We start from the raw sequence: 55,872 nt of genomic DNA on the forward strand, positions 1-55,872 counted from the left end.
GTCGCTGTCGCTGTCGCTGTCGCTGTCGCTGTCGCTGTCGCTGTCGCTGTCGCTGTCGCTGTCGCTGTCGCTGTCGCTGTCGCTGTCGCTGTCGCTGTCGCTGTCGCTGTCGCTGTCGCTGTCGCTGTCGCTGCCGCTGCCTGCCGTCCGGCACAGACCCGGACCCAACGACGCTCCACGGCCCCCCCCCCCGCACCGGCTCAGCGATCTTTACCATTCGACCCGCCCCTTCTAGGTTCTGCCCTCGGGTCCGGTCCCGGCGGTTGAAGGCCGCCGCCGGAAGATTGACGCCAGGAGATTGGCGCCAGCACATTGGCGGCAAGACATTGGCAGCGGCAGACCGGCGGTCGAAGATCCGGCGGCGCAGGAGGCGAGGATGGCGGACAAACCCGTCGAGGAACTGGACGAGGCCGGGGCCCGCGCCGAACTGGCCGCGCTCGCCGCGCGGATCGGGGCGGCGAATCTGGCCTATCACGGGCTTGATGCGCCCGAGATCTCGGATGCCGAATACGATGCCCTGCGCCGACGCAATGCCGCGATCGAGGCGCGGTTTCCTGCCCTCCGCCGCGCCGACAGCCCCTCGGACCAGGTCGGCGCTCCGGCGGCCGAGGGCTTCGGCAAGGTCGCCCACCGGCTGCGGATGCTGTCGCTCGGCAATGCCTTCGACGATTCGGATGTGCGCGAATTCGACGACAGGCTGCGCAATTTCCTCGGTCTCTCCTCGGCCGCGGATTCCGCGCCGATCCGCTACACCGCCGAGCCGAAGATCGACGGGCTCTCGCTTTCCCTGCGCTATGAGGACGGCCGCCTCACCCAGGCCGCGACCCGGGGCGACGGCGAAACCGGCGAGGATGTGACCGCCAATGCCCGCACCCTTGCCGATATCCCCGCCCGGGTCGACGGTGCGCCCGGGGTGATGGAGGTGCGGGGCGAGGTCTATATGTCGCACGGGGATTTCGCCGCGCTCAATGCCCGTCAGGCGGCGGCGGGGGAAAAGACCTTCGCCAATCCGCGCAATGCCGCCGCCGGATCCCTGCGCCAGTTGGATGCCCGAATCACCGCCGCCCGGCCCCTGCGCTTTTTCGCCTATGCCTGGGGCGAATTGTCCGAGCCCCTGGCGCCGACCCAGATGGGCGCCATCGCGCGGCTGGCTTCCATGGGCTTTCCGACCAATCCGCTGACCCGGCTTTGCGACGGGCCCGAGGCGCTTCTGGCCCATTACCGGCGGATCGAGGCGCAGCGCGCCACCCTCGGCTACGACATCGACGGCGTGGTCTACAAGGTCGACGATCTGGCGCTTCAGGCCCGGCTGGGCTTTCGCGCCACCACGCCCCGCTGGGCGATCGCGCATAAATTCCCCGCCGAACTGGCCTGGACCCGGCTGGAGGCGATCGACATCCAGGTCGGGCGCACCGGCGCGCTTTCCCCGGTCGCGCGGCTGGTGCCGGTCACCGTGGGCGGCGTCGTGGTCTCGAACGCCACGCTGCACAACGAGGATTACATCGCGGGCCGCGACAATACCGGCCAGCCGATCCGCGAGGGCCGCGACATCCGTCCCGGCGACTGGGTTCAGGTCTACCGCGCGGGCGATGTGATCCCCAAGATCGCCGATATCGACCCCGCCCGCCGCGCCCAGGGCACCGTGCCCTGGCATTTCCCCGAGACCTGCCCCGAATGCGGCAGCCCGGCGATCCGCGAGCCGGGCGATTCGGCGCGGCGCTGCACCGGCGGGCTGGTCTGCCCGGCCCAGGCGGTCGAGAAGCTCAAGCATTTCGTCTCGCGCATGGCCTTCGACATCGAGGGGCTGGGCACGAAACAGGTCGAGTTCTTCTATTACCTCGGCCGGATTTCCGCGCCCTCGGACATATTCACCCTGGCCGCGCGCGATGGCGGGCCCGAGGCCATGGTCGCCGACCCGGCCGAGCGGCTGGCCCATCTGCCGCAGGAGGAAAATGCAGGCAGCGATCTTGAGGCCCGCCTGGCCGAGATGCTGCGCGCCGCCGCCGTGCCGGTCCGCGAGGGTGACCGCGCCAATCTGATCGCCGCGCTGCGGTATCTGGCGGCGAAGCCGCTGGCCCAGGTCAAGGGTTGGGGCGTCCGCTCGGCCACCAAGCTGTTCGCCGCCATCGAGGAGCGGCGCGAGATTGGCCTGGAGCGTTTCCTCTTCGCGCTCGGCATCCGCCATCTGGGCGAGGTGGCGGCCCGCGATCTGGCCCGGCATTACGGGTCGTGGGCGGCGCTGGCGGCGGCGGTGGATGCGGCGTATCCCGCCGCGCAGGTCCATCTTGCCGCCGACGAGGCCGAGGCGGCCGAGCGCGCCGAGGCCCTGGCCCAGGGCCGCCGCGCCGCGCCGAAAGCCCTGCGCGACCGGATCTGGGCGGAAAGCCCGGTCGCGCCCGAATCCCGCGCCGCCTGGGAGGAGTTGCTCGCCATCGACGGGATCGGCGCCACCCTCGGCTCCAGCCTGGTCACGACGCTGGCCCGGAGCGGGCACGAGCGGGCGGCGGTCGAGGCCCTGGTGGCCGAATTGCGGGCGATCCGGCCCCCGGCGGCGCGCGCCGCCGCCAGTCCTGTCGCCGGGCTGACCGTGGTCTTCACCGGCACGCTGGAAAAGATGACGCGGGCCGAGGCCAAGGCCCGGGCCGAGGCGCTTGGCGCCAAGGTCTCGGGCAGCGTCAGCGCGAAGACCGATCTGGTGGTGGCGGGGCCCGGGGCGGGCTCCAAGGCCAAGGACGCCGAAAGGCTGGGAATCCGGCTGATCGACGAGGATGGCTGGCTTGAACTGATCGGCCAGGGATGAGCGGGCACCCGCCGGATCCGGCTCCGCTGCGGGGCGACGCCGGAGGGCGTGGCATCGAGGCCATGGGGCTTGGCCCCATGTGCCTCGCCGCTGCGAGCCTTGCGCCTGCGCTTGTCGCTCGGTGGATGCTTGCCCCGGCGTGTCTCATCCCTTGGCGACTTGCCCCTTCGCATCGTGCCCCCTGTCACCTTGCCCCCATGGGCCTCGCCCCTGCGAGTCTTGCGCCTGCGCTTGTCCCCTGGCGCCTCGTCCCCTGGCACCTTGGCCCCATTTGCCTTGTCTCTGTCCATCTGACCCCTGTTTGGTCTGCTCCTTTGCGGCCCGCTCCCGCATGTCTTGCCCGCGCACGCTTCCCTGGCGCGCGTGGGTCTCGGCGCCCGCGCCTTCGCGGCGTCTTGCCCCATGATCTGCGCGAGATCCCCGAGCGCCGGTTCCGGCCGGTGCGGGGGCGTGCGGATTCAGCCCGTGGCGGTGTGACGCTTGGCGATGCATCGGTCGATGTTGCGTCCTGCTCTGGCGCGGGGAGCGGTGAAGACCTGCGTCCGGGGGCGCTGTCCGGTGAATGTGGTCTCCACGAAATGTCATTCAATATGCTGATACTATTTAAAAAAATGGAATACGCCCTTTGGCGGGGCCGATCCGCCGGGGCCCATGTGCAAGGGACGAATCCGTCCGGCGCCTCGCTGTCTGTGCTTCCCGTGCTCCTCCGGGACCGACCCGCCTCCGCTCCGCCGCGACGGGCCCTGCCGCGCGCCGGATCCGCCCGCGCGACCTCCGGGGGGCCGTCATGAGCCGACCGGAGATCCTCTTCCCGCTCTTCGCAGATCTGGAAACGCTGGCCGGGATCGGCGCGCGGACGGCGCGGGCGATGGAGCCTCTGGGCATCTCGCGCCCCAAGGACCTGCTGTTCCAACTGCCGCAATCGGGGGTGGACCGGCGCCGCCGCGCCTCGGTCGGCGATGTCGTCGCGCCCGCCACGGTCACGGTCGAGGTCACGGTGCTGGCGCATCAGCCCGCGCGCCGCAAGGGCGGGCCCGCCCGGGTTCTGGTCTCGGACGGGCGGCAGGACTGGGCGCTGGTGTTCTTCCATGCGCGTGGCGACCATCTGACCAGGCTGCTGCCGGTGGGCGAGCGTCGGGTGGTCTCGGGCCGGGTCGAGGTCTTCGACGGCCAGGCGCAGATGGTCCATCCCGACCATATCCTTCGCCCCGAGGAGGCGCATGACCTTCCCGCCTATGAGCCGGTCTATCCGCTGGCCGCCGGGGTCACCCAGAAGCTCATGGCCAAGGCGGTGGCCGGGGCGTTGGCGCGCGCGCCGGATCTGGCGGAATGGATCGACCCGGCGCTGAAGGCGCGCGAGGGCTGGCCGGGCTGGCTCGACGCCCTGCGCGCGGCCCATGCGCCGCAGGAGGCTGCCGATCTCGCCCCCGGGGCGTCCGCGCGCGCGCGCCTCGCCTATGACGAATTCTTCGCCCATCAACTGACGCTGGCGCTGGCGCGGGCGGCGGGGCGGCGGCTGCCGGGGCGGGTCAGCCACGGCGATGGCCGCCTGCGCGCCCGCGTCCTGGCCGCGCTGCCCTGGCCGCCGACCGGGGCGCAGAGCCGCGCCATCGGGGAAATCGCCGCCGATATGGCGGCGCCGCAGCGGATGAACCGGCTGTTGCAGGGCGATGTCGGGGCGGGCAAGACCCTGGTCGCGATGCTCGCGCTGCTGGTCGCGGTCGAGGCGGGCGGGCAGGGCGTGATGATGGCCCCGACCGAGATCCTCGCCCGTCAGCATCACGAGGGGCTGGCGCCGCTGGCGGCCATGGCCGGGGTGCGGCTGGAGATCCTGACCGGCCGCGACCGGGGGGCGGAGCGGGCGGCCAAGCTTGGCGATCTGGCCTCGGGCCGGATCGACATTCTGGTCGGCACCCATGCGGTCTTCCAGAAGGATGTCGAATTCCGCGATCTTCGTCTTGCCGTGGTCGACGAACAGCACCGTTTCGGCGTGGCGCAGCGGATGGAGCTTGGCGCCAAGGGCGCAAGCGCGGACGTGCTGGTGATGACCGCGACGCCGATCCCGCGCAGCCTCGCGCTGGTGTCCTACGGCGACATGGACATATCGGTGCTGGACGAAAAGCCGCCCGGGCGAAAGCCGATCCGCACCGCCCTGGTCTCGTCCGCGCGGATCGACGAGGTGGTGGCGCATCTGGTGCGCGCCATTGCCGAGGGGCGGCAGGCCTATTGGGTCTGCCCGCTGGTCGAGGAGAGCGAACTGGTCGACCTGACCTCGGCCGAGGCGCGTTTCGCCCATCTGCGCGCGGCCCTGGGCGAGGGGCGGGTCGGGCTGGTCCATGGTCAGATGCCGCCCGCCGAGAAGGATGCCGCCATGGCGCGGTTCGTCGCGGGCGAGACGGCGGTGCTGGTCGCGACCACGGTGATCGAGGTGGGGGTGAACGTGCCCTCGGCCTCGATCATGGTGATCGAGCGGGCCGAAACCTTCGGCCTTTCGCAGCTTCACCAGTTGCGCGGGCGGGTCGGGCGGGGATCGGCCGAATCCACCTGCCTTCTGGTCTTCGGCCAGCCGCTTTCGGCGGCGGGCGAGCGGCGGCTGACCACCATCCGCGACACCGAGGACGGTTTCCGCATCGCCGAGGAGGATCTGGCGATGCGCGGCGCGGGCGATCTGATCGGCACGGCGCAATCGGGCCTGCCGCGGTTCCGCATGGCCGATCCCGAGCGGCAATCGGGGCTGATGGCGGTGGCGCAAAGCGATGCGCGCCGCCTGCTGGCCGAGGATCCGGCGCTGACCGGCCCGCGCGGCCGGGCGGCGCGGGCGTTGCTGTGGCTTCTTGATCAGGACCGGGCGATCCGGCTGATCAATGTGGGCTAGCGGCGGCATTCGGGCATTCTCTTGCGGATGTTCTCGTATTTTCGCGCAATGTTCTAAAAAAGTTCTTTACGTCGGTTGCGAGATGTGAGAACAAGATGGCAACACCGGAACAGGAGCTTGCCATGATCGCCCGTCTGAAAGCCGCCGCCCGCCGCCGCGACGACTTCTTGCTGGAAGATGCCCTGGGCGTCGCGACCCTGTTCGCCGTTCTCTTCCTGGGCCTCGCCCTGCCGTCCGGCCTCTGAATTCCCCGTTTCTGCCTGCGGTCTGCCCCAAGGCGCGCCGGTCTTCACTGTCCCGATCTTCGAAGACCCTCCGAGACCTCTGTCCGGTCTTGCCTGCGCGCCCAGACACGCTCACTTCCGCCGCCGTCGCATCCCGACGCGCGGCGGTTTTTTTTATGCGCCGGCGGGGAGGGGGGGGCCGGGGCCGAGGGAGTGGCCGGGCAGTGGGGCCCTCCAGGGGGCTGCGGGGCCGCCGGTGAGGGTGGGGTGCGCTGGCAGGAGGGAGGCCGAGAGGGCGGGGCGGCTGGCAGGACGCGACTTGGGCAAGACGGAGCGTGGAAAGGGCCGGGCACCGACAGGCCGGGGTGCTCACCGCGCGGGGAATGATCACAAGAGGTGATTCTGACAACGCGGGTCGCCGAGAAGGTGGGACGCTGACAAGATGCGATTCCGGTAAAACGGGGCCCGGACCAGACTGGGCGCCGCGAGACGAGACAGGGCGGCTCTGGCGGGGTAAGCGGGCTTCCACGTTGGCCACCCTTCGTTTCAAGGGCAGCCTGCGGGCGCCTCCGGCCGCCTGTGTCGGCGCGGCAGGTGGATTTGGCAAGCTGCTGAGAAAGTATTTTGGAGCAGCCTCGATACGGAAATTTTCCCGGTATTGTCAAAAATCCCTGCGGAAACCGCATATTTTAGTCCCCCATGGGACCAGTTTACTGATTTTCTCCGCAAGCCGACGCCGCGGCACGACTTTTTCAACAGCCTTTTAGAGGGAGCCCGCGCGGGATGCGGCCTGAGACGAGGTTGGGGGAGGCGCGGCCGGGAACGCTGCGCGATGCGCGGCGGCCGGAATGCCTGGCCGAAAGCCATGCTCGGGCGGGTGCGCGGATCGTTCCGGGCCTCCCGCGTGGTCTTGGCAAGCTGTGGTGTCGCGCGGTGGGGAGTTGCTTCGAGGGAGGGCGCGCTTTCGGGGCGGATGGTGCGGTTTGCCTTGGTGGGTCGGCACCCGTGCTTTCGGTCCCGCGCCCGAGGGGGGGCGCCCCTCGGGAATACGCCCTTCGGCTCCGAATCGGCGGGGCTTCGCAAAGACCTGCGTCCCGCTTGATCAGGCCCCGGATCCGCCCCCGGATCCGCTTTCGGCGGCGTCGATCGCGTCGATCGTCGCCTCCAGCGCCAGCAGGATCGAGCCATGGCGGTTGGGATAGTCCCGCGCCGCGACCAGCGCCTCGTATTCGGCGAAGGGGGCGGCGGGGGGCGCGCCCGCATCCTTCAGCATCGCGGCCAGTTCCTGCCGCGCGCGGGCCAGTGCCGCGCGGTCCTGGCCAAGCACCACCCGGCCGAGGATCGAGGCCGAGGCCTGACCGAGCGCGCAGGCCCGCACCTCCTGCGCGAATTCGGCGATCCGGCCGTCCTGCAGCACCACATCGGCGGTGATGGTCGAGCCGCAGGCGGTCGAGCGTCTTCGCCCGCTGCCCTGGGGTGCGGGCAGGCGGCCGCTGAGCGGGATCTCGGCCGCCAGCGCCAGAAGCCGGGCGGAATAAAGGGTGAAGGGATCGGTTTCGGCCATGGCGGGCCTCTCCTTGCTTGCCTGCCGCTTTGGGCCTGTGTAATCCCGCCCGCATCCCCCGCCAAGGAGGCTCGTGATGGCATTCGATCCCGCAACGCTGAAATACGATGCCCAGGGGCTGATCCCCTGCATCGCCCAGGATCATGCCTCGGGCGAGGTGCTGATGATGGCCTGGATGAACGCCCGTTCCCTGGCCGAGACGCTGCGGACCGGGCGTGTCAGCTACTGGTCGCGCTCGCGCCAGGCGCTCTGGGTCAAGGGCGAGACCTCGGGCCATGTGCAGGAGCTGGTGGAGCTTCGGATCGACTGCGACCGAGATTGCGTGCTCGCGCTGGTGCGCCAGCGGGGCCCGGCCTGCCATACCAACCGCCGCTCGTGCTTCTACACCGCCCTGCGCGCGGGCGAGGAGGTCGAGATCCTGTCGCCGATGGCCTGATCCGGGATCGGCGCCTATCGTTCGGGCAGGTCGAGAAGACGGCGGATGTCCCGGGGCGTCGCGCCCTGCGCGCGGTAAAGCGCCAGCGCCCGGGCGTCGTCGCGCTTGGCAAGCCGCTTGCCGTCTTCGTCGCGGATCAGCCGGTGATGGTGGTAAAGCGGCACGGGCAGGTCGAGAAGCCGCTGGAGCAGCACGTGGATCGCGGTGGCCTCGAACAGATCCTCGCCCCGCGTGACCTCGGTAATGCCTTGCGCGGCATCGTCCACCACCACCGCGACATGGTAGGAGGTGCCGATGTCGCGCCGCGCCAGCACGATATCGCCGATGGTCTCGACCATCCGCGCGCTGTCGAAACGGTGCAGGCCGGGCTTCGTGCCGCTGTCGTGGAAGCGGATCTCGCCGCCGATCCGGGCCATGGCGGCGGCCATGTCCAGCCGCAGCGCCCCCGCCGCATGCCCGGCGCGGCGGCAGGTGCCGGGATAGACCGGGCCGTCAGGTCCGATCATTGGGGGTCCGATCATCGGCGCCGCGCCCTCTTGCGGGGCCGAGAGGGCGGCGCGGATATCGCCCCTTGTGCAGGTGCAGAAATAGCTCAGCCCCATCGCGCCCAGCCGGTCGAGTGCTGCGCGATAGGCGGGCAGGCGGCCGGACTGGCGCAGCACCGGCTCGGGCCAGGTCAGGCCCAGCCAGCCCAGGTCGCGGTAGATCGCCGCCTCCCATTCCGGCCGGCAACGCGCGCTGTCGATGTCTTCCAGCCGCAAGAGCATCCGCTCGCCCCGCATCGCCGCCACCAGCGCGGCATAGGCATGGCCCAGATGCAGCGGCCCCGTGGGCGAGGGCGCGAAGCGGGTCAGCCGAGCCAAAGCGCGAAGGCCGCCTTGGCGCGGTCGGTATAGGCCTTGTAGCGGTCCTTGCGGCCCCTGCGCCCGCCTTTGGCGTCGATCGGGGGGAAGAGGCCGAAATTCACGTTCATCGGCTGGAAGGTTCTTGCATCCGCGCCGCCGGTGATATGGGTGACCAGCGCGCCGGTGGCGGTCTCGGGCGGGGGCGGAGGCAGGTCGCGGCCAAGGATCTGCGCCGCCGCCATTCGCCCCGCCAGAAGCCCCATGGCGGCGGATTCGACATAGCCCTCGACCCCGGTGATCTGGCCCGCGAAGCGGATATTGGGGCGGCTCTTCAGCCGCATCCGATCGTCCAGCAGGCGGGGCGAATTGATGAACGTGTTGCGGTGGATGCCGCCAAGCCGGGCGAAACCGGAATTCTCCAGCCCGGGAATCATACGAAAAACAGTGGTTTGCGCGCCGTGCTTCATCTTGGTCTGGAACCCCACGATATTGTAGAGCGTGCCAAGCGCATTGTCGCGCCGCAACTGCACCACGGCATAGGGCTTCACCGCCGGATCATGGGCATTGGTCAGCCCCACGGGCTTGAGCGGGCCGAAGCGCAGGGTCTCGCGCCCGCGCTCGGCCATGACCTCGACCGGCAGGCAGCCGTCGAAATAGCCCGCCGTCTCGCCCGGGTGGAATTCGGTCTTCTCGGCGGCCAGCATGGCGTCGATGAAGGCCTCGTATTCCTCGCGCGTCATCGGGCAGTTGATATAGGCGGTGCGCTCTTCCTCGGTCTCGCCCTTGTCGTAGCGCGACTGCCGCCAGGCGATGTTCATGTCGATGGTGTCGGCGTGGACGATGGGGGCGATGGCGTCGAAGAAGGCCAGGCTCTCGGCCCCGGTCTCGGCGCGGATCGCCTCGGCCAGCCCGCCCGAGGTCAGCGGCCCGGTGGCGACGATCCACTGGCCCTCGGCGGGCAGTTCGGTGATCTCGCGGTCATGGATGGTGATCAGCGGATGGGCGCGCAGCCGCGCGGTCACGCTTTCGGAAAACGGGTCGCGGTCCACCGCCAGCGCGCCGCCCGCGGGCAGGCGGTGGCGGCCCGCCATTTCCATGATCAGCCCGTTCGCCGCCCGCATCTCCCAATGCAGCAGGCCGACGGCATTCCTTTCGTCGTCGTCCGAGCGGAAGGAATTCGAGCAGACCATTTCCGCCAGATTGCCGGTGCGATGCGCGAAGGTGCCGATGCGGGGGCGCATTTCGTAAAGCGCGACCGGCACGCCCGCCTGGGCGGCCTGCCAGGCGGCCTCGGACCCGGCCATGCCGCCGCCGATGATGTGAAGCGTTTCCATGACGCCCTGATAGCCCCGGCGTCGCAGCGGCGCAATCGGGGGGGCGCGGAACGAAAGACGCCACCCCCTTGGGGGTGGCGCGTGAGACGGCGGAAGGGCCGAGGGGGTCAGAGCCCCGGCAGCAGATCCACGACGCTGCGCTGGTCGAAGGTCGCGCCGCGCTTGGCCCCGAAACTGACCTTCACGCCCAGGCCGAAGAAGGTTTCTGAGCCATAGGTGTCGATATCGGCGTTGCCCAGTTCTCCGGTGACGGCGAAGCCCTCGGTGAAGGCATATTGCCCGGTCAGCGACAGGCGCGAGGCGTCATAGCCGTCGACGTTGATATTGTCGAAGCGCACACCCACCAGGGCGGCCGGGGTGATGGCATATTCGCCCTTCAGGCCGATCACCGTGCCATCCGCCACGCCTTCGAGATCGGCGCGGCTCAGATAGCCTTCAAGGCCGAACTGGCCGAACTGGTGGCCCGCCTCGATGCCGTAGAAATCGACGTTCGCGCCCTCGACCCGATCGGTGCCAATGAAGGCGCCCAGCGAGGTCTCAGAACTGAGGTGATAGATCCCGTGCAGGCCGATCGAGCGGTTGTCGATATCGGTCAGGCCGAATTTCGAAAGATTCACATCGCCCTGGAGCGAGAATTCCCGCGACAGGCCGAATTCAAGCTGCCCGCCGAAATTCAGCTTGTTGACGTCAGTTTCTTCGGTGAAGGCGGAATAGCCGATGGCAACAGAGCCGCCGACGACCTCAAACCCATGGGCGGAAGATGCGAAGGCTGCTCCGGCCAGGGCCAGCAGGATGGATTTCTTCATGACTGCCTCAATATTTTGTTTATGCAGCCATATTGCGGCATAAATCGGCGATGGGGAAGGGGTGGGGATCCGGCGGGGCGCGGGATCCTTGCCAAGTTGCGGCTTGGCAACAGCCCGTCGCGCCCGGGACGATCAGCGGCGCGCTTCGTGCAGGGCTCGACGCTGGTCTGCTGTGAAGGCGGCGGGATCCTCGATCCGAAAGCCCAGGGCGGCGGCCTTTTCGAAGAACCCCGGCGCGGGCAGATCCGTGCCGGACGCGCCTCCGAGCCGCGCCTTGCAAAGCGCCGCGCGCAGCGGGCGGCCCGCCGCCGCATCCTCTTCCATCATCCGTTCCAGCGCGCCGGTCAGATCGGCCATCCGCAGGCCCAATTCGCGGCAGAGCGCGCCGTAGGACAGCGTCCCGCCCGTGGCGGCAAGCGCGTCGAGCCTTGCTTCCAGCCCCGTCACCTGCGGCGTTCACGCGCGGCGGCGATGCGCTCCAGCGCCTCGGTCCGGCGCGCGATCATGGCCTGGGTCAGGCGCTGATCTTCCAGCATCTCGTTGGTGGTGTCGCTGTGGCGGGCCAGACAGGCCTGGTAGCGATTGGCCTGCCTGCGCGCCAGAATGATCGGCAGCACCCCGAAAGACAGGCCGAACAGCGCGAGCGGCAGCCGGCGTTCCATCAGCCCCCGGCCCCCCCGTCGACGGTCCCATCAACGGCCCCGTCCGTTGTCCCTTCGGTGGCCTCGTCGCCCTGTTCGGCGATGCGGGCGACCGAGACCACCTCTTCCTCGCCGCCGGTGTTGAGCACCCGCACCCCGCCCGCCGCGCGCGAGCGGAACGAGATCTGGTCGACCGGCACCCGGATCGACTGGCCCGAAGATGTGGCCAGCATGATCTGGTCGCCGATATCGACCGGGAAGCTTGCCACCAGCGCGCCGCCCGGCATCGCCTTGGCGAAGGCGGTCACGCCCATGCCGCCGCGCCCGCGCACCGGATAGTCGTGGCTGGAGGACAGCTTGCCCAGGCCGCGCGCGGTGATGGTCAGGATCACGTCCTCGGCCGCCGACATCTCGGCATAGCGTTCGAGGGAGAGCGCGCCCGCCTCGACCCCGGCCTCCTCCTCGTCGGTCTCGACCGTCTCCTCCTCGGTCGCGCCAAGGGCGGCGCGGCGCATGCGGATATAGGCGGCGCGTTCCGCCGGATCGGCCTCGAAATGGCGGATGATCGACATCGAGACCACCTTGTCGCCCTCGCCCAGCCGGATGCCGCGCACGCCGGTCGAGCCGCGCGACTTGAACACCCGGATATCGGTGGTGGGGAAGCGGATCGCCCGGCCACCCGCGGTCACCAGCATCACGTCGTCATTTTCATCGGCGATGGCGGCATTCACCAGCGTCACGCCCTCGGGCAGTTTCATCGCGATCTTGCCGTTGCGCATGACATTGGTGAAATCCGACAGGTCGTTCTGGCGCACGTCGCCGTCCGAGGTGGCGAAGACGATCTGAAGGCTGTCCCATTCCAGTTCCGGCACGTCGATCGGCATCAGGGCGGCGATCGACACGCCCGGCTCGATCGGCAGGATATTGACGATGGCCTTGCCGCGCGCGTTGCGCCCGGCCACCGGCAGCCGCCAGGTCTTCAGCTTGTAGACCATGCCGGTGGTGGTGAAGAACAAAAGCCAGGTGTGGGTATTGGCGACGAAAAGCGTGGTCACCACGTCGTCTTCCTTGGTCTGCATGGAAGACAGGCCCTTGCCGCCCCGGTTCTGGGCGCGGAATTCGGCCAGCGGCGTGCGCTTGATATAGCCGCCCGAGGTGATGGTGACGACCATGTCCTCGCGCTCGATCAGGTCCTCATCCTCCATGTCGCCTTCCCAATCGGCGATCAGGGTGCGGCGGGGCACGGCGAACAGCGCCTTCACCTCGGCCAGCTCAGCGGCGATGATGGCCATGATCCGCTCGCGCGAGCCGAGGATCTCAAGGTAGTCCTTGATCTTCGCGGCCAGCTCTTCCAGCTCGTCGGTGACCTCCTTCACGCCCATGGCGGTCAGGCGCTGCAGGCGCAGTTCCAGAATGGCGCGGGCCTGGGCCTCGGAGAGGTTGTAGGTCCCGTCCTCGTTCATCTTGTGGTTGGGATCGTCGATCAGCCGGATATAGGGTGCGATATCATGGGCGGGCCAGCGCCGGACCATCAGCCGCTCGCGCGCTTCCGCCGGATCGGCCGAGGCGCGGATCGTCGCCACCACCTCGTCGACATTCGAGACCGCCACGGCAAGGCCGCACAGGATATGGCTGCGCTCGCGCGCACGGCGCAGCTCATAGGCGGTGCGCCGCGCCACGACCTCTTCGCGGAAGGTCAGGAAATGGGCCAGGAAGTCGCGCAGGCTCAGCGTCTCGGGGCGGCCGCCGTTCAGCGCCAGCATGTTGCAGCCGAACGAGACCTGCATCGGCGAGAAGCGGAACAACTGGTTCAGCACCACGTCGGGCGTGGCGTCGCGCTTGAGTTCGATCACCACCCGCACGCCCACGCGGTCGCTTTCGTCGGCGACCGAGGCGATGCCCTCGATGCGCTTTTCGCGCACCGCCTCGACGATCTTCTCGATCATCGAGGCCTTGTTGACCTGATAGGGGATCTCGTCGACGATGATCGCCCAGCGGTCCTTGCGCAATTCCTCGACACGGGTCTTGGCCCGGATCACGACCGAGCCGCGCCCCTCGAGATAGGCCTTGCGCGCGCCCGAGCGGCCCAGGATCATGCCGCCGGTGGGGAAATCGGGCGCGGGCACGATCTCCATCAGCCGTTCCATCGAGATGTCGGGATCCTCGATCATCGCCAGCGTGGCGTCGACCACCTCGCCCAGGTTGTGCGGCGGGATATTGGTCGCCATGCCGACGGCGATGCCGCCCGCGCCATTGACCAGCATGTTCGGGAAACGCGCGGGCAGGACCGTGGGCTCGCGGTCCTTGCCGTCGTAATTGTCCTGGAAATCGACGGTATCCTTGTCGATATCGGCCATCAGGAAGGCGGCGGGCCGGTCCATCCTGACTTCGGTATAGCGCATGGCGGCGGGCATGTCGCCGTCCATCGAGCCGAAATTCCCCTGGCCGTCCAGCAGCTTCAGCGACATCGAGAAGGGCTGCGCCATCCGCACCAGCGCGTCGTAGATCGCGCTGTCGCCATGGGGGTGGTATTTCCCCATCGTGTCGCCCACGGCGCGGGCGGATTTGCGATAGCTCTTGTCGTGGGTGTTGCCCGATTCCTGCATGGCGAAAAGAATCCGGCGGTGCACCGGCTTCAGCCCGTCGCGCAGATCGGGGATGGCGCGGCTGACGATCACGCTCATCGCGTAATCGAGATAGGCGGTGCGCATCTCGTGGGCGATATCCACCTGCGGGCCGGTCCAGACCGGACGCTCCGGGGTTTCACCTTTGTTTTCAGTCTCTTCTGGGGTATCCGCCACGGTCTGCCTTCTTTGTGCCAATCAGCCCCGGGCGGGGCCAGATCTTGCTGGGCGCAAGATATACCACACCGCCCCTTGTGCGCAATGGCGGGCCGGGGGCGGCGGGGGCGGGGGCGCGCCCTGGCAGCAGCCGGGCGGGAAGAGTGATAATCTGCTGAAATCGTTGCCAAATTCCGCGCCTCTGCCATGATCCCCGTATCACGCCAAAGCAAGAGAGGCCCCATGAAAGGACAAGAGACCGAGTTGATGCTGAAGGGCTACGGGCTGACCACGGCCGAGATCCTCTACCGGATGCCCGACCATCGCCATGTGCTGAACAGTTTCGTCTGGCAGGAATACGACCTGGCCCCGGATTATCCCGAGCTTTTCCGCTTCATCGAATTCTGGCAGGGCAATATCGAGGGGCCGCTGCATTCGGTGCGCTTCACCCACCGCAAGCTGATCGGCCCGGCCGAATGGCGCAACCTGCGGGGCGAATTCCACCTGCATTGAGGGGGGGGCACCCGGCGCCAGTGGCCGCCCGCCATATGGGGGCCGATCTCGGCGCGGCTGGTGCGCTCGGCCGGGGTGACATGGGTGATCCGTCCGCCCGACATCACCGCGATCCGGTCCGACAGTTCGAAGATCTCGTCCAGGTCGTCGGAGGCGAGCAGCACCGCCGCGCCCTTGTTGCGCGCCTCGACGATCCGGTTGCGGATCTCGGCGACCGAGGCGAAATCCAGCCCGAAACACGGGTTCTGCACGATCAGCACCCCGACCTTGCCCGACAGCTCGCGCGCCAGCACCGCGCGCTGGATGTTGCCGCCCGAAAGCGTGGCGATCGGCGCATCGGGCGAGGGGTTGCGGATCCTGAAGCGCGCGATCAGATCCTTGGCCTGCGCGCGCATCCGCGCGGGCGAGACCAGCCCGAACCGCCCCGCCACCGGCGGGCGGTCGAAGCTGCGCAGGGCGATGTTCTCGGCCAGCAGGGCGTGGAAGGAACCGGGCGCGACCTTGATCGACACGCCCTCCAGCGCGACCAGCGGCCCGAAGGACTTGCCGACCGAGACGCATTCCAGCGCGGGGGCGCGGCGGGGGACGGGGCTTTGGCTCTGGGTCATCGGGCCTCTCATTTCGTGATCGACAATTCGCCCGGCGCCTCATGCGCGGCGGCGCCCGAGCGCGCCGAAAGCACCATTATGACCAGGGTCAGGATATAGGGCGCGGCGTTGAAGAAGTGATAGCCCGCGCCGATCCCCACCGATTGCAGCGCGGGCCCGAGCGCGCCGGTCGCCCCGAAGAGAAGCGCCGCCCACGCGCGGCGCAGCGGGTTCCAGCGCGCGAAGATCACCAGCGCCACCGCCATCAGCCCCTGGCCCGAGGACAGCCCCTCGTTCCAGCTTGCGGGGGAGGAGAGCGACAGGAACGCCCCGCCGATCCCGGCCAGGAACCCGCCCGCCGCCGTGGCCGGCAGCCGCACCAGGTCGATGTCCACCCCCATGGCGCGGGCCGAGGCCGCGCTGCCCCCGGTCATGCGCAGGATCAGCCCCCAGCGGGTGTTGGTCGGGCCCCAGGCCAGGACCAGCGCCAGCAGGACGCCCATGAAGAACAGCGGGTTGACCGTCAGGCCTGCGCCACCTGCGGCACCTCGGACCAGGCGCCGAGCGGCAGCGATTGCAGCCGGGGCGCCACCGGCTGGATGGGCTTGCCGAAGAAGAAGGCCAATCCCGTGCCCAGCATGATGAAGGCGATGCCGATGGCGATGTCGTTCACCTTCGGCAGCTTGCAGATCCAGCCGTGCAGCGCCGACAGCCCCAGCCCGGCCAGCCCCCGCCGCTCCGACCCCGGCCCAGGGACTGCCGCTGTGGAGCGAGACCGCATAGGCCACCATCGCGCCCAGGATCGGATTGCCCTCCAGCCCGAGGTTGATACGGCCCGATTTCTCGGTCAGGCATTCGCCGAGCGCGACGAACAGGAAGGGCGTCGAAACCCGGATCGCCCCGCCGATCATGGCCAGAAGCACGATGGAAATCGGGCTGTCGATCATGTGCGGTCCTCGGGCTGGGGCGGCGCGGGCCGCGTGAAGGGCAGGCGCATGCCGGTGAAACGGCCGTAGAAGGTCTCGGAGACCAGAAGGATCACGAAGATGAAGCCCCGCAGCGTGGCATCGGGCAGCCCCATGCGGCGCCGGACCAGCCCGCCCGAGGCCGCCAGCGCCCCGAACAGGATCGCGACCGGCACCACCGCAAGCGTGTTCTGCCGGGCGAGAAAGGCCACGAGGATGCCGGTGAAGCCGTAGCCCGCCGCCACTTCGAAAAGGCCCGCGCAGGCCCCGGCGATGGCGCAGCACAGCAGCGCCAGCCGCCTGACCGCCAGCCCCTGGCCTCTGGCCGCGCGCAGGTTGCCGCCCGCGATCCTTGCGGCGAAACCGAAGCGCGTGTGCTCCATCACCAGCCACAGCAGCAGCGCCAGCTCCAGCCCCGCGACCAGCCCCCAAAGGACCGAGCTGCCGGGAAGGGCGCCGATGCGGTAGGCTGGGTCGAGGGCTTGTTGGCCAAGGCCGGGTCGCGAAATGCGCCCTCGACCAGAAAGCTCAGGATCGCCACCGCGATATAGCTCAGCAGCAGCGAGGAAATCGTCTCGTTCACGCCGCGGAAATGGCGCAGCCAGCCCGCGAGCCCGATCCAGAACGCGCCCGTCAGCATGGCGCCAAGCGCCATCAACGGCAGGACCAGCGCGGGCGGATGGTGCTGCGCGACCAGCGGCAGCGCCAGCACGGCGGCCGCAAGCCCGCCCAGGACCAGCGCGCCCTCGACCCCGATCAGCGTCATGCCGATCCGCGCGGGCACGGCGAAGGCCAGGCCGGTCAGGATCAGCGGCGCCGCGCGCGAAAGGCTGTTTTGCAGCGAGAAGGCCGAGGCGAAGCCCCCGGTCCAGACCAGCGCGAAGAAGGTCGCGGGGTTCTGGCCGAGCGCCAGCAGGAAGACCGAGAACGCCAGGCAGGCCGCGAGCAGCGCGCCCAGCGGGATGGCGATCGCCTCGATCAGTTGCGCACGCGCAAGGCGCGCACGCCCCGCCGGGGCCGGGCGCCCGCCTGACGGCGCGCGCCCGGCCCCGGCCGCCGTCTCGGGAAGGTCGGCGGTGGTGTGGCCGCAGGCGGGGGAGGGGCTGGGCTGGGGCATGGGCGGATCGCGGGTTTCCTTGCCTTATGGGCTTGAGGGACGGGGCCTTTGGAACGGGGCTTGAGGGCGGAGAGCGGGGGCGGTCGGGTCGAGATCCGTGTCCGGGCGGGGAAGCGGGGCGGCATGCCGGGGCAGAGCGGTCGGCCTTGGCGGAATTGGCCGGGTTGCGCGGCCGGGGTGGATTTCGGGACGGGCAGGGGCTGGACGGGGGGCGGGCGGTGTGTGGATGAGGTCTCGGGTCTCGGGTCTCGGGTCTCGGGTCTCGGGTCTCGGCGTTGAGGGGGGGTCGGACCCGCTCGACGGATCGCGGGCGAGGAATGATCGACATTGCGGCACGGTTTGGGCGGGGCGAAAGCCGTAGCGATGTGGGGCTTCCCGATCACCTCGGTCTCGGTCACGATCCCGTCGAGAAGCGAGTCATGTGCCATCACAGGCAGCCGCTCGTCCGCCACCACCATCGAGGAATGCACCGTGGTCACGATGGGGGGCCGCGCGTCGATCTTGCCCAGGTCGCGAAACAGCCCAAGCTCCAGATCGGCGAAGCCGCCGCCCTTGCCGCGGCAGGATCCGGCATCGATAGCGGGCGAAATTGGCGCTGGAGGTGAAGATCAGGTTCGAATTCAACAGCATATGCGGGATCAGGTTGAATTCGGGCACCATGACGCGGATGTCGTGGCGCAGGACCCGCTCGGCCAGTTGCGGATCGATGGGTCCGGGGTCGGATTTCGACCGCGCCACCGGGCGAGATGGGCGGCGGCGAGGTTGTCCTCGATGCTCAGCCGCGCGCGCCCGGCCAGGGGATGGTCCGCCGCCATCAGGCAGACGGTCTCCTCGATCCGCAGATGCGCGGTGCGCAGGTGCTGCGGCGCGCCGGGCCAGTTGCAGACCTCCATGTCCAGCTCGTCGCGCTCCAGCGCACTGGCATAGTCGTAGCTCTGGTCGATGGCGCGCAGGACGATGCGGGCCTGAGGCGCCTCGCGCCCCAGTTGCGCCACCAGCGGCGGCAGCAGGATCGCCTCCATGCAATCGGCCGAGGCGATGCGGAAGGGCGCGCTGGCTCCGGCCGGATCGAAGCCCGGCGCGGGGACGGCGACGCGGGCGGGGCGGAAACCGGCGGGCCTGCCTGTTCTTCAGGCAGAAAACGCCGCGGCCCGCTACCAGCCCAGCCGGTCGCGCAAGGAAAACCAGGTCATCGCAGCGACCAGCAGCGGCCAGCGCAGGGTGGCACCGCCGGGAAAGCGGCGCTGCGGCAGGCTGGCCATCAGGTCGAAGCCTGCGGCCTGTCCCGCCGCCGCCTCGGCCATCAGCCGCCCGGCCAGCACCGCCAGCGCCACGCCATGGCCCGAATAGCCCGAGGCCGACAGCACATTCGGCGCAGGCCGCAGGAAGCAGGGCATCCGGTTCACCGTGATCGCCAGCGTGCCGCCCCAGGCATGGGTGATCCTTGTCCCCGCAAGCTGGGGATAGATCTCAAGCATGGGCTTGCGCACCGCGCGGGCGATGTCGGGAAAGCGGTAGCCATAGCTTTCCGCGCCGCCGAAAAGCAGCCGGTCGTCCTCGGAGAGCCGCCAGTAGTTCACCACGAATTTGGTGTCATGCACCGCGATCGGCTGGGCCAGAACCTCACGCGCGCGGGGGCCCAGCGGTTCGGTCGCGATGACGAAATTGTTGATCGGCATCACTTTCGCCGCCACCTGCGGCTCCAGCCCGCCCATATAGCCATTGGTGGCCAGCAGGATCTGGCCCGCGCGGATCCGGGCCCCGGCGGTCTCGACCAGGGGCCGGGGGCCGTAGGTCAGGCGGGTGACCTCGGACCGCTCATGGATGCGCGCGCCCGCCGCGCTTGCGGCCTTCGCCAGCCCGATGGCGAAGTTCAGCGCATGGATATGGCCCGCGCCCCGGTCGATGTCGCCGCCCTGGAACACCCTTGACCCGACCAGCGCGCGCAATCCCGCAGGGTCGAGCGGCTCGACCTCATGGTAATCGTAGTCGCGGGCAAGCTTTTCGGCGTAGCGGCGGGCGTGGTCGGCTTCATGCGCGTGCCAGCAGGCATGGGCGATGCCGGGGCGCCAGTCGACGCCCTCCATCCCATGGCGCGCGATCAGGTCGCGCACCAGCGCCTTGGCGTCCTGCGCCAGATCCCACAGCCTGCGGGCATCCTCGCGCCCGACCGCCTGCTCCAGCCAGTCCTGGTCCTGGCGCTGGCCCGACCCGACCTGGCCGCCGTTGCGGCCCGAGGCGCCGAAGCCCACGCGATGCGCCTCCAGCACCACCACCGACAGGCCCTTTTGCGCCAGATGCAGCGCCGCCGACAGCCCGGTATAGCCCGCGCCGACGATGCAGACATCCGCCGCGATCTCTCCCGCCGCCGGGGGAAAGGGATCGAGCGGCGCGCGCGTCTCGGCATACCAGCTTTCGGGATAGGTCCCGGGCCGGTCGTTGGCGTGGAGAAGATTGAGGGCCATCAGACGTTCAACAGCAGATGCTCACGCTCCCACGGGCTGATCACCTGCAGGAACTCCTTGTATTCGTTGCGCTTCACCGAATCGTAGCATTTGACGAAATCCTGGCCCATCACCTCTTTCAGCGCCTCGTCCTCGTCCAGAAGATCCAGCGCATCGCCCAGGTTGATCGGGATCTCGTCGCTGTCGATATAGGCCGAGCCGATGAATTCGGGCCGCGCGGGTTTCTGCTCGACCAGGCCGAGATAGCCGCAGGCCAGCGTGGCGGCGATGCCCAGATAGGGGTTGCAGTCCATCCCCGGCAGGCGGTTCTCGATCCGCCGCGCGGCAGGGCCAGAGATCGGCACCCGCAGGCCGGTGGTGCGGTTGTCGCGGCCCCATTCAAGGTTGATGGGGGCGGCGAAATCCGGGACATAGCGGCGGTAGCTGTTCACATAGGGCGCCATCAGCGCGATGGCCGCGCCCATGTGGTTCTGCATGCCGCCGATGAAATGGGCGAAGGCCGCGGTCTCGGCCCCGGCGGCGTCCGAGAAGATGTTGCTGCCCGAATGCGTCTCGACGATCGAGGTGTGGATATGCATGGCCGAGCCCGGCTCGCCCGCGATGGGCTTGGCCATGAAGGTGGCGAAGCAATCGTGGCGCAGCGCCGCCTCGCGGATCAGGCGCTTGAAGAAGAACACCTCGTCCGCCAGCCGCAGCGGATCGCCATGGGCAAGGTTCAATTCGATCTGGCCCGCGCCGCCCTCTTGCAGGATACCGTCGATCTCAAGCCCCTGGGCCTCGGCGAAATCGTAGATGTCGTCGATCACCTTGCCGTATTCGTCGACCGCCGACAGGCTGTAGGCCTGTTTCCCCGCCGCGCGACGGCCCGAGCGCCCCATCGGCGGGATGACCGGCTGGTTCGGATCGGTGTTGCGGGCGGTGAGGAAGAACTCCATCTCGGGCGCGACCACCGGGCGCCAGCCCCGGGCGGCGTAAAGCGCCACGATCCGGCGCAGCACGTTCCTGGGGCTGAAGCCCACCAGATTGCCCTGCTGGTCCTTGGCGTCGTGGATGACCTGAAGCGTCACATCGGCGGTCCAGGGCGCGGCGGTGGCGGTGGACCAGTCGGGCTCAAGGATCATGTCCGGCTCGGTGAAGGCCTCGAACGGATTGTCGGCCCATTCGCCGGTGATGGTCTGCAGGAAGATCGAATTGGGCAGGAAGTAGTTGGTCTGGGTGGCGAATTTCGCCGCGGGCATGGCCTTGCCGCGCGCGACGCCGGCGATGTCGCCGATCACGCATTCCACCTCGTCGACGCGGCGGCCGTCGATATAGGCGCGGGCGGCTTCGGGAAGCTGTTCCGTCCATCTGGACATCTGGTCACACCTGGTCTTGGGGCGCGGCGGCGCGGCGCGGTTCAGCCGCGCGGTGCGGGGCCCGGGGTTGCTTCGGTCGGTCGGTGGTCGAGGAAGAAGGCGGCGATCCGCCCGGCCATGTTCTGGCGGTTCAGCCCGTCGTCGAGCCGCGCCACGGCGGCGTCGAGCCGGTCCTCGGGCACGAGGCCCCGGCCGCGCTTTTCGATCAGCCCGCCGATGAAGTCGCGGCTGAATTCGGGATGGGGCTGCACCGTCAGCATGCGGTCGTCGTAAAGCAGCGCCGCATTCTCGCAGGTCGGGCTGCGGGCGATCACCTGCGCGCCCGGCGGCAGTTCGACCACCTGGTCCTGGTGCCAGGCGTTGAGGGTCAGCGTCTCGGTCCCGAAATCGTAGTCGGTGGGACCGACGGTCCAGCCGCCCGGGTATTTCTCGACCCGCCCGCCCATGGCCTGGGCGATGATCTGATGGCCGAAGCAGATCCCCACCACCGGCACGCGGGCGGCATAGGCCTCGTGGATGAACGCCTCCAAGGGCTTGATGAACGGGTGGTCCTCATAGGCGCCGAAGCGCGATCCGGTGATCAGCCAGCCGTCGCAGTCGTGGACCGAGGCCGGGAAATCCATCGACATCACCCGGTAGCGGCGGAAGTCGAACCCGTGTTCGGAAAGCAGGGTTTCGAAGAGGTCCGGGTAGTCGCCCATCTCGGCGCGCAGGGCGTCGGGGGATTCGCCGGTCTGAAGGATGCCGATGCGCATGTCTTGCGGGTCCGTTGCTTCGGTCTGGGGGCTTCGATCTGGAGGCGCCCGAGGGGGCAGGGTGATCGCGCCGCCCGCCCCGGTCAAGAGGGCTTTTGCCGGGCCTTTCCGGGCGGCGGGCAGGCCCGTCGGCGGGCCGCCGGATCAAACGGTGTCGAGATAGAGGTGCACCTGTTCCTCGGGCGAAAGCTCGGCGATGTAATGCATCTCCTGCCGCTTGGTCAGCACGAGGTTGCGGATGAGCTCGGGCGGCAGGAAGCGCGGCACGGTCTCGGATTTCCCGAAGGCGTCGATCGCCCCGGCCCAGGTGGCGGGAATCTGCGGCAGATCCAGCGCATAGGCATTGCCGGTGACGGGGGGCGGCGGCTCGACCTGGTCCTCGATCCCCGAGAGTGCGGCGCCCAGGATCGCGGCCAGCATCAGATAGGGGTTCACGTCGCCCCCCGCCACGCGATGCTCGATCCGCCGGGCCGAGGGGCTGCCCGCCGGTATGCGGATCGCCGCCGTGCGGTTCTCATAGCCCCAGGCGATGGCGGTGGGGGCGTGGTTGCCCGGCACCAGGCGTTCGTAGCTGTTCAGATGCGGCGCGAAAAGCAGCGTGGAATCGTGCATCGCCGCCAGGCAGCCCGCCACGGCGTGGCGCAGCGTCGCGGTGCCCTTGGGCCCGCCGGAATCGAAGATGTTGTCGCCCTTTTCGTCCAGCACCGAGAAATGCGTATGCAGGCCCGAGCCGGAATAATCGGCATAGGGCTTGGCCATGAACGAGGCGGCGAAGCCGTGGCGCCGCGCCAGCCCCTTGACCAGCATCTTGAACAGCCAGGCATCGTCTGCGGCGCGCAGGGCGTCGTCGCAATGCATCAGGTTCACCTCGAACTGGCCCAGCCCGGTTTCCGAGGTAGTGGTGTCGGCGGGAATGTCCATCGCCTCGCAGGCGTCGTAGAGATCGGTGAAGAACACGTCGAAAGCGTCCAGCGCCCGGATCGACAGCGTGTCGGCGGCCTTGCGGCGCTTGCCCGAGCGGGGGCTGGCGGGTTCCTGCATCTTCTTGCCGGAATCGTCGATCAGGAAGAATTCCAGCTCCATCGCGCAGACCGGCGTCAGCCCGCGCGCCTTGTAGCGCTGCACCACCGCGCGCAGGGCATGGCGGGGGTCGCCCTCGTAGGGCTGGCCGTTCTCGCGGAACATCCAGATCGGCAGCAGCGCGGTCGGCGCCTCCAGCCAGGGCATCGGCATGAAGCCGCGCTCGGTGGGCTTGAGCACACCGTCCTGGTCGCCTTGCTCGAACACCAGCGGGCTGTCGTCGATATCCTCGCCCCAGATGTCGAGGTTCAGCACCGAAAAGGGAAAGCGCGTGCCGTCCTTCACCACCTTCTCGGCGAAGCGCGCGGGCACACGCTTGCCGCGTGCCTGGCCGTTGAGATCGGCGGCGGCGACACGGATCGTGCGCACGTTAGGATGTTTACGAAGCCAGTCCTTCATCATGGTTCACAACAGGAAAGGCACGGTTTTCCCGCGCGTCCCCGGCCGGTGGGCCCATGATGCGCAGGTTCGGACCATGCCCCTGGTCCTTCCCCTGGGTAACGATCACCTCTCCCGCCGGGCCGGTCCTGGCCCCTTGGCACGGGTCCGGGCGGGTGCCCGGATAATTTGATCAAATGCAGGCTACTACCGGATCAACTGCGGACGCAAGCGGATTTTTTGCCGCTGGTTCGAGGGCAGATGCCGGTTCAGCCTGCGATTGGCGATGCCGAAAGCCCAGATCAGCACCAGCGTCAGCAGGATGAAGTAGAAGGCCACGATCGGATAGGGCACGAAGGGGTTGAAGGTCTTGTCGGCGAAATATTTCGCGTAATAGAGCGCGTCGCCCCGCTGCTGGAACGCCGGAAAGCCCGAGAAATAGACCAGCGTCGTGGCATGGAACAGGAAGATCGCCTCGTTGGTATAGGCGGGCCAGCCAAGGCGCAGCATGGTCGGCCATTCTATGCGCAGAAAGCGTTTCCAGCCGGTCAGCCCATAGGCGTCGGCGGCCTCCAGATCGCCCTTGGGGATCGAGCGCAGGGCGCCGTAGAAGATCTCGGCCGAATAGGCGGCGGTGTTCAGGAACAGGACGAACAGCCCGCCCGCCCAGGCCCGCGTCGCCCATGAGGTGTCGATGGTGATCCAGAAGACGTCGATCCCCGTGCGGGGCAGCAGCACCAATGTCTCGTAGGCCAGGAAGAACTGGATGAAGAGGGGCGAGCCGCGGAAGAGGAAGATGAACCATTCCGCGGGCTTGCGGGCAAGCGGGCTGCGGCTGGCCTTGGCCAGCGCCAGAAGGTTCGCCAGGAAAAAACCGGCCGCCAGCGCCAGGACGCCGAAATAGACGTTCCAGATCAGCCCCGATCCGATCAGGGTGAATTGCTGGCACAGGTCGTAGCCCTCACGCGGGAGCACCCTTTCGCCGTAACCCAGCGAGCGGAAGGCATAGGCGGTGATCGTGTCCCAGCAGCTCATGCCGTGGCCCCCTTGCGCATCGCCTCGCCCGCGCGGGTGGCCTGGCCCCTGGACAGCCGCCGCGTCAGCCGCGCCAGCCCGATTTCCGAGACCCGCGTCGCCAGCAGGTAGAACACCAGCAGCGCAAGGAAATAGTAGAACCGCCAGTCGCCATGCGGATAGGGATTGTTGCCCGAGGTCTTGGCCGAGCCAAGCTCTCGCGCCCAATAGACCGCATCCTTGATGCCCAGAAGGAACAGCAGCGGCGTGGCCTTGATCAGGATCAGCCACAGGTTCGACAGGCCCGGCAGCGCATAGACCCACATCTGCGGCACCAGCACCCGGCGGAACACCTGGCGCGGCGACATGCCATAGGCCTCGGCGGTCTCAAGCTGGGCGCGCGGCACCGCCGCCATGGCGCCGTGCAGCACATTGGCCGCGAAGGCGCCGAAGACGATGGCGAAGGTCACCACCGCGATGGTGAAGCTGTAGGCGCTGACCACGAAGGCCGAGGCCCCGGCCCGCGGCACCTTGGCCGCCGGGCAGACGCGGAATTCCGACCCGCTCCATACCGGCTCGCCGGTGTTTTCGCAGACGAAGAGATGCATGAACCACTCGATCCCCTGATCCAGCGCGATGACGAAGAACAGGAAGAAGACGATGTCGGGAACCCCGCGCACCGCCGAGATGTAGATCCTGCCACCCCAGGCCACCGGCGGCAGGTGCGAGCGCGCCGCCGAGGCGCCGGCAAAGCCGAAGGCCAGCGCCACCGGCGCGGTGACCAGCAAAAGCCCGATCACGGTCATGAAGCTTCGGTAAAAGCTGAAATGCGTCGCCGTGGTCAGGTAGCAAGCCATCCACTGGAACCAGCCCGACCAAGTGGCGCGGTCAAGGGCGGTGGGGTCAACGCAGAAATCGAACATGCGGGGCGATCGCCTTCGGGGCTGGAGCTGCGGGAAACGGTGGGGCGGGGCAGGGGGCTTGCGGGCGGGGCGGCAGGGCGGAAGTCTTGTCGGGCGGATGTCTTGCAGGAAGAGGGTATTGCGGAGTGGAAGTCTCGCGGTCGGCAGTCGTTTGCGGCGTCGGTCTTGCGGATGAGATCCTGCGGGGCGCGCTGGATCCCGGCTCGGCGGTCGTGCGGGACGAAGCCCGTTGCATCTTGGCGCTCTGGTCGGCCCCATCCAACCGGCCGGAACCCGAAAGAAGGGGCCGCAGAGCCCGAGGGCGGAGCCCCGAACCCGGAGGGCGGAGCCCCGAACCCGGAGGGAGTCCCGACGCCAGACCTGAGCCCCGCGGGTAGACCCGAGCCCCGAGGGGAGGCCTGAGCCCGAGGGCAAACCGGAGCCCTGAGCCGACCTTGGCCCGGGGGAGACCGGCGGACCGGAGCCTCGGGGACAGAGCGGAACCCCGGATGGGGACGAGCCCGCCGCGCGGGCTGGAGCCCGGGGGGGCGGGGCCCAAGGGCGTTGCGCCCGGGCCTCGCCCTTTGCCTTTGGCTCCGGTGGCCTGCCTTCGGGCCAAGGCGAGGTGCCCGACCCGGGCGGGCGGTTCCGTCACCGCCCGCGCCCCTAGGGTGAACCCGAAACCGCGCTCGCACCCCAACTCAGGCCCGCGCCCAAACCCGGACCCGGACCCGGATCAGAACAGGTCGGCCTCTTCGCCGAACCATTGCACGATCAGCGCGTTCAGCGTGCCGTCTTCCTTCATCGACAGGATGGCGGCATCGAATTTCGCGCGCAATTCGGCGTCCGACTTGCGCATCCCGCCGCCGATCCCGCCGCCAAGTGCCACATCGGCGTCCAGCATCACCAGCTCGCCATTCGAATCCGCCGCGATCGGCGCCAGGTAATCCTTGTCGGCGAAGACCGCATCCGCCTCGCCGTTGCGCACGGCCGCGACGGTTTCGTCGGGGGTGGCATATTCCAGCATGGTCACGCCTTCCTGCTCGGCGATATAGCCCGCCTGCATGGTCGAGACCTGGGCCGCGATGATCGCGCCGTCGCCGATATTGGCATCCGCCGCCAGCGCCATATAGGCCGATTGCGAGGGGGGCGTGTAATTCTCGGTGAAGTCGATGACCTGCTGGCGTTCCTCGGTGATCGACATCCCGGCCATGATGATGTCGTAATTGCCCGATTGCAGGTTGGGGATGATCGAATCCCATTCGTTCTGCACGAATTCGCAGGTCAGTTCGGCGCGGGCGCAAAGCTCCTTGCCCAGATCGACCTCGAAGCCGACCAGCTCGCCCGAGGCCTGGTCGATGTAGTTATAGGGCTCATAGGCGCCTTCGGTGCCGATGCGGACCACCTCCTGCGCGAGGCCTGCGGTGCCCAGGGCGGCAAGGGCAGTGGCGAGAAGAAGCTTTTTCATTGGGGTCTCCCTTTTATCTTGCTTCGGATCTGGTGGGGGCGCGGCACGTCCTAGTGCCAGCGCCGGTCGAGTTTGGCGATGGTGCCGTCGGCGAACATGCCGTCCAGCGCGGCATCGATCCGCGCCAGCAGCGCGTGATTGCCCTTGCAGACGGCGATGCCCACGCCTTCGTCGGGCACATCGGCACTGTAGAGAAAGACCATGCCCTGGCCCGCGATCCAGGGGGCAAGGTCGGGGCGGGCGTCGTAGGGGCCGAGCGCCAGCGCCACCTCGCCCGCGCCGAGCGCGGCCAGCGCCTCGATCTCGGAAGGGTAGGAGACATGGTCGTAGGCGAATTCGCGCAGATACTGCTCCTGGATCGTGCCCGAGACGGCGGCGGTGGTCACGCTTTCGGGCGCCGGGGTGCCGGGGCGGCCGACGAACCAGTCCACGCCCCCGCCCCAGGTATAGGGGCGGCTGAAATCCACCGTCTCGCGCCGCTCGGCCGTGATCGCCATGCCGCCCAGGACCACGTCGAACAGGCCCGCGGCGACGCCGGGGATCAGCCGGTCGAAATTCACGCTTTGCCAGTCGCATTCCGCCGTGATCCGGGCGCAGACCTCCTGCATCAGGTCGTAGTCATAACCCGAAAGCGCGCCGCTGGCCTCGTCCATCATCAGATAGGGCGGAAAGCTGGGGCCGGTGGCGATCACCAGCCGCTCCTCGCCGCCCGAGGCCAGAACCAGCGCCACGCCCGCCGCCGCGATGGAGGCAAAGCAGCCCATTCAGGCCGCCGTCGCCGAAAGGAAGCCGCGCAGGCGTTCGGATTTCGGTCGTCCGAACAATTCTCCGGGCGGGCCCTGTTCCTCGATCCGGCCCTGGTGGAGGAAGATCACATGGTCCGAGCAATCGGCCGCGAGCTTCATGTCATGGGTGACGAGCAGCATGGTCCGCCCCTCGTCCGCCAGGGCCTTGATCACCTTCACCACCTCCTGCTCCAGCTCGGGGTCGAGCGCCGAGGTCGGCTCGTCGAACAGAAGCGCGCGCGGCTCCATGCACAAAGCGCGGGCGATGGCGGCGCGCTGCTGCTGGCCGCCCGACAATTGCGCGGGCCAGGCATCGGCCTTGTCGGCGATGCCGACCTTGGCCAGATATTCGCGCGCCCTGGCCTCGACCTCGGCCGGATCGCGTTTCAGCACCGTCACCGGCGCCTCCATCACGTTTTGCAGGATGGTCATATGGGCCCAGAGGTTGAATTGCTGGAACACCATGGAAAGATTGGTGCGGATGCGGGTGACCTGGGCGCGGTCGGCGGGCTGGCGGCGCAGGCCCTCGCCCTTCCAGCGCACATATTCGCCTTCGAAGAGGATCTCTCCCTGCTGGCTGTCCTCCAGCAGGTTGCAGCAGCGCAGAAGCGTGGACTTGCCCGAGCCCGAAGAGCCGATGAGCGAGATCACATGCCCGCGCGGCGCGACCAGATCGACGCCCTTCAGAACCTCCAGCGGGCCATAGGCCTTGTGCAGATCGCGGATCGCGATGACGGGGTTTTCAGACATGTTTCCCCAGTTTTCCCCTGTTGCCCGGACGGTTGTTGGTTCCCGTCTCGTGGTTGTCTCGACTGATTTGTGCCCAAAGCCACGGCCAATGCAACGAGGAAGCTGCGTCATCGGGGGGCTTTTGCCTGAAATTTGATCAGATCTCTGCCGGATGCCGGGTCAAAGGCCCGGGACGGGGCCTTCTGGGGGTGTCCGCGGGCGGGCGGCCGAGGCCAGGGGATGCGAGACCCCGCCCGAGGGGGAAGGCCATCCGCGGGCGGTGCGGCGGCAAGCTCCGGTATGCGGAGGGGGTGCCCGGCGGTGCGGCGGGGTTTCTTGCGCTGCGGCAGGGTGCTGTGGGGCGAGTGGTCCCTGTGGCTGGGCCATGCGGCGGGAGGCTTCGGCGGGCGGGGCGGCTCCCGGCGGAGACGGGCGCCCTGCGCTACGGCGGGAGGCGGGGTGGGCGGACCCTTTGGCGCAAGCGCATGGGCTAAGCGGTTGAGGTGGCGGCCCGCCGGGCGGGGGGCGGTTCGGCCTCATGCCCGAGGGCGGAAATGCCCGGGGGCCTGTCGGCGGCGCCCGGCCTGGGCGGTTTCGATTCTCGCCGGGCTCTGGCGCGGGCCTTGCCGGTCGCAGCCTTCCCCGGTCGACCCTTCCTCTGCCGGGCCGAGGGATCGGTGGCGATCAGGCCTCGCGTCCGGCGCGCTGGCGGGCCTGGGCGTTCTGCACGTCGCTCAGCCCCAGAAGATTGGCCACCAGGCGCATCAGCCGATCCTCCTGCGCGTCGCGCAGTCCGTCGGCCATCACCACCGACCACAGGGCCTCAAGCAGCGCGTCGCGCTCTTCCAGGGGCGTCGCCTCTTTCAGCGCGCGGGTGAAGCGCACGGTGTCGGGGGCCTCGTTCTCCAGCGTCTCGGCCTCGACGCGCAGCTTCGCCGCCTCGAAAGGGCCAAGCGCATGGCGCTTCATCAGCACCCGGTCGATGCGCTCGACCTCCTCGGCGGCATAGAGCCCGTCGGCGCGGGCGGCGCGCACCAGAAGGGCGGCAAGGGCAAGCTGCGAATCGGGCGCGGCCAGCGGTTCGGGAGCGGGGGCCAGAAGGCGCGACAGGAGTTTTTCGAACATGGCGCGAAGATAGGCTGTGACGTGCGCCCGCGCCAGAGGGGGCAGGCGCATCGCGCGTCGCAGGGGCCAGAGCGTCGCGCCATCGTGATCGTCCGGGGGCGCGGGTCCGCAGAGGCTGAGAAGATTAGAAGGCCGACGCGCCAGAGGATGCAGGCCTCGCCCAATGGGCGGTCCGGGCGTTGCGCCATCGGTGATCGGCGGCTTGGGCAGTGGCCGGGGCGGAGAGGCCGGGATGGCGGAGATGCGGGCATCGCGTGCCGTGAGGGGATCGCGCCACGGTGATTGGCGGGTGACGGGGTAAGGGCGCCGCAGCGGGCCGGAGAGCGCGGGGAAGAATAACAAGCAGGTTGGCCGCCGGGGGGCGCACAACGCGCGCCATGGGGCCGGGCTCCGCGCCACCGTGATCGGCTGGCGGCGGCAGCCGGTCGTCGAGAGCCCTCGGGAGAGGAATGAGCAGGTCGGCGGCCAGGGGGCGAGCGCAGCGTGCACCGTTGGACCCTGGGTTGGGTCACCGTGATCGGCGGGGCGGGCGTGGGCCTAGGCCGGGATAGGCGGCTTGAGGAGGAGAAGAGGTCGCGTCGAGAATAAGGTCGCGTCGAGAAGAGGTTGCGGCAAGCGGCCTCGGGCGGTGCCGGGGCGCCGGGCGGATCGCCCGCCGCCTCGCGCCCTCAGCCCGCCGGGGCGAAACGCGCGCTCAGCCGGGCGGTCTCGTCCTCGATCCCCCAGGGCGGGTTCACGACGAACATGCCCGATCCGATCATGCGGTGGCCCTCGCGCGCGGGCGGGAAGCCGACCTCATGGCGCAGCCCCTGCGGGAAGGCGCGCTCCAGCGCCAGCACCATCGGCACATGGCCGCGCCCGGACAGGATCGGATACCACAGCATCTGGACGCCCACGTTCCATTTGCGCGCCACCTGCGCCATGACCTTCGGCACCCGCTCGTAATCGGCCTTCACCTCATAGGGCGGGTCGATCAGCATCAGCCCGCGCCGGGGCGTCGGAGGGGTCAGCGCCAGCGCCATGTCGAACCCGTCCTCGCGCCGGATATCGGCGTCCCAGCCGTCGAGCGCCGCGCGCAGCCCCGCATGTTCGCCGGGGTGAAGCTCGGCCAGATGCAGCCGGTCGGCCTCGCGCAGGCCAAGCGCCGCGATCAGGGGCGAGCCGGGGTAGCAGTCGGCGCCATACATGGCGCGCGCCTCCTCCAGCCGCAGCCGGTAGGGGTGGTCGGGGGCGAACCAGTCTTCCGCCCGCGCGATGCCCTGCGCCGCCTCGCCGGTCTTCAGCGCCTCGGGGGCCGAGAGGCGGTAAAGCCCGCGCCCGGCATGGGTCTCGATATAGCTGAGCGGCTTTTCCTTGCGGGTCAGATAGTCGAGCACCCAGGCCAGAAGCGCGTGCTTGTGGACATCGGCAAGGTTTCCGGCGTGGAAGGCGTGCTGGTAGGAAAGCATGCGCCCGGCGGTAGCAGGCGCGGCGGGCCGGAGCAAGGGATCGCGCGCCTGGCAAGAGGGGGCGGGGCGTTTCCGGTGCCGTCTCCGCAAGCAGGGGGGCGGCCCTGAGAGGCCCAGCGAGGCGCCTGAGGCGGGCGGTATCTTGCCGGATCGGGCGTGAAAGGGGATGAAGCCCGCTGCGGGCGCCGTTATAAGGGGCGCTGGACGCATGTTCCGGCATGATCGCGGCGCCCGGGCTCCGGTGCCGGGCCACGCTTCGGGCCTGCCGCGCCGACCGGCTTTTCGGCTCCGCTGTTCCGGTGTAGGGGCTTTGCTTGGGCCCGGCTTCGGGCTTCGGGCGCGGCGAAGGCTTGGCCAGGGTTCCCGGGGGCCGGGCTGCTCCGGGGGGCCTCCGGGCAGGGTCGGAGATGCGGGCGGCAGGCTTCGGGGCGGCCAGAACGGGCCCGCTTTGCCCATGCCCCGATGGTGACCCGGCCGCAGGCCCGGGCGGTGACGAGGAAAGGACGGAGGCTCAGGTGATCGGCAGGTTCCTTCTTGGGGTGGGATTGGGCGCGCTTGTCGGCACGGGCGGCCTGGCGCTGGTATCGCTTGCGGTGCCGCTGCCGTCGGCCGCGCCGCCCGCGCCGCCGCCGTCCTCTCCCGCCGCCGCGACGGAAGCTCCGGCACCCGCAGTCGGGGATGCCGCGACCGGGGACGCAGCGGATACGCCGCCCGCTTCCGCCCCGGAACCGACTGCCCCGCCCGCCCCGGAGCGCCCACCAGAGGAAGCCGCCCCCTCCGAAGTCGCCACCGATCCATCCGCTGCGGACCTGCCGCCCGACCCGTCTCCGATGCAGGTCGGCGACACCGGCCCGGAGGCGGCGCCCGCCCCGTCGCCCGCCGAGGTCGGCGGCTCCGAATCCCTCCCGCCCTCGCCTGAAGCCCCGGTGGTCGCCGGGGATCCGCCACGGCCTTCCGCCGCCCCCGGTTCCGAAATCGGAACCGGGGCGGCGGAGGCCGCCGATACCGCCGCCGCGCCGCCGGTTCCGCCCGGCCCGCTGCCGGGACTGCCGCCGCTCGCGCCCGAACCCGCCGCCCCGGTGGCCGATCTGCCCGGCCTGCCGCCGCTGACGCCCGAGGAAGAGGCGATCCTGGCTGGTATGGTCGCGCCCGAACCTGAAACCCTGCCCGAACCTGAAACCCTGCCCGAACCCGCGCCCCTCGCCGAACCCGGGCCGACACCGCCACAGGAGGCGGCAACCGAAGCCGATCCCGCGCCGGATCCCTCGCCCGGCCTCGCCCCCGAATCGCCTGCCCCCGAACCGCCCGCAAGCGATGCGCCCGCAAGCGATGCGCCCGGCCCGGCCGAGACGCCGCCGCCCCGCAGCGTCACCCCGGGCGAGAGCGGATCGACCCTGCCGCCGACCCCCGCCCTCGGCGGCGCGGTCGAAGGGGTCGAGACCGGGCGCCTGCCCAGCATCGTCGTGCCCGAGGCCGAAACCGAAACCACGCCCGCCCCCGGCGCATCCTCGGCCTTCGCCGAAGGCACCCCCCTCGACCTGCATTCCGAGCCCTTCGACAATCCGGCGGCGAAGCCCTTGTTCGGCGTGGTGCTGATCGACGGCGGAGAGCCCGACCTCGACCGCGCTGCCCTGGCCGAACTGCCCTTCCCGGTCAGCTTCGCGCTGGACCCGCAGGCCCCCGACGCCGCCCGCCATGCCGCGATCTATCGCGCCGGCGGCAAAGAGGTGGTGATGCTCGCCACCGGCCTGCCGCAGGGCGCGCGGGCGCAGGATGTCGAGGTGGCCTTCTCGGTGATGGAGGCGGGGCTGCCCGAATCGGTGGTGGTCATGGATCTGCCCGGGCGCGGCTTCCAGGCCGACCGGCCGCTGGCTACGCTTGTCGTGCCGGTGGTGGGCGCGCAGGGGCGCGGCCTCCTGACCTGGGACGAGGGGCTGAACGCCGCCGACCAGGTGGCCCGGCGCGAGGATGTGCCCGCCGCGGTGATCTTCCGCAACCTCGACGGCGCGGATGAGGAAGCGCCGGTGATCCGCCGCTATCTCGACCGCGCGGCCTTCAAGGCGGCGCAGGAGGGCAGGGTCCTGGTCGCGGGCCGGATCCGGCCCGACACGGTGACCGCACTGCTGGAATGGACGGTCGAGGGCCGGGCCGCCAGCGTCGCGCTCGCCCCGGTTTCGGCCCTGCTGACGGTGGACTGACCGCCCGGAACCGGGTCAGTCCCGGGCCGGACGGAAAAAGCGACAGGTCATGACACGCCCGCCGACGCGCTCCCTGGTGCCCCGGAAAAAGCGCGGATCGGAAGCCCGACCGCGCGCCGAAACCGCTCCGCCCGCGAAACCACCGCGCCGGACCCACCCGGCCGAAGCCCGACCGCCGTCCCCCCCGTCCGGGCAAAAGCGTGGAGCCGCTCCCGCGCCGCCTGCCTTGCCCCCCCCGGGCCCGGTGAAAAGCCGACCAAACCCAGGGGCACAGGCAGGCGCAAGGAAGGGACGAAAAACAAAAGCCAGGGCAAACCGCCCCTTCGCCCCTTTCATCTTGGCAAAAATATCCCCGCCGGAGGCGCAGGCCAGCCAAAATCACAGGGCCCGGGAACAGGCCCCCCCGGTTTCAGGCGTTGGCTTCGCGGATCTTGTCGGCGGCCTCGCGGTCGAACGTCACGCCCTTCTCCTCGAACAGGGCATCCAGCTCGCCCGAAAGCGTCATCTCGGTGACGATGTCGCAGCCGCCGACGAATTCGCCCTTGACGTAAAGCTGCGGGATCGTCGGCCAGTCCGAGAAATCCTTGATCCCCTGGCGGATTTCGGCATCGGCCAGCACGTTCACATCGACATAGTCGACGCCCATGTAGTTCAGCACCCCCGCCACGCGGGAGGAGAACCCGCATTGCGGCATCATCCGGGTGCCCTTCATGAACAGCACCACGTCGTTGTTCTGCACGGTCTCGCGGATCTGGTCCTGCGCGCTCATTCCCTCTGTCCTTCCTTGCGGCCGAAGGCGTCGTGATAGCGCCCGGCATAGGTCTCGTCGTCTTCCAGCGGCAGGGGATGCGCGGTCAGCGACCGCCCGAGCCCCCGCAATTCCTGCGGCGTCTCGCCGATCGGGGCGTTGCGGCTCATCGCGGTGTTGAACCCGTCCAGATCGGTCGCTTCCATGCCCAGTTCGCGGCGCATGCCGTAGCGGCCCGAAAGCGCCGAGCCCCGGCCCGTCCGCCTTTCGGCCATCCTGTGGTTCAGCCAGGCAAGGCCGCCCGCCGCCACGAGAAGGAGGAACAGGATCGCGGCGCCCTCCATCCGCCTATTCCGGGGCCTTGGTGGTCAGCGCCAGCGCATGCAGCTCGCCCTGCGCGCCGTCCATCTTGCCCTTGAGGCTGGCATAGACCGCGCGCTGCTGCTGCACGCGGTTCATGCCGCGAAAGCTTTCGTCGATCACCTCGGCGGCCCAGTGATTCCCGTCCCCGGCAAGATCGGTGATGGTGATCTTCGCCTCCGGGAAGGTTTCCCGGATCAGCGCCTCGATATCCTTGCCTTCCATGGGCATCCGGTGGGCCTCCTTCGTTTGGGATGAAATGTAAGCCCTGGCCCGGCGGCTCGCAAGCCTCAGCCCGTCCTTCACGCCATCCTGTCACGCGGCCCTGCGCGTCGCCCATTCCTCGCGCATCAGGCCGAAGAGATGCTGGTCGACCAGCCGCCCGCCGCCTTCCGCGCCGGGATCGGGGCGCCACCAGTGGCGGCGCAGCACGCCCTCGCGCCGGAAGCCCGCGCGTTCGTAAAGCGTCATGGCGCGGGGATTCTCGCCCGAGGCGTCGAGCCAGAGCCGCCCGGCCCCCAGCACTTCGAATCCGTGATCGACCAGGGCGGCGACAAAGCCCGCGCCCCGGCCCTGGCCCGGACGGGCCAGGGCCAGGCGGCGCAGTTCCACCACGCCGGAGGGCGTGCCCAGGCCGCAGAAAAGCGCGTAGCCCTCAGCCTCCCCGTCGGCCGTTCCTTCCGGGCCCTGCCAGATCAGCAGGCGCGCGGCGGGCGAGGCGAGATAGGCCGAAAGAGCCGCCTCGTCCTCGTCGGTGATGAAGGGCGCGTAATCCGGCCGCTGCGCGAGCCCGCGGATGAAGCCGAAATCGGCAGGGGTCGCGGCGCGCAGCATGCCCCGCTCAGAGCCCGAGCGCGCGGGCGAAGGCGCCGCGATAAAGCGCCGAGAGTTCGGCCAGGGCCGCGGTCTCGGCCCCCAGGGTCACCTCGGCGCCGCCGAAGCGGCCCACCCGCGTCACCGCGACGCCCCCGACCAGCGCCGCCGCCTCGATGGCACCGGCGCCCGCTTCGTCGACGGCGAGCAGGTAGCGCGCCTGATCCTCGCCGAACAGCGCCGCGATGTCGCCGGGGATCAGCGCGAGCCCAAGGCCCGCCGCCTCGGCCATCTCGAAGGCGGCGAGCGCGAGCCCGCCGTCGCCCAGATCGGTGGCGGCGCGGATGTGGCGGCGCTGCGCGCGGACGAAATCGCCGTTCTTCTTCTCGGCCGCCAGATCGACCGGGGGGGCGTCGCCCGCCTCGATCCCGAAGGCCTCGGCCAGCAGCGCCGACTGGCCCAGATGGCCGAAGCTTTCGCCGACCAGAAGCGCGATGTCGCCCTCGGCCGGGCGGCCCGCGATCAGATCCCCGATATCGGCGATCAGCCCGACCGCGCCGATGGTCGGGGTGGGCAGGATGCCCTTGCCGTCGGTTTCGTTGTAAAGCGAGACATTGCCCGAGACGATGGGCATGTCGAGCGCCGAGACCGCCGCGCCGATGCCTTTGATCGCGCCGACGAACTGGCCCATGATCTCGGGCTTTTCGGGATTGCCGAAATTCATGTTGTCGGTGGTGGCAAGGGGCAGGGCGCCCATGGCGGTCAGGTTGCGGTAGGCCTCGGCCACGGCCTGCTTGCCGCCTTCATAGGGGTTGGCCCTGACGTAGCGCGGCGTCACGTCCGAGGTGAAGGCCAGGGCCTTCGTGGTGCCGTGGACCCGCACGACGCCCGCGGGAAGCCCCGGCGTCACCACGGTATCGGCGCCGACCTGGGCGTCGTATTGCTCCCAGACCCAGGCCTTGTGGGCATGGTTGGCCGAACCGATCAGCGCGCGCAGAGCCGCGATGGCGCCGATGGCGGGCACCTCGGCCAGGGGGGCGGGGGCGGGGGTCTCGACCCAGGGGCGGTCGTATTCCGGCGCGCTGGAGGACAGTTTCGACAGCGGGATATCGGCCTTCACCTCGTTGCCATGCAGGATCAGGAAGCGGTCCTCGGGGATGGTCTCGCCCACGATGGCGAAATCAAGGTCCCATTTGACGAAGATCGCCCGCGCCACCTCTTCCAGTTCCGGGTTCAGCACCATGAGCATGCGCTCCTGGCTCTCGGACAGCATCATCTCATAGGCGTTCATGCCGGTTTCGCGCTGCGGCACGTCGTCAAGCTGCAGCCGGATCCCCAGCCCGCCCTTGTCGCCCATCTCGACCGCCGAACAGGTCAGGCCCGCCGCGCCCATGTCCTGGATCGAAATCACGGCGCCGGTCTGCATCAGCTCCAGGCAGGCCTCGAGCAGGCGCTTTTCGGTGAAAGGGTCGCCAACCTGCACGGTGGGGCGCTTTTCCTCGATGGTGTCGTCGAATTCGGCCGAGGCCATGGTGGCGCCGCCGACGCCGTCGCGGCCGGTCTTGGCGCCCAGATAGACCACCGGCATGCCGGTGCCCGAGGCCGCCGAATAAAAGATCTTGTCCGCATCGGCGAGGCCCGCCGCGAAGGCGTTCACCAGGCAATTGCCGTTGTAGCTTTGGTGGAAGCGCACCTCGCCCCCCACGGTGGGCACGCCGAAGGCATTGCCGTAAGAGCCCACGCCCTCGACCACGCCCTTGACCAGATGCGCGGTCTTGGGGTGGTCGGGCAGGCCGAAACTCAGCGCGTTCATCGCCGCGATGGGGCGCGCGCCCATGGTGAAGACGTCGCGCAGGATGCCGCCCACCCCGGTCGCCGCGCCCTGATGCGGTTCGATGTATGAGGGGTGGTTGTGGCTTTCCATCTTGAAGATGACCGCCTGGCCGTCGCCGATGTCCACGACGCCCGCATTCTCGCCCGGGCCGCAGATCACCTGCGGGCCGGTGGTGGGCAGGGTGCGCAGCCATTTCTTCGACGATTTGTAGGAGCAATGCTCGTTCCACATCGCCGAGAAGATGCCGAGTTCGGTGAAGCTGGGCGCACGGCCGAGGATCTCCAGCAGGCGGGTCCATTCGTCGGGCTTGATCCCGTGCGCGGCGACGAGTTCGGGGGTGATTTCGGGTTCGCGCGGCGCTGCGGTCATCGGGGGCTCCGGGATTCGGCTGGATCGGGTTGGTCGGCCTCTTGCGCGCGTCATAAGCCAAGCCCCGCCCGCACGGAAGGCCAAAGGCTGCGTCGTTCGGGATGGAGGAGGGCTGCGGCGGGCGGGCTGCGGCCGAGGCTGCCAGGCCGGAGTGCGCGCGGTTCGGATGCGCCCCGGGGGCACAGTGTTGCCGGGTTGAGACCGGGCGATCATTTTGCGCAGGCAAAAAAAAGGCCGAGCGTAAGCTCGGCCGAAGTCCAACAGGGAGGTATGAAACGCGAAGAGTTGCCTCGTTCAGCGCCTCAACGCCCGATTTATGGGCTGGTTGTGAATCGTGCAAGCGCGAAATGCCCCGCATGCAGAATGTCTGCTATGCGTTTTTCGTATGGATTGGTGTTTTGCAGTGAAAAAACGGAGAATCACGGCGCGGGGGCGGGGGTGCTGCGGCAAGGCTGCTCCGGGCAGGCGGGGCGGAGAGGGGACGCCGTCCGCTGCGCCCGGCGGCGCGGCATCCGGGCCAGTCGCCGTTCCAGCGCCGTCTCCGGGGCCGGGTCTGGCCGAATGTGGTTGTTTCGCATCCGGGGGCGTGTCGCGGGTCTCCCCGCATCTGTTCGAGCGCCCGCCTTCATCGCGCCCGCATGTTCCGACCGGGGGCCCGATCAGGGGGCGACCGGGGCTCAGGCGTGATGGGCGCGGCGGAAGGTCGTGATCTCGTCCAGCACGAAATCGCGGAAGGCCGCGACACGTTTGGAATGTCGCAATTCCTCGGGATAGGCGAGGAAGACCGGCACCTCGACCGATTCCACATCTTCCAGCACCCGGCGCAGATGTGGAGAGCCCTCGGTGATGTAATCGGGCAGGACCCCGATCCCCAGATGGTTCAGCACGCCCTGCAACACGCCGAAATAGTTGTTCACATGCAGGATCGAGGCCAGGTCGCGCGCCATCAACTGCTGGATCATGTTGGCCCCGGCGGCCACCTGGGGCGTGCCGGGATGCTGGCAGATCAGCCGGTGGGGGCCCATCTCCTCGATCGAATGCGGGGTGCCGTGGCGGTCGAGGTAGTCCTGCGTCGCGAAAAGCCGCATGCGGATGTTCATCAGCCGCTTGCGGATCAGGTCGGCCTGGCTCGGCTCCTTCATGCGGATGGCCACGTCGGCCTCGCGCATCGGCAGGTCCAGGACGCGCTCTTCCAGCATGAGGTCGATCTTGAGGTTGGGGTAGCTTTCGTAAAGCCGCGCCAGCCGGGGGGCGAGCCAGAGCGTGCCGAACCCCGTCGTGGTGGTGACGCGCAACTCGCCCAGCACCTCGTCCTCGCTGTCGCGGATCCGCGCGGCGGTGGCGTCCAGCCGCTGCACCATCTGGGTGGTCGCCTCGAACAGCAATTCGCCCTGTTCGGTCAGGATCAGGCCGCGGGCATGGCGGTGGAACAGCGTGACGGCAAGGCTTTCCTCAAGCGCGCGGATCTGGCGGCTGACGGCGGATTGCGACAGATGCAGCACCTCGCCCGCATGGGTGAGGCTGCCCTTGTCCGCCACGGCATGAAAAATGCGTAACTTGTCCCAATCCATTGTCTTGCCTTCCGCTTTGCGTCCGGACCCTAGCACAAGCCATGCGCCAGGGGAAAAGCCGATCACGCAATAATGCAGGGTGATGCGAAGATTTCCGCTGCTGTGCGGCAAATAGATCGTCACGAAATCCACCTGCGCCCGTTGCGCGGGCTTTCGCAGCGGCGGGGCGCGGCCTATGATCGCAGGAGGGCGGCCCCGGGGAGGGGGCCGACAGGGCGGACAGAGACGGTCTAAAGACAGACAGGGGCAGGCGGGCGATGGCGGTCGGGATCTTCGATTCGGGTCTGGGGGGGCTGACGGTTCTGGACGCCGTGTCCAAACGGCTGCCCGAGGTGCCCTTCGTCTATTACGGCGACAATGCCCATGCGCCTTACGGCGTGCGCACCGCCGACGACATCTATCGGCTGACCTGCGGCGCCGTGACCCGGCTGTGGGACGAGGGGTGCGACCTGGTGATCCTGGCCTGCAACACCGCCTCGGCCGCGGCGCTGAAGCGGATGCAGGAAACCTGGCTGCCGAAGGAAAAGCGCGTCCTGGGCGTCTTCGTGCCGCTGATCGAGGCGCTGACCGAACGCCAGTGGGGCGACAATTCCCCCCCGCGCGAGGTCGAGGTCAAGCATGTCGCGCTGTTCGCCACCCCGGCGACGGTGGCAAGCCGCGCCTTTCAGCGCGAGCTGGCCTTCCGCGCCATCGGCGTCGATGTCGAGGCCCAGCCCTGCGGCGGCCTGGTCGATGCGATCGAACAGGGCGACGAGATCCTGGCCGAGGCCCTGGTCCGCAGCCATGTCGAGGCGCTGAAGCGCCGGATGCCGCATCCGCAGGCGGCGATCCTGGGCTGCACCCACTATCCCCTGATGGAAAGGGTGTTCCGCGAGGCCCTGGGCGAGGGGGTTCAGGTCTATTCCCAGGCCAGGCTGGTCGCCGAAAGCCTGGCCGACTACCTGATCCGCCGCCCCGAATTCCTGGGGCCGGGGCAGGTGGCGCGCTTCCTGACCACCGGCGATCCGGCCAGCGTCTCGGTCCATGCGACGCAATTCCTGCGCCGCCGCATCGGCTTCGAGCCGGTCTGAGGCGCGGCGGCGTCGAGGCCTGTGCCGGGCGCAGTTCGCGGGTTTCAGCTTGCGGGGCGATGTTTGCGGCGCTGCAAACCGGCCGTTCGGTTCCCCGGACGGCCTTTTCCCGGGCCGAGGTCTGTTGTCTGTGCCTTCTGCCCGCCGCTCCGCTTCGCGACCGCTCTCACGGCTGGTTTCACTGTTCTCCCTGTGGGGCCCTCTATGGCTCCGCTCTGTGGTTCAGGCCCCGAGCCGGAGGGAGAAGCGCGGCGGGGAGGCCGCGGTCCGCTCGAACCCCAGCGATTCGTAGAAGGCCTGGGCGCGGAGGTTCTCGGGATGCGTCCCCACCGTCAGATAGCTGCACGACAGTTCGGCCGCCCGAATCCCGGCGGCCCGGACCAGGCCCTGGCCGATGCCGCGCCCGCGAAACCGCGCTTCGGTGAAGAGATGGTGGATATCCATGCCCCGCCATCCGAACTGGAGGCGGCTCTGGCCGCAAAGCGCCGCATAGCCCGCTAGTTCGCCCCCGGCCTCTGCCACCAGAAGGTGAAGCCAGGGCGCGGTGCCGGAGATGTCGCGCAGCAGCGCCTCGACCGTCAGCCCGGGCGTGTCGCCGTGGTGGCGGGCCAGAGCGCCGACCATCTGGACGATGCGCTCGGCATCTTCCGTCCGCGCGCCGCGCAGGGTTCCGAAGTGGGTTCTCAGGGGAAGGGTTTCGTGCATCTCAGGCTCCATTGCGCTGCGGGGAGCCCGATCCGTGCCACCCGACGGCGGCGGCATGTCGAAATGCGCCGCGCTCAGACGAGGCGGCGGCGATAGCGCATGAAATTGGCGGCGTTCATGGTCATGGTCCGTTCGTGACCCTGTTTCGCGGGGCTGTCAATGCGGGGTGTGCCCGCCGGTGCCCGGCTCTCGACGGGGAGCGCCCGGGCCGCTGTCCGGGGGGCCGAGACAGCGGAACGGCAAGCGCCGCCCCCGGCGGGAGGGCGGCGCTTGCGGTCGTCACGGCCGGGGGGCTTGCCTTGCGGCCAAGGCATGCGCCGGTCGGGCGCACCTCGGTTTCAGTTGCCCGCCCGCCGAGGCTCGGTCCACCGGAGGCTCGGTTCGGGTTGGCCAGGGCCGAGGCGGGGCCACTGGAGCGGCGGGCCACCGCAGGCGCGGGCCGCGCCCTCCACGATGCGCCCTCCACGACGCGCGGTCAGTCGCGGGCGCGCTCGACATAGCTGTCGTCATCGGTGTTGATGACGATGCGGGTGCCCGGGCCGATATGCGGCGGCACCATGACGCGCAGGCCGGATTCGGTCGTCGCGGGCTTGTAGGAGGAAGAGGCGGTCTGGCCCTTCACCACCGGCTCGGTCTCGGCGATCTCGACGGTGATCTTCTGCGGCACCTCGATGGCGATCGGCGCGCCGTCGAAGGTCTTCAGATAGCAGCGCATGCCTTCCTGGAGATAGACCTTGTTGGCGCCCATCACGTCTTCGGTGACCACGACCTGTTCGTAGCTTTCGGGCTGCATGAAGTGAAAGCCCTCGCCGTCCTCATAGAGGAAGTCGTAGTCGCGTTCGTCCACGGTGGCCTTTTCGACCTGGTCGGTGGTCTTCCACCGTTCGGTGACCTTCACCCCGTCGGAAATGCGGCGCATGTCGACCGAGGTCGTCGGCGTGCCCTTGCCGGGGCGGTAGGTTTCGGCCAGCAGAACGACATAGAGGCGGCCGTCCATCTCGACGACATTGCCCTTGCGGAGCGAGGAGGCGATGACTTTCACGCGCGGTGATCCTTGTGATATGGCCCGGCCCGATGGGGGGCCGGGGCCGTGATGGCGGCGCTGGTAACCCATCTGCCCCGAGATTTCCAGACGGAATGCCCCGATGACCGAATCCCGCTGGTGGTGGCCCGAGCGCCACGCCGACCGCCGCCCGGCCCTGATCGCCCGCAACCGTATCGCGGCGGGGATTCGCGCCTGGATGGCCGAGCGCGATTTCGTCGAGGTCGATCCCTCGGCCCTGCAGCCCAGCCCGGGAAACGAGGCGCATCTGCATGCCTTCCGCACCACCGCCATCGGCAATGACGGGGAGGGGCGTGAAATGTATCTTCACACCTCGCCCGAATTCGCGATGAAGCGGCTTCTGGCGGCGGGGGAGCGGCGGATCTTCTCGCTTGGGCACGTCTGGCGCAACCGCGAGCGGGGGCCGCGCCACAGCCCCGAATTCACCATGCTGGAATGGTATCGCGCGGGCGAGCCCTATGAGGTGCTGATGGCGGATCTGCTGGACTGGACCCGGCTGGCGGCCGGGATCGCGGGCGGGCCCGGGGGCATGCTGCGCCATCGCGGCCGCGAATGCGACCCGCGCCTCGCGCCCGAGCGGATCGGGGTCTTCGAGGCGTTCTCGCGCCACGCCGGGATCGACCTTGCGGCGACGATCGGGGCGGCGACGATCGGGGCGGCGACGAGCGGGGCGGCGACGATCGAGGCGGGGGGAGCGCCGGATGCGGCGGCGCTGGCGGCGCAGATGGCGCGCGAGGGCATCTCGCATGCGGCGGGGGAAAGCTGGTCGGACCTGTTCAGCCGGGTGCTGTCCGAGCGGGTGGAGCCGCATCTGGGCCAGGGACGGCTGACCTTCCTTGACCATTATCCCGCCTCGGAGGCGGCGCTGGCGCGGCGCCTGCCGGGGGATGCCCGGCTCTCGGAGCGGTTCGAGCTTTATGCCTGCGGGGTGGAACTGGCCAACGGCTTCGGCGAATTGACCGATGCCCGCGAGCAGCGCCGCCGTTTCGAAGCGGAAATGGCGGTGAAACGCGAGGTTTACGGCGAGACCTATCCGATCGACGAGGATTTCCTGGCCGCGCTGGCGCGGATGCCGCAGGCCTCGGGCTGCGCGCTCGGCTTCGACCGGCTGGTGATGCTGGCGACCGGGGCGCCGGGGGTCGAGGATGTGATCTGGGTGCCTGCGGGATGATCGGGGGAGGGGGCGCTGCCCCCTCGGCGCCTACGGCGCCTCACCCCCGGGATATTTTTGCAAAGAAGAAATGGGGATGGGTTCGGGTGGGCGGTTGGTGCCGGGCGGGGCGGGTTTGCCGGGCGGAGGCTTCTGGCGTCTGGGGCGAAGGGCCTGCCCGTGCCGCCGGGCTTGATCGGAGCGACGGTGAGCCTCATGGCGGTGGCTGCAATCGGCACGGGGTTTGCGTTTTTCTTGCAGGTGGCGAGGGATCGTTGTCTTGTCGATCCATTCTTGTCGGCCTGCGGGCGGAGCGGCGAGATGGTTTCGCCAATCGGGTGCGGGTTGCGGCGTCTTGAGGCATCGGGCGACGAATGCATCCTTGCCATGCCGCGGATCGGCGACTTCTTCAGGGGCTGGCGGTCTTGCGCCTGGCCGGGAAGGCCGAGGGCGCGGGGCTGTCCCCGCCGGATTTGCCGGGCCGGGGTGAGGGGCGGTGATCTCGGTCGATCGTGGTTGCGGCAGGCCATCTGGCGGAAGGGTGTGAGAGAAGCTTCTCCGCCGGGCCGGATTGGTGGGTGGTGAATTCGTGCCGGGGCCTGCGGAATTTCGGGACTGGAGCCTGAGGAGGCCAACTCCGGGGGCAAGCCCCGAGGCATTCGGATCGTGGGGCGCTCGGACTCGGAGCGGCTTGTCCCGGAGGGGCTCAAACCCGGACGCATTTAGGTCCTGGCGCCGGTCAAAAAACGGCAGCCGCGATCCGCTCGGCGGCAAGGAGAGATCGGCGGCGATGGCAGGCGGTTGGTCCAAGTGGGCCTCCGGTCGCCGTTGCGTTTCGCGGCTGGTCGGATGCCTTCTGCGGCCGGTCGGTCGCCGGTCTCAACCACCCGGGGCGGCGGCGGGATCCTTGTAGACGCCCTGTTCGACCAGCGCATCCATGACTTCCCTCGGCATATAGGTCTCGTCATGTTTGGCGAGCAGTTCGGTCGCCTGGAACACGCCGTCGACCAGGCGCCCGGTCGCGATGGTGCCGGTCCCCTCGGTGAAGAGGTCGGGGCGCGGATGGGTGCCGACATAGCGCACCGGCACCTCGGCGCTGCCATCAGTGATTGTGAAGGAGAAATGCATCCCCTCGCCGGGCCGGATCGAGCCCTCCTTGACAAGGCCGCCCAGGCGGAAGGTCTCGGTTTCGAGGGGGGCCTCTTCCAGCACCTGGCTGGGGCTGCGGAAGAAGTTGATCCCGTCCTTCAGCGCGAAGCCGACCAGCACCACGGCGGCCAGCATGGCCAGGAAGGCCACCGCGACCACCTGGATGCGGCGCTGCTTCTTCAACCCCTTGAGGCCGCGAAATCCGGCGGGTCTGCCGACGGGTCTGGCTGTGCTTTGCATGGCGCTTCCCTTCAGTCTTCCTTCGGCAGTCCTTCTTCGGCCCTTCTAGCGGCCCCGGCCCGCCCCCGCCTTGACCCGTGTCAAACCGCGACGCCTCAGGGGAAAAGCGGCGCGAGGGCGAGCCCCGCCGTCTCCGCCTCGCCCAGCATGAGGTTCGCGTTCTGGATCGCCTGGCCCGAAGAGCCCTTGGTCAGGTTGTCCAGCACCGCGACCACGATGGAGCGGCCGGGGATCCGGTCGCCCGTCACCCCGATATGGCAATAATTGGAGCCTGCGACATCGCGTGTCGAGGGGAGTGTGCCAAAAGGCAGCACCTGCAGGAAGGGCTCGTCGGCATAGGCGGCGGCCAGCGCGGCATGGACCGCGCCGGGATCGCCGCTGACATAGGTGGTGGCCAGGATGCCGCGATTCATCGGCAGCAGATGCGGCGTGAACTGGACCAGCACCGGCCGCCCGGCGATCTTGCTGAATTCCTGGTCGAACTCGCCTAGGTGGCGGTGCAGGCCGCCCGCCGAATAGGCATGCGTCCCGCCCGACAATTCGGCATGCAGCAGGTTTTCCTTCAGCGCCCGGCCCGCGCCCGACACCCCGGCCTTGAGGTCGATCACGATGTCGTCAAGCCCGATCACCCCGGCCCCGATCAGCGGCCGCAGCGCATATTGCCCGGTCGCCGCATTGCAGCCGGTGCCCGCCACCAGCCGCGCGGCGCGGATCTCGTCGCGGTAGAATTCGGTCAGCCCGTAGACCGCCTCGCCCTGCAGGTCGAGCGCGGAATGCGCCCGGCCATACCATTTCTGGTATTCCGCCGGATCGCGCAGGCGGAAATCCGCGCTGAGATCGACGACCTTCAGATCCCGCGGCAGGGTCGAGATCACCTCCTGCGAGGTGGCATGGGGCAGGGCGCAGAAACACAGGTCCACCTGCGAGAAGTCGATCTCCTCGATCCGCACCAGTTTCGGCAGGTCCAGATGGCGCAGGAAGGGAAACACCGCCGCCATTTCCATCCCGGCCTTGCGCTCGGCCGAAAGCGCGGTGATGCGCATCGCGGGATGGCTGGCGATCAGGCGGACCAGTTCGGCCCCCGTATAGCCCGAGGCGCCCAGAATGGCGATGCGATGGGTCATGGTCTTTCCCTTCCTGAGGCGAATGCTGCTGGCTTCCTGCCGCCAAAGCCGCGGCTTTGCAAGAATGAAGCCATGGCGCGCGGGGGCGGCGCGCGGGGGGCCGGCCCGCCCCGGCCGCGCGGGCCGCTCGCCCTTCGCGCGTGGTTTCCCGGGGGGCTCCCGTCCGCCCTTGGCACCCTCGGTGGATGTCCTGACCGCAGGCTCTCGCCATTTGCCTCCCCTGTGCCACGCCCGCCGCCTGTCCGGGGCGAAAGCGGCGAAAGATGGCGACAGCGCTCCGCAGGACCGGCGCGGCCCACCCGTCCCCCTCTCGGCCCTCGGCTCGCGCATCGCGCCGCCGCCTGTGAAAGCCGCGTCCCGCCGCCGCATCCGTTCATTCAGATCGGACCATGCCGCCGTGCCGATACCCCGCCCATGCGGACGCCAGCGACCCGCCGCATGTAGCCCGGACCAGGTCGCCCGGAAAAAACGCAAGGCCCGCCGCTTTCCACCCGCCCCCGACAAGGCCCAGACGACAACACCCGCCCCAAAGCGCCCCGCCCATTCCAGAAACCCCCGCCTCCCCATTCTTCTTTGCAAAAATATCCCGGGGGTGAGGCGCCAAGGGCGCCGAGGGGGCAGCGCCCCCTCCCTCTCCTCCCCCCATTCCCCGCCTTGCTTGACCTGTCCCGCCCGCTCTGGCATGGCCTCGTTTCAAAGAACGGGATTGGATCTCATGAACCTTTTTGCCGATATCCGCGAGGCGGTGGTGGATGCGCTCGGCCGGCTGGCGGCCGAGGGCGTGCTGCCCCGGGGGCTGGAGCTTGCGAATGTCGCGGTCGAGCCGCCGCGCGACGCCGCCCATGGCGACATGGCGACCAATGCGGCGATGGTGCTGGCCAAGCCCGCGGGCCTCGCCCCGCGGGTGATCGCCGATGCGCTGGCCGCGCGGCTTCAGGAGGATCCCCGGATCCTGGGCGCGGATGTGGCGGGGCCGGGCTTTCTGAACCTGCGGCTCGCGCCCGAGGTCTGGCAGGGCGTGGCGCGGCAGATCCTTGCCGCCGGGCTCGATTACGGGCGCTCCACGCTGGGGGGGGGCGACAGGGTCAACATCGAATTCGTCTCGGCCAATCCCACCGGGCCGATGCATGTCGGCCATGTGCGCGGCGCGGTGGTGGGGGACGCGCTGTCGAACCTTCTGGCCTTCGCGGGCTGGCAGGTCACGCGCGAATATTACATCAACGACGGCGGCGCCCAGGTCGATGTCCTCGCCCGTTCCGCCTATGAGCGTTACCGCGAAGCGAACGGCCTTTCGCCCGAGATCCGCGAGGGGCTCTATCCCGGCGACTACCTGATCCCGGTGGGCGAGGCGCTGAAGGCGAAATACGGCGACAGCCTGCTTGATCGGCCCGAATCCGACTGGCTTTCCGAGATCCGCGAATTCGCCACCAGGGTGATGCTCGACATGATCCGCGAGGATCTGGCCGCGCTCGGCGTCACCATGGATGTCTATTCCAGCGAGAAGGCGCTCTACGGCACCGGCGAGATCGAGGCCGCGATCGAGGAATTGCGCGCGGCGGGCCTGATCTACGAAGGCGTGCTGGAGCCGCCCAAGGGCAAGACTCCCGAGGATTGGGAGCCTAGGGTCCAGACCCTGTTCCGCTCGACCGCGCATGGCGACGACGTGGACCGGCCGGTGATGAAATCCGACGGCGCCTGGACCTATTTCGCCCCCGACATCGCCTATCACTACAACAAGGTGAAGCGCGGCTTCGACCAGTTGATCGACATTTTCGGCGCCGATCACGGCGGCTATGTCAAGCGCATGAAGGCCGCCGTCGCCGCGCTTTCGGGCGGGCGGGTGCCCCTGGACATCAAGCTGATCCAGTTGGTGAAGCTGTGGAAGAACGGCGAGCCCTTCAAGATGTCGAAGCGCGCGGGCACCTTCGTCACCCTGCGCGACGTGGTGGAAGAGGCCGGGGCCGATGTCACCCGCTTCATCATGCTGACCCGCAAGAACGATGTCGCGCTGGATTTCGACTTCGCCAGGGTGCTGGAACAGTCGAAGGACAATCCGGTCTTCTATGTGCAATATGCCAATGCGCGGGTGAATTCGGTGTTGCGCAAGGCTGCCGAGGCGGGGATCGCGGTCGACGACGCCGCGCTGCTGGCGGCCGGGCATGGCGCGCTCGACCATCCGGCCGAGCTGGCGCTGCTGAAGAAGCTGGCGGAATGGCCGCGCCTGGTCGAGATCGCCGCGCGCGGGAACGAGCCGCATCGCGTGGCCTTCTACCTCTATGAGCTGGCCTCGGAGTTCCACGGGCTGTGGAATCGCGGCAATGACGAGACGCAACTGCGCTTCATCCAGGAGGATATCGCGGTTTCTCAGGCGAAAATCGCCCTTGCCCGGGCCACGGGCGTTGTCATTTGCACAGGTCTTGGTATTCTCGGGGTGAAGCCGGTCGAGGAAATGCGCTGACAGAATGGCGCCCACCGGCTTCGGAATGATCGGGCAGACCCCCCGGATCTGAGACGGGGGAGCGGCGGGGAACACCCGTCCGGGCAGAGGCAGGCGCATGACAGACCGCATGACGGACGCCGATTTCGGCGGATTCGGGGCATATTCCACGCAAGATGGCGGCGCGGCCGTCCCGCGCCCCCGCCATGGGGCGGCGGGGCAGGGCGGATATGGTCAGGGGTCGGGCCGGATGGCGCAGGCCCCCTCGGGCATCGAGGGCGCGCGCCACGGCGCGGCGCCTCGGGGCCGGACGGCCCATGTCTCGGACTCCCATGTCTCGGGCCCCCATGTCTCAACTCCGCATGTCTCAACTCCGCATGCCCAGCCCGCGCAGGGTCGTGCCGGGGCGGTTCGTTTCGGCGCCGCGCCCGGTTTTCACGACCATTCCGCTTGGGCGCAGCCGGGGCGGGTCGCGCCCGACCTTCCCGGAACCGCCCACCCCGAAACCGGCCGCTTCGATCCGGTCCGCTCCCCTCGCTTCGGGCGCGGCCAGAGGATCGTCAATCTTCTGGGCGCCTTCGGTTCGGTCGCGCTGGTGCTGTCGCTGGGCTGGTGGGGCTGGGATCTGGCGATGCGCGACGTGCGCGGGGTTCCGGTGGTCCGCGCGCTGGAGGGGCCGATGCGCATGGCCCCCGAGGATCCCGGCGGCGCGGTGATCGACCATCAGGGGCTTGCGGTGAACGACGTGCCCGCCGTCGGCGGCGCGGCCCCGCCGCCCGACCGGCTGGTGCTGGCGCCGCGCCCGGTGGAGCTTGCGCCCGAGGATGCGCCGGGCCTTGCGATGCCCGACTCGGTGGAGCTTTCGGTGGAGCTTTCGGCGGAGCTTTCGCCCGCCCCGATGCCGGGGATGGCGGTGGGCCCGGATCCGGGCTTCGACACCGGTATGACCGCTCTGGCCGAGGCGCCCGCCACCATGATGCCGCTGGAAACCGCGCCCGAATCCGCGCCCGTGCCGATGGATCAGGAGGCGGCGGTGGCCGCAGCCTTGGCCGAGGCGCTCGGCCTCGACGATCTTTCCGACGGCATGCCCGGCGGGCTGGTCGAGACCGCAACGCTGGACGATCAGGGCAGGCCCGCGCCTCCGGGCGCGATCACCCGCTCGCCCCGTCCGATGCCGCGCCCCGACCGGCTGGCCACCGCCTCCGCTTCCGCCGCCACCGCGCCCGCCCGTGCGAGTGCCGTCGCCCCGGTCGCGGTCGATCCCGACACGCTCGCCCCCGGCACGCGGCTGGTGCAGTTCGGCGCCTATGACAGCACCGCCATCGCCGAGCAGGAATGGATTCGCCTGACGGCGCGCTTCGGCGATCTGATGGAGGGCAAGCAGATGGTGATCCAGGCCGCCGAAAGCGGCGGGCGCACCTTCTGGCGGCTGCGCGCGCTCGGCTTCAACGACGAGCAGGATTCGCGCCGCTTCTGCGCCGCGCTTGAGGCCGAAAGCACCCGCTGCATCCCGGTGGCGCATCGATGAACCCCGGAATAAGCGCCGGGACGAACCTCGGCACCACCGCCGCGATCTTCGGCCTGTCGGGGCCGGATCTGCTGCCGCAGGAGCGCGACTTCTTCCGCGAGACCGATCCTTTCGGCTTCATCCTGTTTGCCCGCAACGTCGAGACGCCCGATCAACTGCGCCGCCTGACCGGCGATCTGCGCGGCGCGGTCGGACGCGCGGCGCCGATCCTTGTCGATCAGGAGGGCGGGCGGGTCCAGCGCCTGCGCGCCCCCCATTGGCGCGAATGGGCGCCGCCGCTTGAAACGGCGGAGCGGGCCGGGCCCGATGCCGCCCGCCTGCTGTGGCTTCGCGCCCGCCTGATCGCGCAGGAGTTGCACGCGGTCGGGATCGACGCCGATTGCGCCCCGGTCTGCGACCTGGCCCGGCCCGAGACCCATGCCTTCCTGAAAAACCGCTGCCATGGCGGCGATCCGGCCAGGGTCGCGCAGCTTGGCCGCGCGGTGGCCGAGGGGCTGCTGGCCGGGGGCGTGCTCCCGGTGATGAAGCATATCCCCGGCCATGGCCGCTCGCGCCTCGACACCCATCACGACCTGCCCCTGGTCGATGCGCCCCTGGCCGAGCTGGAAGGCGCCGATTTCTCCCCCTTCCGCGCGCTTGCCGATCTGCCGATGGCGATGACCGGGCATCTGGTCTTCTCGGCCATTGATGCCGCGCGCCCGGCGACGCAAAGCCCCGCCGTGGTGCGGCTGATCCGCGAAAGCATCGGCTTCGACGGTTTGCTGATGACGGACGACCTGAACATGGAGGCGCTTTCGGGCGGCCTTGCCGACCGCACGGCCCTTGCCATGGCGGCGGGGGTGGATATCGCGCTGCATTGCAAGGGCGATCTTCAGGGCATGGCGCAGGTCGCGGGCGCGGCCGGAGCCATGGGCGCGGCCACCCGGGCCCGCGCCGCCCGCGCGCTGGCCTGCCGCCGCCCGCCCGCCGAGGTTGACATTGCGGGGATTGAGGCCGAGCTTGAGGCCCTGAGCCGCCCCGCATGACCGATCGCGCATGACCGAAACAGACGACCGCCAGCTTCCGCTTGCCGACGACTGGAGCCAGCCCGAACGGCTGGACCCGGCCGACCGGCTGCAGGCCGAGGCGCTGATCGTCGATGTCGAGGGCTATGAGGGCCCGCTCGACCTGCTGCTGACGCTGTCGCGCAGCCAGAAGGTGGACCTGCGGCGGATCTCGGTCCTGCAACTGGCCGAGCAATATCTGGGCTTCGTCAACCGCGCCGCGAAACTGCGGATCGAACTGGCGGCGGATTATCTGGTGATGGCGGCCTGGCTGGCCTTCCTGAAATCGCGCCTGCTCCTGCCTCCCGAACCCGGCGAGGACGGCCCGAGCGCCGAGGAACTCGCCGCCCATCTGGCCTTCCAGCTCGAACGCCTGTCGGCCATGCGCGAGGCGGCGGCGCGGCTGATGGCGCGCGACCGGCTGGGGCGGGATTTCTTCGCGCGCGGCCTGCCCGAAAGCGTGGCCCTGCACCGCCGCGTGGTCTATGACGCCACGCTGATCGACCTGATGCGGGCCTATGCGCGGATCCGCACCAAGGACGAATTCCGCCCCTTCGTGATGGACCGCGCCCATGTCTTCACCATGGAACAGGCGCTGGAGCGGATGCGCGGGCTGATGGGCTATGTCGGCGAATGGTCCGACCTGGCCTCGTTCCTGCCCGAGGGCTGGGATGCGACGCCGATGGCGCGGCGCTCGGCCACGGCGGCGCATTTCGCGGCGGTGCTCGAACTGGCCAAGCGCGGGCAGATCCTGCTGCGCCAGGGCGAGACCTTCGCGCCGATCCAGATCCGGCGGAAAGAGCAATGAGCGATCAGGACCAGAGCCTTTTCGCCGCCCCGCCGATGGGCGATCAGGAGCGGATGGTCGAGGCCGTGCTCTTCGCCGCGACCGAGCCGGTGACGCTGGCCGAGCTCGCGCGTCGCCTGCCGCATGGCTCGGATCCGGCCGAGGCGCTGGCGCATCTGCGCAAACGCTACGAGGGCAGGGGGGTGAACATCATGCGCGTGGGCGAGGCCTGGGCCTTTCGCACCGCGCCCGACCTGGGCCATCTGATGCGCCGCGAAAGCGTCGAGACCCGCAAGCTTTCGCGCGCGGCGATCGAGACGCTGGCGATCGTGGCCTATCACCAGCCGGTGACCCGGGCCGAGATCGAGGAAATCCGCGGCGTCGCGGTGTCGCGGGGGACCATCGACCAGTTGATGGAGATGGAATGGATCCGCCTCGGCCGCCGCCGCATGACGCCGGGCCGCCCGGTGACCTTCGTGGTGACCGAGGGTTTCCTAGATCACTTCGGGCTCGAATCGGCGCGCGACCTGCCGGGGATCAAGGAACTCCGCGCGGCGGGGCTGCTGGAAAGCCGGGCGATGCCGGGGCAGGGCCTGTCGCAACCGGCCGAGGACGAAGACGACAGCCCGCGCACGGGCCAGAGCGAACTCTTCGAGGATTGAGGGGGCAACGAATGGATGTGAACCGGATCGTCAGGATGCTGACCAACATGTTTCTGCGCAAGGCGATGAACCGGGGCGTGAAAACCGCCATCGACCTGGCCGGGCGCAAGCGGACCCCGCCTGAAGGGACGGCGCCTGAAGGGACCAGGCCCGAGGATCGCGAACAGGCCGCCCGCGGCCGCGACCTCGCCCGCCGCGCGCAAAAGGCCGCCCGCATCACCCGCCGCCTCGGCCGCTGAAGCGCGATGAGGCGAAGGACGGGGGAGGAAAGCCTCTGGGAAAAAAACAGGGCCCGGCGAAATAAGGACGGGGCGCAGGAAACCCGAGAAGGGAAAAACCGGGCAAAAGGCTGAGGCAGAATAACCCGCGCAACGCGCAAGCCCGGCATCGGCCGCGCGCCTCGCCGGACCGGCGCCGCCCGACCTTCTCTCGCGGCCCGCGCGATGGCCTCGCCACCCCATCCGCCTATCGGCCCTCCGTCTCGCCGCCGCCCCCTCTCATTCAGGCGCGGACCACGCCGCTGCCGATATCACCCGCCCTGCGGCACCAGCGACCCGCCACTCCAGCGGATGCCCTGAACCAAGCCGCCCGGAAAAACCCAACGCCCGCCGCTTTCCACCAAGCCCGACAAGCCTGCCCCCCAAAAAAGCGCCGCGTCAGCCACCAACCCTTTTCTTCTTTGCAGAAATATCCCGGGGGTGAGGCGCCAAAGGCGCCGAGGGGGCAGCGCCCCCTCCTTCCTCCCCCCTCAACCCCTCAGCGGAACTGCTTGGCCAGCTTCAACCCCTGCCCCTGGTAGTTCGAAGCGATCCCCGCGCCATAAAGCCGCTCGGGCCGCGCGCTCATCCGCTCATAGACCAGCCGCCCGACGATCTGGCCATGCTCCAGCACGAAGGGCGCCTCGTGGCAGCGCACCTCCAGCACCCCCCTGCTGCCCGAGCCGCCTGCCTCGGCATGGCCGAAGCCCGGATCGAAGAAACCGGCGTAATGCACCCGGAACTCGCCGACCATGGCCAGATAGGGCGCCATTTCGGCGGCATGATCGGGGGGGATGGTCACCGCCTCGCGCGAGACCAGGATATAGAAGGCACCGGGATCCAGGATGATCCGGCCGTCCTCGCTATGGACCTCCTCCCAGAAGTCGCGTGCCGGATAATGGCCGATCCGGTCCAGGTCCACCACGCCGGTATGGGGCTTGGCGCGGTAGCCGACCAACGTGCCCCGGCCCGGCCGCAGGTCGACCGAAAACCCCAGCCCTTCCGAGATCACCGGCCGACCGTCGACCAGCGCCATGCGCGCATGCAGGTCCCGCAGATCGGCATCTGAGAGCCGCGCCTCGCCCGCGCGAAAGCGGATCTGGTTCAGCCTCTGGCCCGACCTGACCAGGACCGAGAACGACCTCGGGCAGACCTCGGCATAAAGCGGGCCGGTGTAACCCTCGGGTATTCGGTCGAATTCCGTGCCGCCATCGGTGATGGTCCGGGTCAGCAGATCCAGCCGCCCGGTCGAGGATTTGGCATTGGCCAGCGCCGAGACGCCCTGCGGCAGGGCAAGGCTTTCGGCCAGGGGCACGACATAGACGCAGCCCTTTTCCAGCACCGCGCCTTCGGCCAGGTCGATCCGGTGCATGCCGAATTCCTCGATCCGCTCGGCCACGCTGCGCCCCCGCCCGGCGAGGAACGAGGCGCGGACCCGCCAGGCCTGGGCTCCCAGCCGCAGGTCGAGGCTGGCGGGCTGGATCTGCGCGGCGGCGACACCGGGCGCGGCGCGGATCGCCCCCCGCTCCAGCAACGCGCGGATCGCGTGATCGGGCAGGACGCCGGGGTTGCTCATTCGCCTTCTCCTCCGCCCGAGGCGCGCCGATTATGGCCCGCCCTCGGGGCTGCAATGAAAACCGCCCGCGCTGCCATGGGGCAGGCGGGCGGATTTTCGATGGTCGGGCCGGAGAGATTCGAACTCTCGACCTCCCGCCCCCCAGACGGACGCGCTAACCAGGCTGCGCTACGGCCCGACACTGCGCGTCTGTCTAACGATTTTCCGGGCGGGGGCAAGCGGGAAAGCGCAGGGCCGTGCAGGCAAATTTCCATCGGCTTCGACCGGGGGGCCTCGGCCTCGCCCGGGGGCGAGACAGGGGATTCGCGAAGCACGTGCATTTGCCGAAGGCCTGGGGGCGATGATCCGGGCGCAGCGCGGTGAGGGCAGGGCGATCGGGGTGTCGTCGATCGGCCCGCACCGACAGGGCCAGTCCTCAGGGCGCGCTGAAAGGCGCCGCAAGGCGGGCGCGCAAAGCGGAAATGCGGGCGGCGAGCGCCTCGGCCTCATGCGCAGACAGCGCCCCGGGCGGTAAGGCACGCAGCCGCGCGGCCGGGCTGTGGGCGGGCTCTGGCGCCAGCTCGGGCGTCAGCTCGGGCGTCAGATCGGGTGCGGGAACAGGTACCGAGTCGGACGGCAGGGCCGCAGCCGGATCGGACGAAACCGGCTCGATGCCATCCGGGCCGCTGTCTCCTGCGCCGCTGTCTTTCGCTTCGGTATCTTCCGGGATGGCTTCCGCCGGGGCGGCCTGATCCTGCGCGGGATCGTCCTCCGGGGGCCTGGCCCGCAAGGTTTCCTCTTGCGGGGCAGATTCGCCGACGGCCTCCTCCTCCTGAGAGGTTTCCTCCCGCAAAGTGTGCTCTGCGGCGGTTTCGGAGGCGGTTTCGGCGGGCGAGGTCGCGTCGGAGACCGGGCTTTCCTCCGCGATCCCTTCCCGGAGGAACATATTCCCGTCGTCGGCCCCCTTCAGGGCCGCAACCGCTGGGCCATCTTCGGCAGGATCCTCATGGTCGAGGTTTTCGTCGGTGGGATCCGCGCCGACGGGGGCGCCTGCCGCGCGGTCGTCCTGGCCCGGCGCTTGCCCGGCGTGCTTCGTCCCGGCGTGCTCCATCCCGGCGGGATCTGCATCCGCACGCGCAGCCGCACCTTCTTCCGCCACCCGCTCGGCGCGGTCCTGGCCCGAGGGGGCGGGCATACCGCCCTCGCGGTCTGCAGGAGCATCCGGGGCCGATTCGGAGGTGTCGGACGACAGGTCTCGCGCGATCTCTTCCGGGGCGCCTACTGGCGCTTCCGCCGGTTCGGAGGCGGCTTCGTGCCCAGCGGGCGCCTCTTCCGGCCCGGCCCCGGCGCGGGGATCGCTCTCGACCAGATCGGCGAGATCGGGGGCGGGTTCGGGCGGCTCGAAACCGGGAAAGCTGGGCTGGCGCGAATCGATGGCCTCGGCGGGGAAGGGGATGATCCGGGCCCGGCCCGGCGCGGCCGCCCCCTCGCCCCCGGGCGCCTCCAGCGCGGCGCGCAAGGCCCGGGCGGTGTGTTCGGCGGCGCTTTCGGGCGAGGCGAGCGGCTCGGCATCGAAACGGCCGATCATCGCCGCCTCCAGCGCGGCCTCCTCGGGGCTGGTGTCATCGGCGGGATGGTCGCCGTGAAGCCCGGCGACATGGCGAATCCCCTGTTCGCGCAGGATCTTCTGCACCCCCCGGATCGTCATGCCCTCGTCATGCAAAAGCCGCTTGATCCCGGCCAGCAGCGCCACGTCGGTCGGCCGGTAATAGCGTCGCCCGCCCGCCCGCTTGACCGGACGGACCTGCGGGAAGCGGCTTTCCCAGAACCGCAGCACATGCGCGGGGGTCTGAAGCACTTCGGCCACCTCGGAAATGGTGCGGAAGGCTTCGGGCGACTTGTCCATTGTCTGCCTGCCTCGTCTGGCCTGGGCCTGTTCGGCTTGCCTTGTCGTCTGGCCTGCGTTCCCGGGCCCATGCGCCCCGGGGCCAGTGTCTGCCGGGACCCCAGTGTCTGCCGGGACCCCAGTGTCTGCCAGGACCCATGTCTGCCGGGACCCAGTGTCTACCGGGGGCGCGCGCGGGGGCCTATTTCGCCGAACCCGCCGCCACGCGATCCTTCATCAGATGCGAGGGCCGGAAGGTCAGCACCCTGCGGGGCGAGATCGGAACCTCGTCCCCGGTCTTGGGATTGCGCCCGATCCGCGCCGATTTCGACC

The 55,872-nt window shown here is 69.4% G+C and carries 50 protein-coding genes, 1 tRNA gene and 2 pseudogenes (1 of these 53 only partly in view); 15 read left to right on the top strand and 38 right to left on the bottom strand.

Annotated features, from left to right (window positions below; translation table 11 throughout):
- The 4 genes from ABNX41_RS13625 to ABNX41_RS13640 all read left to right on the top strand — a co-directional run.
- The coding region (locus tag ABNX41_RS13625; protein WP_438670276.1) for a hypothetical protein at positions 1-235 on the top strand (235 nt) is incomplete at its 5' end.
- Between the two features lie 141 nt (positions 236-376).
- Positions 377-2,800, top strand: a complete 2,424-nt coding sequence (gene ligA / locus ABNX41_RS13630; RefSeq protein ID WP_438670277.1) for an NAD-dependent DNA ligase LigA — start codon at positions 377-379, stop codon at positions 2,798-2,800.
- A gap of 787 nt (positions 2,801-3,587) precedes the next feature.
- Entirely contained in the window at positions 3,588-5,675 is a 2,088-nt protein-coding gene (gene recG / locus ABNX41_RS13635) for an ATP-dependent DNA helicase RecG (protein WP_438670278.1), read from the top strand.
- A gap of 122 nt (positions 5,676-5,797) precedes the next feature.
- A complete protein-coding gene (locus tag ABNX41_RS13640) occupies positions 5,798-5,920 on the top strand; it encodes a hypothetical protein (RefSeq protein WP_438670279.1) in 123 nt (40 codons plus the stop codon).
- Positions 5,921-7,001: 1,081 nt separating this feature from the next.
- Here the strand turns inward: ABNX41_RS13640 and ABNX41_RS13645 are convergent.
- Positions 7,002-7,463: an iron-sulfur cluster assembly scaffold protein gene (locus tag ABNX41_RS13645; protein WP_438670280.1), complete on the bottom strand. Its 462-nt coding sequence runs from the start codon at positions 7,461-7,463 to the stop codon at positions 7,002-7,004.
- Between the two features lie 76 nt (positions 7,464-7,539).
- Between ABNX41_RS13645 and hisI the strand changes: the two genes are divergently transcribed.
- On the top strand, positions 7,540-7,899 hold the full coding sequence (gene hisI / locus ABNX41_RS13650; protein ID WP_438670281.1) for a phosphoribosyl-AMP cyclohydrolase: 360 nt from the start codon (positions 7,540-7,542) through the stop codon (positions 7,897-7,899).
- A gap of 14 nt (positions 7,900-7,913) precedes the next feature.
- Here hisI and gluQRS read toward each other — a convergent pair whose 3' ends face one another.
- From gluQRS to gyrA, 6 genes are all read right to left on the bottom strand, one after another.
- The gene (gene gluQRS, locus ABNX41_RS13655) at positions 7,914-8,762 is read right to left on the bottom strand and encodes a tRNA glutamyl-Q(34) synthetase GluQRS (RefSeq protein ID WP_438670282.1); all 849 of its coding nucleotides are present in this window, start codon (positions 8,760-8,762) and stop codon (positions 7,914-7,916) included.
- On the bottom strand, positions 8,750-10,078 hold the full coding sequence (gene trmFO, locus ABNX41_RS13660) for a methylenetetrahydrofolate--tRNA-(uracil(54)-C(5))-methyltransferase (FADH(2)-oxidizing) TrmFO (RefSeq protein WP_438670283.1): 1,329 nt from the start codon (positions 10,076-10,078) through the stop codon (positions 8,750-8,752). The genes gluQRS and trmFO overlap by 13 nt, the downstream gene beginning before the upstream one ends.
- 107 nt (positions 10,079-10,185) lie before the next feature.
- Complete coding sequence (locus ABNX41_RS13665; RefSeq protein WP_438670284.1) at positions 10,186-10,884, bottom strand: porin; 699 nt, start codon at positions 10,882-10,884, stop codon at positions 10,186-10,188.
- Between the two features lie 132 nt (positions 10,885-11,016).
- On the bottom strand, positions 11,017-11,331 hold the full coding sequence (locus tag ABNX41_RS13670) for a hypothetical protein (RefSeq protein WP_438670285.1): 315 nt from the start codon (positions 11,329-11,331) through the stop codon (positions 11,017-11,019).
- Complete coding sequence (locus ABNX41_RS13675; protein WP_438670286.1) at positions 11,328-11,546, bottom strand: hypothetical protein; 219 nt, start codon at positions 11,544-11,546, stop codon at positions 11,328-11,330. The genes ABNX41_RS13670 and ABNX41_RS13675 overlap by 4 nt, the downstream gene beginning before the upstream one ends.
- Positions 11,546-14,326: a DNA gyrase subunit A gene (gene gyrA, locus ABNX41_RS13680; RefSeq protein WP_438670287.1), complete on the bottom strand. Its 2,781-nt coding sequence runs from the start codon at positions 14,324-14,326 to the stop codon at positions 11,546-11,548. Before gyrA ends, ABNX41_RS13675 begins: the two co-directional genes overlap by 1 nt.
- A gap of 222 nt (positions 14,327-14,548) precedes the next feature.
- Here gyrA and ABNX41_RS13685 point away from each other — a divergent pair, with 222 nt between their 5' ends.
- The gene (locus ABNX41_RS13685; protein WP_438670288.1) at positions 14,549-14,818 is read left to right on the top strand and encodes an usg protein; all 270 of its coding nucleotides are present in this window, start codon (positions 14,549-14,551) and stop codon (positions 14,816-14,818) included.
- 616 nt (positions 14,819-15,434) lie between these two features.
- On the opposite strand, the gene ABNX41_RS13690 is transcribed toward ABNX41_RS13685, so the two are convergent.
- From ABNX41_RS13690 to ABNX41_RS13770, 17 genes and pseudogenes are all read right to left on the bottom strand, one after another.
- Positions 15,435-16,031, bottom strand: coding sequence for an ABC transporter permease subunit (locus ABNX41_RS13690; RefSeq protein WP_438670345.1), 597 nt, complete (start codon positions 16,029-16,031; stop codon positions 15,435-15,437).
- Complete coding sequence (locus ABNX41_RS13695) at positions 15,929-16,186, bottom strand: hypothetical protein (protein ID WP_438670348.1); 258 nt, start codon at positions 16,184-16,186, stop codon at positions 15,929-15,931. Before ABNX41_RS13695 ends, ABNX41_RS13690 begins: the two co-directional genes overlap by 103 nt.
- Before the next feature lie 162 nt (positions 16,187-16,348).
- Entirely contained in the window at positions 16,349-16,753 is a 405-nt protein-coding gene (locus ABNX41_RS13700) for an ABC transporter permease family protein (protein WP_438670289.1), read from the bottom strand.
- Positions 16,753-17,487, bottom strand: coding sequence for an ABC transporter permease subunit (locus tag ABNX41_RS13705; protein ID WP_438670290.1), 735 nt, complete (start codon positions 17,485-17,487; stop codon positions 16,753-16,755). The genes ABNX41_RS13700 and ABNX41_RS13705 overlap by 1 nt, the downstream gene beginning before the upstream one ends.
- 449 nt (positions 17,488-17,936) lie before the next feature.
- Positions 17,937-18,077, bottom strand: a pseudogene (locus ABNX41_RS21985) (hypothetical protein); the annotation flags it as partial.
- A gap of 48 nt (positions 18,078-18,125) precedes the next feature.
- Positions 18,126-18,536, bottom strand: a pseudogene (locus tag ABNX41_RS13715) (LysR substrate-binding domain-containing protein); the annotation flags it as partial.
- 105 nt (positions 18,537-18,641) lie between these two features.
- Complete coding sequence (locus tag ABNX41_RS13720) at positions 18,642-19,952, bottom strand: NAD(P)/FAD-dependent oxidoreductase (RefSeq protein ID WP_438670292.1); 1,311 nt, start codon at positions 19,950-19,952, stop codon at positions 18,642-18,644.
- Positions 19,952-21,307, bottom strand: coding sequence for a glutamine synthetase family protein (locus ABNX41_RS13725; protein WP_438670293.1), 1,356 nt, complete (start codon positions 21,305-21,307; stop codon positions 19,952-19,954). Before ABNX41_RS13725 ends, ABNX41_RS13720 begins: the two co-directional genes overlap by 1 nt.
- A gap of 41 nt (positions 21,308-21,348) precedes the next feature.
- The gene (locus ABNX41_RS13730) at positions 21,349-22,062 is read right to left on the bottom strand and encodes a type 1 glutamine amidotransferase (RefSeq protein ID WP_438670294.1); all 714 of its coding nucleotides are present in this window, start codon (positions 22,060-22,062) and stop codon (positions 21,349-21,351) included.
- A gap of 144 nt (positions 22,063-22,206) precedes the next feature.
- Positions 22,207-23,541, bottom strand: coding sequence for a glutamine synthetase family protein (locus ABNX41_RS13735; protein ID WP_438670346.1), 1,335 nt, complete (start codon positions 23,539-23,541; stop codon positions 22,207-22,209).
- Positions 23,542-23,727: 186 nt separating this feature from the next.
- Complete coding sequence (locus ABNX41_RS13740; protein WP_438670295.1) at positions 23,728-24,555, bottom strand: ABC transporter permease; 828 nt, start codon at positions 24,553-24,555, stop codon at positions 23,728-23,730.
- A complete protein-coding gene (locus ABNX41_RS13745) occupies positions 24,552-25,457 on the bottom strand; it encodes an ABC transporter permease (protein ID WP_438670296.1) in 906 nt (301 codons plus the stop codon). The genes ABNX41_RS13740 and ABNX41_RS13745 overlap by 4 nt, the downstream gene beginning before the upstream one ends.
- Positions 25,458-26,172: 715 nt before the next feature.
- On the bottom strand, positions 26,173-26,904 hold the full coding sequence (locus ABNX41_RS13750; RefSeq protein ID WP_438670297.1) for a transporter substrate-binding domain-containing protein: 732 nt from the start codon (positions 26,902-26,904) through the stop codon (positions 26,173-26,175).
- A 50-nt stretch (positions 26,905-26,954) separates the two neighbouring features.
- Complete coding sequence (locus tag ABNX41_RS13755) at positions 26,955-27,668, bottom strand: substrate-binding periplasmic protein (protein WP_438670298.1); 714 nt, start codon at positions 27,666-27,668, stop codon at positions 26,955-26,957.
- On the bottom strand, positions 27,669-28,439 hold the full coding sequence (locus tag ABNX41_RS13760) for an ABC transporter ATP-binding protein (protein WP_438670299.1): 771 nt from the start codon (positions 28,437-28,439) through the stop codon (positions 27,669-27,671).
- Between the two features lie 663 nt (positions 28,440-29,102).
- Complete coding sequence (locus tag ABNX41_RS13765; protein WP_438670347.1) at positions 29,103-29,543, bottom strand: tellurite resistance TerB family protein; 441 nt, start codon at positions 29,541-29,543, stop codon at positions 29,103-29,105.
- A gap of 668 nt (positions 29,544-30,211) precedes the next feature.
- Complete coding sequence (locus tag ABNX41_RS13770; protein WP_438670300.1) at positions 30,212-30,991, bottom strand: 23S rRNA (adenine(2030)-N(6))-methyltransferase RlmJ; 780 nt, start codon at positions 30,989-30,991, stop codon at positions 30,212-30,214.
- 515 nt (positions 30,992-31,506) lie between these two features.
- Between ABNX41_RS13770 and ABNX41_RS13775 the strand changes: the two genes are divergently transcribed.
- On the top strand, positions 31,507-33,189 hold the full coding sequence (locus ABNX41_RS13775; RefSeq protein ID WP_438670301.1) for a divergent polysaccharide deacetylase family protein: 1,683 nt from the start codon (positions 31,507-31,509) through the stop codon (positions 33,187-33,189).
- 409 nt (positions 33,190-33,598) lie between these two features.
- On the opposite strand, the gene grxD is transcribed toward ABNX41_RS13775, so the two are convergent.
- The 6 genes from grxD to ABNX41_RS13805 all read right to left on the bottom strand — a co-directional run bounded on the left by grxD (position 33,599) and on the right by ABNX41_RS13805 (position 38,884).
- A complete protein-coding gene (gene grxD, locus ABNX41_RS13780) occupies positions 33,599-33,958 on the bottom strand; it encodes a Grx4 family monothiol glutaredoxin (RefSeq protein ID WP_438670302.1) in 360 nt (119 codons plus the stop codon).
- Positions 33,955-34,281: a hypothetical protein gene (locus ABNX41_RS13785; RefSeq protein WP_438670303.1), complete on the bottom strand. Its 327-nt coding sequence runs from the start codon at positions 34,279-34,281 to the stop codon at positions 33,955-33,957. Before ABNX41_RS13785 ends, grxD begins: the two co-directional genes overlap by 4 nt.
- Positions 34,282-34,285: 4 nt before the next feature.
- On the bottom strand, positions 34,286-34,528 hold the full coding sequence (locus ABNX41_RS13790; RefSeq protein WP_438670304.1) for a BolA/IbaG family iron-sulfur metabolism protein: 243 nt from the start codon (positions 34,526-34,528) through the stop codon (positions 34,286-34,288).
- 84 nt (positions 34,529-34,612) lie between these two features.
- Positions 34,613-35,131 carry a GNAT family N-acetyltransferase gene (locus ABNX41_RS13795; RefSeq protein WP_438670305.1) on the bottom strand — a complete coding sequence of 173 codons (519 nt, stop codon included), beginning with the start codon at positions 35,129-35,131 and terminating at the stop codon, positions 34,613-34,615.
- Between the two features lie 7 nt (positions 35,132-35,138).
- The gene (gene purL, locus ABNX41_RS13800; protein ID WP_438670306.1) at positions 35,139-37,313 is read right to left on the bottom strand and encodes a phosphoribosylformylglycinamidine synthase subunit PurL; all 2,175 of its coding nucleotides are present in this window, start codon (positions 37,311-37,313) and stop codon (positions 35,139-35,141) included.
- Between the two features lie 677 nt (positions 37,314-37,990).
- Positions 37,991-38,884 carry a LysR family transcriptional regulator gene (locus ABNX41_RS13805; protein ID WP_438670307.1) on the bottom strand — a complete coding sequence of 298 codons (894 nt, stop codon included), beginning with the start codon at positions 38,882-38,884 and terminating at the stop codon, positions 37,991-37,993.
- A 257-nt stretch (positions 38,885-39,141) separates the two neighbouring features.
- Here ABNX41_RS13805 and ABNX41_RS13810 point away from each other — a divergent pair, with 257 nt between their 5' ends.
- Positions 39,142-39,954 (top strand): glutamate racemase, encoded by an 813-nt coding sequence (locus ABNX41_RS13810; protein WP_438670308.1) that lies wholly within the window; start codon positions 39,142-39,144, stop codon positions 39,952-39,954.
- A 222-nt stretch (positions 39,955-40,176) separates the two neighbouring features.
- Here ABNX41_RS13810 and ABNX41_RS13815 read toward each other — a convergent pair whose 3' ends face one another.
- On the bottom strand, positions 40,177-40,659 hold the full coding sequence (locus ABNX41_RS13815) for a GNAT family N-acetyltransferase (protein ID WP_438670309.1): 483 nt from the start codon (positions 40,657-40,659) through the stop codon (positions 40,177-40,179).
- A 475-nt stretch (positions 40,660-41,134) separates the two neighbouring features.
- Positions 41,135-41,701 carry an elongation factor P gene (gene efp / locus ABNX41_RS13820; protein ID WP_438670310.1) on the bottom strand — a complete coding sequence of 189 codons (567 nt, stop codon included), beginning with the start codon at positions 41,699-41,701 and terminating at the stop codon, positions 41,135-41,137.
- Positions 41,702-41,804: 103 nt separating this feature from the next.
- Between efp and epmA the strand changes: the two genes are divergently transcribed.
- Positions 41,805-42,893, top strand: a complete 1,089-nt coding sequence (gene epmA, locus ABNX41_RS13825; protein ID WP_438670311.1) for an EF-P lysine aminoacylase EpmA — start codon at positions 41,805-41,807, stop codon at positions 42,891-42,893.
- An 858-nt stretch (positions 42,894-43,751) separates the two neighbouring features.
- Here epmA and ccmE read toward each other — a convergent pair.
- Both ccmE and argC read right to left on the bottom strand, forming a co-directional pair.
- A complete protein-coding gene (gene ccmE, locus ABNX41_RS13830) occupies positions 43,752-44,261 on the bottom strand; it encodes a cytochrome c maturation protein CcmE (RefSeq protein WP_438670312.1) in 510 nt (169 codons plus the stop codon).
- A 95-nt stretch (positions 44,262-44,356) separates the two neighbouring features.
- Positions 44,357-45,385 carry an N-acetyl-gamma-glutamyl-phosphate reductase gene (gene argC / locus ABNX41_RS13835; protein WP_438670313.1) on the bottom strand — a complete coding sequence of 343 codons (1,029 nt, stop codon included), beginning with the start codon at positions 45,383-45,385 and terminating at the stop codon, positions 44,357-44,359.
- Between the two features lie 715 nt (positions 45,386-46,100).
- On the opposite strand from argC, the gene argS reads away from it, so the two are divergent.
- The 6 genes from argS to ABNX41_RS13865 all read left to right on the top strand — a co-directional run bounded on the left by argS (position 46,101) and on the right by ABNX41_RS13865 (position 52,081).
- Positions 46,101-47,843, top strand: coding sequence for an arginine--tRNA ligase (gene argS / locus ABNX41_RS13840; RefSeq protein WP_438670314.1), 1,743 nt, complete (start codon positions 46,101-46,103; stop codon positions 47,841-47,843).
- 109 nt (positions 47,844-47,952) lie between these two features.
- Positions 47,953-49,350, top strand: a complete 1,398-nt coding sequence (locus ABNX41_RS13845; protein WP_438670315.1) for an SPOR domain-containing protein — start codon at positions 47,953-47,955, stop codon at positions 49,348-49,350.
- Positions 49,347-50,375, top strand: coding sequence for a glycoside hydrolase family 3 N-terminal domain-containing protein (locus tag ABNX41_RS13850; protein WP_438670316.1), 1,029 nt, complete (start codon positions 49,347-49,349; stop codon positions 50,373-50,375). Before ABNX41_RS13845 ends, ABNX41_RS13850 begins: the two co-directional genes overlap by 4 nt.
- A gap of 10 nt (positions 50,376-50,385) precedes the next feature.
- Positions 50,386-51,201, top strand: coding sequence for a segregation and condensation protein A (locus ABNX41_RS13855; RefSeq protein WP_438670317.1), 816 nt, complete (start codon positions 50,386-50,388; stop codon positions 51,199-51,201).
- Positions 51,198-51,842: an SMC-Scp complex subunit ScpB gene (gene scpB, locus ABNX41_RS13860; protein ID WP_438670318.1), complete on the top strand. Its 645-nt coding sequence runs from the start codon at positions 51,198-51,200 to the stop codon at positions 51,840-51,842. Before ABNX41_RS13855 ends, scpB begins: the two co-directional genes overlap by 4 nt.
- Before the next feature lie 11 nt (positions 51,843-51,853).
- Positions 51,854-52,081 (top strand): hypothetical protein, encoded by a 228-nt coding sequence (locus ABNX41_RS13865; RefSeq protein ID WP_438670319.1) that lies wholly within the window; start codon positions 51,854-51,856, stop codon positions 52,079-52,081.
- A 517-nt stretch (positions 52,082-52,598) separates the two neighbouring features.
- On the opposite strand, the gene ABNX41_RS13870 is transcribed toward ABNX41_RS13865, so the two are convergent.
- The 4 genes from ABNX41_RS13870 to ihfA form a co-directional block, all read right to left on the bottom strand.
- Positions 52,599-53,675 carry a 2'-deoxycytidine 5'-triphosphate deaminase gene (locus tag ABNX41_RS13870; RefSeq protein ID WP_438670320.1) on the bottom strand — a complete coding sequence of 359 codons (1,077 nt, stop codon included), beginning with the start codon at positions 53,673-53,675 and terminating at the stop codon, positions 52,599-52,601.
- 100 nt (positions 53,676-53,775) lie between these two features.
- Positions 53,776-53,853: transfer RNA gene (locus ABNX41_RS13875), tRNA-Pro, on the bottom strand.
- 237 nt (positions 53,854-54,090) lie between these two features.
- Positions 54,091-55,560, bottom strand: a complete 1,470-nt coding sequence (locus tag ABNX41_RS13880; protein WP_438670321.1) for a MerR family transcriptional regulator — start codon at positions 55,558-55,560, stop codon at positions 54,091-54,093.
- 181 nt (positions 55,561-55,741) lie between these two features.
- Positions 55,742-55,872, bottom strand: partial view of an integration host factor subunit alpha gene (ihfA, locus tag ABNX41_RS13885; RefSeq protein WP_438670322.1) — the 3' end only. 172 nt of this gene lie beyond the right edge of the window; only the last 131 of its 303 coding nucleotides appear in the window; the start codon falls outside the window, past its right edge; the stop codon is at positions 55,742-55,744.

The organism is Pseudogemmobacter sonorensis (genome assembly GCF_042762395.1).
Classification (GTDB): domain Bacteria; phylum Pseudomonadota; class Alphaproteobacteria; order Rhodobacterales; family Rhodobacteraceae; genus Pseudogemmobacter; species Pseudogemmobacter sonorensis.

Excerpts from the sequence above, each read along its gene's own strand:
- hisI (WP_438670281.1), top strand. The coding sequence starts at position 7,540 with ATGGCATTCGATCCCGCAACGCTGAAATACGATGCCCAGGGGCTGATC.
- ABNX41_RS13815 (WP_438670309.1), bottom strand. The coding sequence starts at position 40,659 with ATGCACGAAACCCTTCCCCTGAGAACCCACTTCGGAACCCTGCGCGGC.
- ABNX41_RS13850 (WP_438670316.1), top strand. The coding sequence starts at position 49,347 with ATGAACCCCGGAATAAGCGCCGGGACGAACCTCGGCACCACCGCCGCG.
- grxD (WP_438670302.1), bottom strand. The coding sequence starts at position 33,958 with ATGAGCGCGCAGGACCAGATCCGCGAGACCGTGCAGAACAACGACGTG.
- epmA (WP_438670311.1), top strand. The coding sequence starts at position 41,805 with ATGACCGAATCCCGCTGGTGGTGGCCCGAGCGCCACGCCGACCGCCGC.
- ABNX41_RS13870 (WP_438670320.1), bottom strand. The coding sequence starts at position 53,675 with ATGAGCAACCCCGGCGTCCTGCCCGATCACGCGATCCGCGCGTTGCTG.
- ABNX41_RS13755 (WP_438670298.1), bottom strand. The coding sequence starts at position 27,668 with ATGGGCTGCTTTGCCTCCATCGCGGCGGCGGGCGTGGCGCTGGTTCTG.
- ABNX41_RS13675 (WP_438670286.1), bottom strand. The coding sequence starts at position 11,546 with ATGGAACGCCGGCTGCCGCTCGCGCTGTTCGGCCTGTCTTTCGGGGTG.
- ABNX41_RS13645 (WP_438670280.1), bottom strand. The coding sequence starts at position 7,463 with ATGGCCGAAACCGATCCCTTCACCCTTTATTCCGCCCGGCTTCTGGCG.
- ABNX41_RS13705 (WP_438670290.1), bottom strand. The coding sequence starts at position 17,487 with ATGCCCCAGCCCAGCCCCTCCCCCGCCTGCGGCCACACCACCGCCGAC.
- ABNX41_RS13735 (WP_438670346.1), bottom strand. The coding sequence starts at position 23,541 with ATGAAGGACTGGCTTCGTAAACATCCTAACGTGCGCACGATCCGTGTC.
- ABNX41_RS13640 (WP_438670279.1), top strand. The coding sequence starts at position 5,798 with ATGATCGCCCGTCTGAAAGCCGCCGCCCGCCGCCGCGACGACTTCTTG.
- ligA (WP_438670277.1), top strand. The coding sequence starts at position 377 with ATGGCGGACAAACCCGTCGAGGAACTGGACGAGGCCGGGGCCCGCGCC.
- ABNX41_RS13700 (WP_438670289.1), bottom strand. The coding sequence starts at position 16,753 with ATGGAGCACACGCGCTTCGGTTTCGCCGCAAGGATCGCGGGCGGCAAC.
- ABNX41_RS13685 (WP_438670288.1), top strand. The coding sequence starts at position 14,549 with ATGAAAGGACAAGAGACCGAGTTGATGCTGAAGGGCTACGGGCTGACC.
- purL (WP_438670306.1), bottom strand. The coding sequence starts at position 37,313 with ATGACCGCAGCGCCGCGCGAACCCGAAATCACCCCCGAACTCGTCGCC.
- ABNX41_RS13745 (WP_438670296.1), bottom strand. The coding sequence starts at position 25,457 with ATGTTCGATTTCTGCGTTGACCCCACCGCCCTTGACCGCGCCACTTGG.
- argC (WP_438670313.1), bottom strand. The coding sequence starts at position 45,385 with ATGACCCATCGCATCGCCATTCTGGGCGCCTCGGGCTATACGGGGGCC.
- ABNX41_RS13880 (WP_438670321.1), bottom strand. The coding sequence starts at position 55,560 with ATGGACAAGTCGCCCGAAGCCTTCCGCACCATTTCCGAGGTGGCCGAA.
- ABNX41_RS13740 (WP_438670295.1), bottom strand. The coding sequence starts at position 24,555 with ATGAGCTGCTGGGACACGATCACCGCCTATGCCTTCCGCTCGCTGGGT.
- ABNX41_RS13665 (WP_438670284.1), bottom strand. The coding sequence starts at position 10,884 with ATGAAGAAATCCATCCTGCTGGCCCTGGCCGGAGCAGCCTTCGCATCT.
- trmFO (WP_438670283.1), bottom strand. The coding sequence starts at position 10,078 with ATGGAAACGCTTCACATCATCGGCGGCGGCATGGCCGGGTCCGAGGCC.
- ccmE (WP_438670312.1), bottom strand. The coding sequence starts at position 44,261 with ATGCAAAGCACAGCCAGACCCGTCGGCAGACCCGCCGGATTTCGCGGC.
- scpB (WP_438670318.1), top strand. The coding sequence starts at position 51,198 with ATGAGCGATCAGGACCAGAGCCTTTTCGCCGCCCCGCCGATGGGCGAT.
- ABNX41_RS13810 (WP_438670308.1), top strand. The coding sequence starts at position 39,142 with ATGGCGGTCGGGATCTTCGATTCGGGTCTGGGGGGGCTGACGGTTCTG.
- ABNX41_RS13855 (WP_438670317.1), top strand. The coding sequence starts at position 50,386 with ATGACCGAAACAGACGACCGCCAGCTTCCGCTTGCCGACGACTGGAGC.
- recG (WP_438670278.1), top strand. The coding sequence starts at position 3,588 with ATGAGCCGACCGGAGATCCTCTTCCCGCTCTTCGCAGATCTGGAAACG.
- ABNX41_RS13785 (WP_438670303.1), bottom strand. The coding sequence starts at position 34,281 with ATGGAGGGCGCCGCGATCCTGTTCCTCCTTCTCGTGGCGGCGGGCGGC.
- ABNX41_RS13805 (WP_438670307.1), bottom strand. The coding sequence starts at position 38,884 with ATGGATTGGGACAAGTTACGCATTTTTCATGCCGTGGCGGACAAGGGC.
- ABNX41_RS13770 (WP_438670300.1), bottom strand. The coding sequence starts at position 30,991 with ATGCTTTCCTACCAGCACGCCTTCCACGCCGGAAACCTTGCCGATGTC.
- ABNX41_RS13845 (WP_438670315.1), top strand. The coding sequence starts at position 47,953 with ATGACGGACGCCGATTTCGGCGGATTCGGGGCATATTCCACGCAAGAT.
- ABNX41_RS13790 (WP_438670304.1), bottom strand. The coding sequence starts at position 34,528 with ATGCCCATGGAAGGCAAGGATATCGAGGCGCTGATCCGGGAAACCTTC.
- ABNX41_RS13760 (WP_438670299.1), bottom strand. The coding sequence starts at position 28,439 with ATGTCTGAAAACCCCGTCATCGCGATCCGCGATCTGCACAAGGCCTAT.
- ABNX41_RS13865 (WP_438670319.1), top strand. The coding sequence starts at position 51,854 with ATGGATGTGAACCGGATCGTCAGGATGCTGACCAACATGTTTCTGCGC.
- argS (WP_438670314.1), top strand. The coding sequence starts at position 46,101 with ATGAACCTTTTTGCCGATATCCGCGAGGCGGTGGTGGATGCGCTCGGC.
- ABNX41_RS13725 (WP_438670293.1), bottom strand. The coding sequence starts at position 21,307 with ATGTCCAGATGGACGGAACAGCTTCCCGAAGCCGCCCGCGCCTATATC.
- ABNX41_RS13765 (WP_438670347.1), bottom strand. The coding sequence starts at position 29,543 with ATGTTCGAAAAACTCCTGTCGCGCCTTCTGGCCCCCGCTCCCGAACCG.
- ABNX41_RS13720 (WP_438670292.1), bottom strand. The coding sequence starts at position 19,952 with ATGGCCCTCAATCTTCTCCACGCCAACGACCGGCCCGGGACCTATCCC.
- ABNX41_RS13795 (WP_438670305.1), bottom strand. The coding sequence starts at position 35,131 with ATGCTGCGCGCCGCGACCCCTGCCGATTTCGGCTTCATCCGCGGGCTC.
- ABNX41_RS13750 (WP_438670297.1), bottom strand. The coding sequence starts at position 26,904 with ATGAAAAAGCTTCTTCTCGCCACTGCCCTTGCCGCCCTGGGCACCGCA.
- ABNX41_RS13695 (WP_438670348.1), bottom strand. The coding sequence starts at position 16,186 with ATGCGGTCTCGCTCCACAGCGGCAGTCCCTGGGCCGGGGTCGGAGCGG.
- ABNX41_RS13730 (WP_438670294.1), bottom strand. The coding sequence starts at position 22,062 with ATGCGCATCGGCATCCTTCAGACCGGCGAATCCCCCGACGCCCTGCGC.